This is a genomic window from Tardiphaga sp. GW821-FHT12E02 (assembly GCF_058807155.1).
Genome location: NZ_JBXAQK010000001.1, coordinates 668,197 through 723,617 on the forward strand (window position 1 = coordinate 668,197; position 55,421 = coordinate 723,617).

Below are 55,421 nucleotides of genomic sequence, written 5' to 3' on the forward strand. Positions count from 1 at the left end.
CGCCCTCTTCCTCCACCGGATCGACTGTCTCGCGAATGCCGGCGGTGTCGATGACCGTCACCGGATAGCCATCGAGATCGAGCTGCACCTCGATGACATCGCGCGTGGTGCCGGCATGCGGAGAGACGATCGCGACATCGCGACGCGCGAGCTGGTTCATCAGCGTGGACTTGCCGACATTGGGCTGGCCGGCGATGGCGACGACAAGGCCATCGCGCAGACGTTCGCTGCGCCCTTGCGCGGACAGCACCTGCGCGATCTCGCGGCGAAGCGCTTCGGCTTTCTCCAGCGCCGGCGCCATCAGTTCGGCGGAGACATCGCCCTCGTCGGAAAAGTCGATGCCGACTTCGACCAGCGCCAATGCCTCGATGATCTGCTGACGCCAGTTGCGCGCCCTGTCGCCGAGCAGGCCCTTCAACTGGCGCAGCGCCTGTTTGCGCTGACGATCGGTGTCGGCGTGAATGAGATCGTCGAGCCCTTCGGCTTCGGTGAGGTCGAGCTTTCCGTTTTCGAATGCGCGGCGGGTGAATTCGCCGGGCTCGGCAGGGCGCAGACCCTCGATGGAGGCAAGCGCCGCGAACAATGCGGCAAGGACGGCGCGGCCGCCATGGATGTGGAATTCGGCGGTATCCTCCCCGGTCGCGCTGGCCGGTGCGGGAAACCACAGCACCACGGCATCGTCGATCGGGCCGAGTTGCTCATCGGCCAGCAGAACGTGGGTGGCCATGCGGGGTGCCGGGAGTTTTTTTGCCAGCCGCTGTAGCGCTGTGCCGGCATGTGGACCGGAGACACGCACGATGGCGATCGCGGTCGGCGGCCGGCCGGAGGAGAGTGCGTAGATGGTCTGGTCGCGTGGGTGCATCGCCTATTTGACGATGGTGGGGACGCTGCGCAACGGGATTCTCGCACACTCCGCCCTCATCCTGAGGAGCGCGCACATGCGCGCGTCTCGAAGGATGGCTGCAAACTCGGAGCCAGGCCAGCTCATGGTTCGAGACGGCGCTTTGCGCCTCCTCACCATGAGGGTGGGGTATGGGAGCGCAAAACAAAAAAAGCACCGCCGTTTCCAGCGGTGCCTTTGATTGTCAGATCTCTTCGCCCTTACGTATTCATCGAATCGAAGAATTCCGAATTGCTCTTGGTGTTGCGGAGCTTGTCGAGCAGGAAGTCGATGGCGTCCATGGTGCCCATCGGATTGAGGATGCGGCGGAGCACATACATCTTCTTGAGCAGCTGCGGATCGGTGATGAGTTCTTCCTTGCGCGTACCCGAGCGCGAGATGTCGATCGCCGGGAAGGTGCGCTTGTCCGAGACCTTGCGGTCGAGGATGAGCTCGGAGTTGCCGGTGCCCTTGAACTCTTCGAAGATCACTTCGTCCATGCGGCTGCCGGTATCGACCAGCGCGGTGGCGATGATGGTGAGCGAGCCACCCTCTTCGACGTTACGCGCGGCACCGAAGAAGCGCTTCGGACGCTGCAGGGCGTTGGCGTCGACACCGCCGGTCAGCACCTTGCCGGACGACGGCACCACGGTGTTGTAGGCGCGGCCGAGGCGGGTGATCGAATCCAGCAGGATCACGACGTCGCGGCCGTGCTCGACCAGGCGCTTGGCCTTCTCGATCACCATTTCGGCGACCTGGACGTGGCGGGTGGCCGGTTCGTCGAAGGTCGAGGAGACGACCTCGCCCTTCACCGAACGCTGCATGTCGGTGACTTCTTCCGGACGTTCGTCGATCAGCAGAACGATCAGGTAGCATTCCGGATGATTGGCGGTGATCGAGTGTGCGATGTTCTGCATCAGCACGGTCTTGCCGGTGCGCGGCGGCGCCACGATCAGAGCGCGCTGGCCCTTGCCGATCGGCGCCACGATATCAATCACGCGGGGTGAGAGATCCTTGCGGGTCGGGTCTTCCAGTTCGAGGCGGAAGCGCTCGTTCGGGAACAGCGGCGTCAGGTTGTCGAAATTGACCTTGTGCTTGGACTTCTCGGGATCCTCGAAGTTCAGCGTGTTGACCTTGAGGAGTGCGAAATAGCGTTCGCCTTCCTTCGGGCTGCGGATATGGCCCTCGACGGTATCGCCGGTGCGCAGGCCGAAACGGCGGATCTGCGAGGGCGAGACATAGATGTCGTCCGGGCCGGGCAGGTAATTCGCGTCCGACGAGCGGAGGAAGCCGAAGCCGTCGGAGAGAACCTCGACGACGCCTTCGCCGATGATGTCGGTTTCCTGCAATGCCAGCTGCTTGAGGCAGGCGAACATCAGCTCCTGCTTGCGCATGGTGCTGGCATTTTCGACCCCCAGCTCTTCCGCAAACGAGACGAGCTCGGCTGGCGTCTTGGCCTTGAGGTCTTGAAGTTTCATTTCCCGCATTGGGGGTGGTCCTGTGGAAGATCGGAGGGGGAGTGCAAGCTGCTGGAAAAGGTGCGGACGCCGAAATGTCACGAGAGTCCGCAGGTCTCCGGCAACGAAGTCTTGAGCAGTGAAGGTGCTGAAGAGACTTCAAGCCTGATGTGCCGGCCGGCGGATTGAAAAGCCGGAACGAACCACATCGCCTGCGTCGGGTGGGAGAACTCGAACATATGGGACATCCGCCCAACGCGCAAGATCGCTGGAAGTGCCAGAGAGGCAGAAAATCTCCGCTGTGTCCCGAACGCCAAGGCTAAAACGGCTTCACCACCACCAGAATCACGATCAGGATCATGAGGACGGTCGGTACCTCATTGATAATCTTGTAGAATTTCGCGCTGCGCGTGTTGCGGTCGAGGGCGAAGTCGCGCACCCGGGCGGTCAGGAAGCCATGGACGCCGGACATCAGCAGCACCAGCAGCAGTTTGGCGTGAAACCAGCCGGACGTGTACCAGCCGGCCGACCACATCAGGTAGAGCCCGAAAATCCAGGTCGCGATCATCGCGGGATTGATGATGGCCTTGAGCAGGCGGCGCTCCATCACCTTGAAGGTCTCGGACTGCTTGGAGCCGATCTCCGCATCGCAGTGATAGACGAACAGCCGGGGCAGATAGAGCATCCCCGCCATCCAGGAGATGACGGCGATGATGTGCAGAGCTTTCGCCCATTCATACATTGCTAAGCCTTGCCCGCTATCAGGGTGTCACGGTCTCGATGGGGAACATCTGCCGGGGATCACGGTTAGCCGCAAGCAGGTTATCCGCGCCCTGCACTCATGAACCCCTTCCTCTAATCTATTATTAGATTCTTAAGGTTTGAGTCTGTTTGGCCGTGGATTTGGCCCGAACAAGACCGTCCCCGCGTCATCCCAAGCTTGTGCACATCGGGATCTGAATCTTCTGCGAGTCCTCTTGCGATCGACAAAGATCGGCAGCGCAGGGACTTCTGGCCGGTTCGGCAGGGATTCCGCAGAGACAAATCCACATAACCCCAGTATTGTCCGAAAGGTCGCCGAACGGTGTCCCCGCTGGCAGGCCTGTGAAGAAAAAGCCGGGTTATCCCGACCGCCTCGCCACCGCCGCCGATTCCGCTGAAAAGCTCCACAGCGATCCACAGAACACACAGGGTTATGGTGCATACCACCGGCAGCTTTTTTCACCTCCATCTCGTCTCCGATTCCACCGGCGAGACACTGATCACCGTGGCCCGCGCGGTGGCCGCGCAATATTCCAATGTGACGCCGGTCGAGCACGTCTATCCGCTCGTCCGCAGCCAGAAGCAGCTCGACCGGGTGCTGACCGAGATCGAGGAAGCGCCGGGCATCGTGCTGTTCACGCTGCTGGAAAAGGATCTCGTGGCGCGGCTGGAGGCCAAGTGCCAGGAGATCAATTCGCCGAGCCTGTCGATCATCGGCCCGGTGATGCAGCTGTTCCAGAATTACCTGGGTGCCTCGACCTCCGGCCGAGTCGGCGCGCAGCACGTGCTGAATGCGGAATATTTCAAGCGCATCGACGCGCTGAACTATTCGATGATGCATGATGACGGGCAGCATACCGATGGGCTGGAAGAGGCCGATGTCGTCCTCGTCGGCGTGTCGCGCACGTCGAAGACGCCCACCTCCATCTATCTCGCCAATCGCGGCGTCCGCACCGCCAATGTTCCACTGGTCCCCGGAATCCCTATTCCGGCCCAGCTTGAGACCTTGAAAAAGCCTCTGGTCGTCAGCCTGCATGCGACACCGGAACGCCTGATCCAGATCCGGCAGAACCGTCTGCTGTCGATCGGTAGCGATACGACCAATGACGATTATATCGATCGGCAGTCGGTCACCGAAGAGGTGACCTATGCGCGCAAGCTCAGCGCCAAATATGGCTGGGCCTTGCTGGAAGTGACGCGCCGCTCGATCGAAGAAACCGCGGCGGCGATCATGAAATTGCTGGCGGATCGCCAGCGGCAACGGATGCAGGAATGACCATCTGGCGCGGCGAACAGCCGCTGATCCTGGCGTCGCAAAGCGCGGCGCGACGCATGCTATTGGCCGGCGCCGGCATCACCTTCGACGCAGCCCCTGCGGATATCGACGAGCGCGGCATTCAGCAGCGCTCGAATCTGACCGCACCCGGCGATATCGCAGCCCTGCTGGCCGAGCAGAAAGCGGCGTTTGTCTCGCTGCGGCATCCCGGCCGCTATGTGGTCGGTGCGGACCAGACATTGTCGGTCGGCGATCGGCTGTTCAACAAGCCTGCGGGCCGCGACCAGGCTGCGCAGCAATTGCGCGATCTCGCCGGCAAAACGCATGAGCTGCATTCGGCGATCGCTGTTGCTTGCGATGGCGCGACATTATTCTCTCATGTCTCGGTGGCGCATATGACCATGCGTCAGCTCGACGATACCGCCATCGACGCTTATCTCGATGCCGCCGGCGACAAGGTGACGACGAGCGTCGGTGCCTATCAGCTCGAAGGTCTCGGCGTGCATCTGTTCGAATTGATCGAGGGCGATCACTTCACCATTCTCGGCCTGCCGCTGCTGCCGCTTTTGAAATTTCTGCGTGGCGAAGGCATGATCGGGATCTGAACAAATCATCACCGTCATTGCGAGCGCAGCGAAGCAATCCAGAAGCCACGTGAAGAAAGAGCTGGATTGCTTCGTCGCAAGGGCTCCTCGCAATGACGAAAGAAAAGGGAATGGGAATGCGCGTCCTGGGGCTGACCGGTTCGATCGGCATGGGGAAATCGACCACCGCCAAATTGTTCGTGGAAGCCGGTGTGCCCGTCTATGACGCGGATGCCACCGTGCACATGGTCTATGAGAACGAGGCCGTGCCGCTGATCGAAGCGGCGTTTCCCGGCACGACAGCGGACGGCAAGGTCGATCGCACCAAGCTCTCGCCGCTGGTCGTTCACGATACGGATGCGATGAAGAAACTCGAAGGTATCGTTCATCCCCTGCTCGCCCGGCATCACAAGAAATTCCTCGACGATGCCGAAGCGTCGGGTGCGCCGATTGCCGTGGTCGATGTTCCACTGCTGTTCGAAACCGGTGGCGACAAGCGCGTCGATGGCATCGTCGTCGTCTCCACCGATGCCAAGACGCAGCGTGCCCGCATTCTCGCGCGCGAGGGCATGACCGAGGAAAAGCTCGACGCCATTCTCGCGCGGCAGCTTCCTGATGCCGAAAAGCGCAAACGCGCCGACTTCGTGGTGGATACCTCGCATGGTATCGAGCCCGTGCGCGCCCGGATCGCTGAAATTCTTGTCGAGGCTGCTAAACTGCCCCGACGTCGCCCTTGATTTGCTGAGCCGAGAGACCGATGCGCGAAATCGTCATGGATACGGAGACCACCGGCCTCGATCCGCTGCGCGGCGATCGGCTGGTGGAAATCGGCTGTCTCGAAATCTTCAACCGGATGCCGACCGGCCAGACCTTTCACGTCTACTGCAATCCTGAACGCGACATGCCGCAGGAGGCGTTCAACGTTCACGGCCTGTCGGCGGAGTTCCTCTCCACCAAGCCGCTGTTCCATGAAGTAGCGAATGATTTCCTGGAATTCATCGGCGATTCGCCGCTGGTGATTCACAACGGCTCATTCGATCTCGGCTTCATCAATATGGAGCTGGACCGCATCAAGCGCCCGCCGGTGCCGCGCGATCGCCTGGTCGACACATTGCTGCTGGCGCGCCGCAAACATCCGGGCGTGTCGAACCGGCTCGACGATCTCTGCGCCCGCTATTCCATCGACAATTCACGCCGCACCAAGCACGGCGCTCTGCTCGACTCCGAGCTGCTGGCCGAGGTCTATATTGATCTCGTCGGTGCGCGGCAGTCGTCGCTGATTCTCGCGGAAGACGCACCGATCATGGTGCGCAGCGGCTCCGGCGATACACCGCGTCGTCAGCGCGAGATCGCCCTGTCGCCGCGGGTGACGGAGGACGATCGCGCGACGCATCGCGCCTTTGTGGGCACGTTGGGTGACAAGCAGATCTGGTCGGAGTTCTGGGGCGAGCCGGACAAGGCGGCTTCGTAGCGCTCTGCCGTCGTCAGTTACTCAAAATGTCATCGCCCGGCTTTGACCGGGCGATCTAGTAAACGGCGCTGTTGCGTATGGTCACGCAGGCCAGTGTCTACTGGGTCGCCCGGTCAAGCCGGGCGACGACAGTCGTGGTGTCAGTTCGCCTGGCCGGCTTCTGCCTGCTGGCGCTCGAGATTCTGGCGATACAGGCCGACGAAATCCACGGGATCCAGCATCAGGGGCGGGAAGCCGCCATCGCGCACCGCGGTGGCGACGATCTCGCGGGCGAACGGGAATAGCAGGCGCGGGCATTCGATCATGATCAGCGGGTGCAGGTTTTCCTGCGGCACGTTGACGATGCGGAACACGCCGGCATAGGCCAGTTCGAACGAGAACAGCACCGAGCCCTTGGCGTCGGCCTTGCCTTCGATGGACAGCGTCACTTCATATTCGGTGTCCGACAGATTGTTGGCGCCGACATTGATCTGGATATTGATGTTCGGCTGCTGTTCCTGCGGGGCCAGCGAGCCCGGGGCATTCGGGTTCTCGAAGGAGAGATCCTTGGTGTACTGGGCCAGCACGTTGAGCTGGGGGGGAGACGCCTCGGGAGCGTTGCCGTTGCCGTTTGCCATGTCGAAAATCTCCTGAAGCGCCGCCGGGCGGCTTTGCCGATTCGCCGCGAAAAGCCGCGTCAGGCGGCCCCTCTATGCGGGCGAGTGGCTATCATAGGCCTGCGGTATCCGACAAGGACGGCAGCGCCTGATTGTACTGGGCCATTGGCCGAGAATAGCTCCAGATCACCCCGCCAAATCGCCCTAACCGGCTGATATGCCGCGGCTTCCGTGGCCCGGCGACGTCGGGGCAAGCGAACTTGTCGGCCCGTCCGGCGTTATTGCCGTCCGGATCGGGGCCGCTTTGCCGCAGGCCCTCCGGGGAGCATGCCATTGGCTCGACTAGGTTTCATGTCTAGATGGGATTGTGCCGCCAATGATGTATCGTGTTCCGCGGCACCTTCTTTGATCAGAAAGCGACAGACGTGGACATTTACACCATCATCTTCCTGGCACTGGCGGTCTTTATCTTCCTGCGCCTGCGCAACGTGCTCGGACAGCGCACCGGGGAGGAACGTCCGCCCTTCGACCGCAGCGCCCGCGAAGCAATGCCGCCGGAAGGCAATGTGGTGTCCATGCCGGGCAGCCCGATCGACCAGACCCAGCCTGCCCCGGCTGCCGAAATCTCGCCGGCCGAACGCTGGAAGGGCATCGCCGAACCGGGCACGCCGCTGGCCGCCGGCCTCGATGCCATTGTCGAGCAGGATTCGTCCTTCGATGCGCGTCACTTCCTGACCGGTGCCAAGAGCGCCTACGAGATGATCGTGCTCGCTTTCGCCAATGGCGATCGTCGCGCGCTGAAGGATCTGCTCTCCACTGAGGTGTTCGACAGCTTTGATGCCGCGATCAAGGAGCGCGAGACGAACGAGCTGAAGACCGAGACCCGCTTCGTCTCCATCGACAAGGCGGAGATCGTGGGCGCCGAGGTCCGCGATCGTTCGGCGCAGCTCACCATCCGTTTCGTCTCGCAGATGATCTCGGCGACGCGCGACAAGGCTGGCAATGTCGTCGATGGCAATGCCGAGAGCGTGTCTGATATCACCGACGTCTGGACCTTTGCCCGCGACATTTCCTCGCGCGATCCGAACTGGAAGCTGGTTGGCACCGGCGCTGGCCAGTAAGTCCCGGCGACACGCGGCGCTTGCCGCGTGTACCGCCATGTGCGTCGTCACTCTGCTGGCGGGCGCAGCGGATGCACGCAGCCTCAATCACAAATACAAAAGCCGCGGACATTCCGAGGCTTATGTCCCGCGCTACAATCCGGTGCGGGAATTCCCGTTCGAATTCCCCGGCAGCCAATATATGCCGGTGCCGTGGACGGAGATCGCAGGCTGGACCGACGACGATCCGCGCGATGCGTTCAGCGCGTTTCAGGCAAGCTGTCGCCCCATCGCAGCCCAGCGCAAACCATCGACGGATTCCAAGACACTCGGCGATTCCCTGCGCGAGGCCTGCGCTGCTGCGAAAGCGGCGGATGTGAGCGACGCCGCGAAAGCGCGCAAATTCTTCGAAGCCAATTTCCAGCCTTTGCGCATCTCGCGGCTCGGTGAGCCTGAAGGATTTGTCACCGGCTATTACGAGCCGATCGTCGATGGCTCCAAGACAAAGACCGATGTCTATACGGTGCCGGTCTATCGCCGCCCGTCGAACCTGTTCGTGCGCGGCTATAATCAGGCGTCATCCAGCCTGCCCAATAATGGCGACGTGTTTCGCAAGATCGGCCGCCGCAAGCTGGTGCCTTATTATGATCGTGCACAGATCGAGGACGGTGCCATTGCCGGCCGCGGGCTGGAGATCGCCTGGCTGAAGAGCCAGACGGATCTGCTGTTCTCGCAGATCCAGGGCTCGGCGCGCGTGCGGATGGAAGACGGCAGTTTTGTTCGCATTAACTACGATTCGCACAATGGCTATCGCTATACGCCGGTGGGCCGCGTGCTGATCGAGCGTGGCATCATTCCGCGCGAGCAGATGTCCATGCAGCGCATCCGGCAATATTTTGAAGAGAATCCGGAAGCGGCGAATGAAGTGCGCCGGCAGAACAAGGCATTCGTGTTCTTCCGCGAAGTGCAGCTTGCCGAGAAAGATGAAGCGGTGGGCGCGCAGGGCGTGCCGCTGACGCCATGGCGCTCCATTGCCGTCGACAAGGCGCTGCATGTCTATGGCACGCCGTTCTTTGTCGAGGGCGAATTGCCGATCGACACCGAGATCTCGAAGACGCCATTCCGCCGCCTGATGGTGGCGCAGGATACGGGCTCGGCGATCGTCGGGCCGGCGCGCGCCGACCTTTATTTCGGCGCCGGCACCGAGATGGGCCGCATCGCCGGCCGCATCAAACATCCCGCGAAATTCGTGATGCTTGTGCCGAAGAGCCTGGATCCCACCGCGCGCGGGCACAACATGCCGCTGCCGGATGCACGGCCTTCGGCAAAGATCGCAAAACTGTTTCCGCAGACGCCGGCGAGCGAACCGACGAAGGTCGAGCCTGCAAAGACCGAAATCGCCAAGGCGGAGCCGCCGAAGCCAGAACCTGCAAAAACAGAACCGGCAAAAACCGAGGCGGCGAAACCCGACGCGCCGAAGGCACCGGCGGTGACGCCCGAAAAGCCTGCCGTCGCCAACGTCGAGCCGGTGACGGAGGCCAAACCGGCGCCGGCCACCGTTCCACTGCCCGCGCCGAAGCCGGTTGAGCTTGCGGCCGTGGCGGTCCCGGCAGCGGCCGCCGCAATCCCGATGCCGGAAGCGCGGCCGCCATCGGCACCGCAACTGGCAAAGACCACTCCGCCTGAAGCGAAACAGGAAGCCAAGCCGCGGCGTGCCACGTATAAGCGGCGTATCCATCGTCGCGCGCCGGCACAGTCGTCGTCGCCCTTCCGTTTCTTCTGGCAATGAAGCGCTCGCGTCCCCCGCAGATCATCGATCCGCCCCGCCGCCGTCATCGTCCTCTCACCGAGGACGAACGCGTGCTGTGGGAAGGCGTCGCCAAGCAGGTGAAGCCGCTGCGCAAGCGGACGCGCGTGGTGAAGATGGATGTGCTCGCGGTCGAGACTGCGCCAGCGCCGCTACCGCCGATGTCCCGCAAACTCGTGGAAGCGCCGCCGGCGAAGGTCGTGAAACATCCCGATCCGCCACTGCCACCGCTGACGACGCTTGGTCGCCGCGAGCGTTCGCAATTGTCACGCGGCCGCAAGGAGATCGATGCCCGGCTCGATCTGCACGGCATGACCCAGGAGCGCGCGCATCGCGCACTCGTCACGTTCCTGCAGCGCGCAAGCTATGACGGCATGTCGTTCGTGCTGATCATCACCGGCAAGGGCCGCACCGGTGGGCTGGACTCCGAGCGCGGCATCTTGCGGCGTCAGGTGCCGATCTGGCTCGGCCTGCCGGAGTTTCGTGCGCTGGTTGTGGGATTTGAAGAAGCGCATATCGGGCACGGTGGTGCCGGTGCGCTTTATGTAAGGGTGAGACGGGCGCGATAGATGCTCCAATTGTCATCACCCGCGAAAGCGGGTGATCCAGTAAGCGCCGGCAGAGTGTAGTTAGTGAGAGCGAGTCTACTGGATCGCCCGGTCAAGCCGGGCGATGACAGTGAGAGTGTGTAGCGGTTACAGAATAAACCGGCTGAGATCCGTGTTCTTCGCCAGATCCCCCACATGCTTCTGCACATAATCCGCATCGATGCGGATCGTCTCGCCATGCTTGTCCGGCGCGGTGAACGAGATTTCGTCCAGCACCCGCTCCATCACCGTCTGCAGCCGTCGCGCGCCGATATTCTCGACGGTTGAATTCACGGCGACAGCCACATCCGCCAGCGCATCGATGGCGTCGTCGGCAAATTCCAGCGTCACGCCTTCGGTCTGCAGCAGCGCCACATATTGCTTGATGAGCGACGCTTCCGGCTCGGTGAGAATGCGGCGCATGTTGTCCCGCGTCAGTGCATCGAGCTCGACGCGGATCGGCAGGCGGCCCTGCAGTTCCGGCAGCAGGTCGCTGGGCTTCGCGATATGAAACGCGCCGGAGGCGATGAACAGGATGTGCTCGGTTTTGACCGCGCCATGCTTGGTCGAGACGGTCGTGCCTTCGATCAGCGGCAGCAGATCGCGCTGCACGCCCTCGCGGGAAACCTCGCCGCCGCTGCGGCCGTCGCGCACGCAGATCTTGTCGATCTCGTCGAGAAACACGATGCCGTTGTTCTCGACGACGGAAATCGCTTCCTGCACCACCTGGTCATTGTCGAGCAGCTTGTCGGCTTCCTCGCTCACCAGTGGCTCATGGGCGTCCTCGACCTTGAGCCGGCGCGTCTTGGTGCCCTTGCCCATCTTGCCAAAGATATCGCCGAGCGAGATGGCGCCCATCTGCGCGCCGGGCATGCCCGGGATCTCGAACATCGACGGTGCCCCGCCCGATGACGACACCTCGATCTCGATTTCCTTGTCGTTGAGTTCGCCGGCGCGCAGCTTCTTGCGGAACGACTCCTTGGTCGCCGCACTCGCATTGGCGCCGACCAGCGCATCGACGACACGATCTTCAGCGGCAAGCTGCGCGCGGGCCTGCACATCCTTGCGCTTCTTCTCGCGGGTCTGGGCGATGCCGACTTCGAGGAGGTCGCGGATGATCTGTTCGACGTCCCGGCCGACATAGCCGACCTCAGTGAATTTGGTCGCTTCCACCTTGATGAAAGGCGCGCCGGCGAGCTTGGCCAGGCGCCGGGCGATCTCGGTCTTGCCGACGCCGGTGGGCCCGATCATCAGGATGTTTTTCGGCAGCACTTCTTCGCGCAGCAGCCCGGTGAGCTGCAGCCGGCGCCAGCGATTGCGCAGCGCGATGGAGACGGCGCGCTTGGCGTCGTGCTGGCCGACGATGAAGCGATCGAGTTCGGAAACGATTTCGCGGGGGGAGAAGTCGGTCATTCGCTCAGGGTCTCGATCGTCAGATTGCGGTTGGTGTAGACGCAGATGTCGGCGGCGATATCCAGCGACTTGCGGACGATGGTCTCGGCATCCTGGTCGGTGTCGGCCAATGCACGAGCGGCCGCCAATGCGTAATTGCCACCGGAGCCGATGGCCATCACGCCATATTCAGGCTCCAGCACGTCGCCGGTGCCGGTGAGCACCAGGGAGGTGGTCTTGTCGGCCACGATCATCATGGCTTCGAGCCGGCGAAGGTAACGGTCGGTGCGCCAGTCCTTGGCGAGTTCCACGGCGGCGCGGGTGAGCTGGCCGGGATACTGCTCCAGCTTGGCTTCCAGCCGTTCGAACAGCGTGAAGGCGTCGGCGGTGGCGCCGGCGAAACCGCCGATGACGTCGCCTTTGCCCAGTTTGCGGACCTTTTTGGCATTGGACTTGATCACGGTCTGGCCGATCGAAACCTGGCCATCGCCGCCCACCACGACTTTACCGTTCTTGCGGACGGTCAGGATGGTGGTGCCATGCCAGCCGGGCGACGGCTCTGACGATGCGGAAAAGTGGTTGTTCATGGGGTCCCTCGTGAGGGTCTGATCTAGGCACGGGCGGGGGCGGATGCAAATGCGGCCGATGGCATGTGAATTCTGCGCACCCTCCGCTCCGTCGTCCCCTCTCCCGCTTGCGGGAGAGGGTTAGGGAGAGGGTGCCTCCGCAGCCTCCGGCGTTTGTGGCGGCCCCTCTCCCTAGCCCTCTCCCCACTGCGCTTCGCTTGTGGGGCGAGGGGACTGACGGTGTTTGTAGCTGCCCCAAGCCATGAATTTCCGCTCACCATAGCCGCAAATATCGTCCTCTCCGGCCATGGCGCCGCTGTCATCCCTTTGTTAAAAGACCGCGTTTTCAGCGAGCAAGAGGCCCATTCGATGCGCAAGGCGACGATCAAGCGCGCCACCAAGGAGACCCAGATCGAGGTCTCCGTGAATCTCGATGGCACCGGTGCGTCCAATTCGACCACCGGCATCGGGTTCTTTGACCATATGCTTGACCTGCTCGCCCGCCATTCGAAGATCGACATCACCGTGAAGGCGGTGGGCGATCTCCATGTCGACTTCCACCACACCACGGAAGACGTCGGCATTGCCCTCGGCCAGGCCGTGAAGCAGGCGCTCGGCGACATGGCCGGCATCACCCGCTATGCCTCGGTCTATATGCCCATGGACGAGACCCTGACCCGGGTGGCGCTGGATATTTCCGGCCGCCCGTTCCTGGTGTTCAAATCCACCTTCCCGACCCACAAGATCGGCGAATTCGACACCGAGCTGGTGCGCGAATGGTTCACCGCTTTCGCCATGCAGGCGGGCGTGACTTTGCACGTCGAAACCCTATATGGCGACAATAGCCATCACATTGCCGAATCCTGCTTCAAGGGTCTGGCGCGGGCGCTTCGCACGGCAGTGGCCATCGATCCGCGCAATGCCGGCGAAGTGCCGTCCTCCAAGGGGCAGCTCGGCGGATAATACGCTCGTCATTGCGAGCGCAGCGAAGCAATCCAGAAAGCCAGAGACTGGATTGCTTCGTCGCTTCGCTCCTCGCAATGACGGTTGAGAAGACGGAGCTCTAATGCCGGTCTATACAGTTCATGCGCCGAAAAGCGCCGAGACATCGCCATTGGCGGCGACGGACAAGTTCGTCTTCGTACGCGATGGCTTTCATGTCTGGGCGTTTATCGCAGGTCCGTTCTGGCTCCTGTTTCACCGGCTGTGGCTGGCGCTGATCGGCTATCTCGTGCTGTCTTTTGTCGGTGAGATCGCGCTGTCGAAGCTCGGCGTGCCGGCTGGGCCGCGGATGCTGGCGATGTTCTTCATCGCGCTGCTGATGGGGTTCGAGGCGTCGAGCCTGCGACGCTGGTCGTATTCGCGCGGCAAGTGGCGGCAGCTCGATGTGGTCGTGGCTGATAATCCGGAAGCCGCCGAGCGGCGCTTCTTCGATCGCTGGGCTGCCAGCCTGCGTTCTGATTCGTATTCGACTGATCGCGGCGCGCCGCCGCCGACCCGCTATGTCCCTGCCCAGCCGTTTTCGCGCGGGCCTGAGGACGTGATCGGGCTGTTTCCGCAACCGGGAGTGACACGGTGACCGTCGCCATTATCGATTACGGCTCCGGCAATCTGCACTCCGCTGCAAAAGCCTTCGAGCGCGCGACGCGCGGCATGGAGAACCCCGAGAAGATCGTGGTCACCCGCGATCCCGACCAGGTGTTTCGCGCCGATCGCATCGTGCTGCCCGGTGTCGGTGCCTTCGCCGATTGCCGCCGTGGTTTGAACGAGCTCGACGGCATGGTGCAGGCGATGACCGAAGCCGTGCGCGACAAGGCGCGGCCGTTCTTCGGCATCTGCGTCGGCATGCAGCTGATGGCGACGCGCGGCAAGGAGCATGTCACCACGGATGGGCTCAACTGGATTGCCGGCGATGTCGAGAAGATCACGCCGCGCGACGAGAGCCTGAAGATCCCGCATATGGGCTGGAATACGCTGGAGCTGTTGCAGGAGCATCCGGTGCTGAACGGCCTGCCGCTCGGGCCGAAGGGGCGCCACGCTTATTTCGTGCACTCCTATCACCTCAATGCGGTGAACGAGAAGGAAGTGCTCGCGCGCGCTGAGTATGGCGGGCCGATCACCGCCATTGTCGGCCGCGACACCGCGATCGGTACGCAATTTCATCCCGAAAAGAGCCAGCGCTTCGGGCTGGCTTTGATCTCCAACTTTCTGAAATGGAAGCCGTGATCCTCTTTCCTGCCATCGACCTGAAAAACGGCCAGTGCGTTCGCCTCGAACAAGGCGACATGGCGCGCGCCACCGTGTTCAACCTCGACCCTGCCGCGCAGGCGAAATCGTTCGAGGATCAGGGGTTTGAATATCTCCATGTCGTCGATCTCGACGGCGCCTTTGCCGGCAAGCCGGTGAATGCGCAGGCCGTCGAGGCGATGCTCAAGCTCGTCAAATTCCCGGTGCAGCTCGGCGGCGGCATCCGCGATCTCGCGACCATCGAAGCATGGCTGTCGAAAGGCATCAGCCGGGTCATCATCGGCACTGCCGCGGTGCGCGATCCCGAACTGGTGAAGCAGGCCGCGAAGACATTTCCCGGCCGCGTCGCCGTCGGTCTCGATGCGCGTGATGGCAAGGTTGCAGTGGAAGGCTGGGCGGACGTGTCCACGGTCACCGCGCTCGACATCGCGCAGCGTTTTGAAGATGCCGGCGTTGCCGCCATCATCTTCACCGACATCGCCCGCGACGGCATGCTCAAGGGCATCAATTGGGACGCGACCATCGCGCTCGCCGATGCCATCTCGATCCCCGTCATCGCATCAGGTGGCCTCGCCTCCATCGCCGACATCAAGGCGATGCTGGAGCCGCGTGCGAAAAAGCTCGAAGGCGCCATTTCCGGTCGTGCGCTCTATGACGGCCGCATCGATCCGGCTGAAGCGCTCGCTCTGATCAAGGCCGCATAGGACAAAACCATGTTCAAGGTCCGCGTCATCCCCTGCCTCGACGTCAAGGACGGCCGCGTGGTGAAGGGCGTCAATTTTGTCGATCTGCGCGACGCCGGCGATCCCGTCGAGGCGGCGATTGCCTATGACACCGCCGGTGCGGACGAACTGACCTTTCTCGACATCAATGCCACGCATGAAAATCGCGGCACCATGATGGATGTGGTCCGCCGCACGGCGGAAGCCTGCTTCATGCCGCTGACCGTCGGCGGTGGCGTCCGCACCGTGGATGACATCAAGGCGCTGCTGCGTGCCGGTGCCGACAAGGTGTCGATCAATTCCGCCGCGGTGGCGAACAAGCTGTTCGTCAAGGAAGCCGCGGAAAAATTCGGTGACCAGTGCATCGTGGTGGCCATCGACGCCAAGCGCGCGGGCTCACGCTGGGAGATCTTTACCCATGGCGGCCGCAAATCGACCGGCATCGACGCCATCGAATTCGCGCAGGAAGTGGTCTCGCTCGGCGCCGGCGAAATCCTGCTGACTTCGATGGACCGCGACGGCACCCGCACCGGCTTCGATATCGAACTGACCCGCGCCATTGCTGACAGTGTCGCCGTACCGGTGATCGCCTCGGGCGGCGTCGGCAATCTCGATCACTTGGTCGAAGGTATCAGGTCCGGCCACGCGACAGCGGTGCTGGCAGCCTCGATTTTTCACTTCGGTGAATTTACCATCCGCCAGGCCAAGGACCACATGACGCGCGCCGGCTTGCCGATGCGGCTCGACCCCTAGGGGCCCTCGCCCCATAACGAGTTTGATCGATGTCCTTCACGCTGCATGATCTCGCCGCCACCATCGACGCCCGCGCAGCCGCGGCGGATGGTGAGTCGTCCTATACGAAGAAGCTGCTCGACAAGGGCGCCGTGCATTGCGCCAAGAAATTCGGCGAAGAGGCGGTCGAGCTCGTCATCGCGACGGTCGAGGACGACCGCACCAATCTGATCAATGAAAGTGCCGATGTGCTGTTCCACCTTTTGGTGGTGCTGAAATCACGCGGTGTCACCATTCAGGATGTGGAGGCAGCTCTTGCTGCCCGCACGCATCAATCGGGATTGCAGGAAAAGGCGTCACGCAAGAGCGACTGACGATCTAGGGTCAAAAGTCATCAAGAGCTTTGACCACACATTTGGGAAACACTGATGGATATGCGGGCCCCCGAGCAGAAATACGATCCGTATCGCAACTATCCCCGCGAGAAGTGGGCCAAGCTGCGCGACGACATGCCGATGGCATTGAATGCCGAGGAGATCGCGGCACTGCGCTCGATGCATGATCGCCTCGATCTGCGCGAGGTGGAGGAGATCTATCTGCCGCTGTCGCGCCTGCTCTCGATGTATGTCACTGCGCATCAGCGGCTCTATGTGGCGCAGCGCAAGTTTCTCGGCATCGAAGATCGCAAGATGCCGTATATCATCGGCGTCGCCGGCTCGGTCGCGGTCGGCAAGTCGACCACCGCCCGCGTGCTGCAGGCGCTCCTGGCGCGCTGGTCGCCGAAGCCGAAGGTCGATCTCGTCACCACCGACGGTTTCCTGTTTCCCAATGCGGTGCTCGAGCGCAACGGCATCATGCAGAAGAAGGGCTTTCCGGAAAGCTACGATCTGCCGCTGCTGCTGCAGTTTCTCAGCGACATCAAGGCGGGCCGCACCAATGTCCGCGCGCCCGTCTATTCGCATCTCACTTACGATATCGTCCCGGACAAATTCGTCGAGGTCGATCAGCCTGACATTCTCATCGTCGAAGGCGTCAATGTGCTTCAGGCCGGCCGTCTGCCGCGCGATGGCAAGGCGGTGCCTGTGGTGTCCGACTTCTTCGATTTCTCGGTCTATATCGATGCCGATGAGCCGGTGCTGCGCGAATGGTATGTGAAGCGCTTCCTGGCGCTGCGCGATACGGCGTTCCACGACAAGCGCTCCTATTTCAATCGCTATGCGCTGCTGTCGGATGAAGAAGCAACGGCAACCGCGCTGGCGATCTGGGAGCGGACGAACCTCGCCAATCTCGAGGACAATATCTTGCCGACGCGGCCGCGGGCGACGTTGATCCTGAAGAAGGGCGCGGATCACGTGATTGAAAACGTGGCGCTGCGGCGGCTGTAGTCCATGTTCTCACTGTCATCGCCCGGCTCGACCGAGCGATCCAGTACACACGGCTGCTGACGTGTTTCTGAGACGGCAGAGTTTACTGGATCGCCCGCTGTCACGGGCGATGACAAGCGGAGGGAAGCGCCGCTCCGAAGCGCCTACGCCGCCTTCGCTTCCCCACCAAAATGCTCGATATATCGCGCGCCGATCGCCGACACCGGCATCACGATCAGCACATCCGTGGTGCCGAACTGATGATCGATGACGGCACCATCGCCGATCATCGCGCCGATGCGCAGATAGCCCTTGATCAGCGGCGGCAATGCACGGAGCGCGGCCTTCTGGTCGATGGCGTCTTTCGGCATCCGGTTCATCTCGACATAGCGTGAACCATGCGCACGGGCGCGCCATTCTTCGGGTGCGCGGGCATTGTGATGCAGGAAAGACAGCGGCAGCGCCAGTGCGTCCGGATCGGTGCCCTCAAAGCTGGCGCAGCCGATCATCACGTCAAAGCGGTTCTGCTTCACATAGCTCCAGATGCCCTGCCACAGCAGCTCGACGGTGCGCTTGGTGCGATAACGTTCCTGCACGCAGGAGCGACCCAGTTCGAGGAAGCGCAGTCCCGGATGATTGTGCAGGATGCCATCGAGATCGAATTCGCTCTCGGTATAAAAGCCGCCATTCTTCATCGCCATCTCATGGCGCAGCAGGCGATAGGTACCGACCACCGGTTGGCGACCCGATAGCGTCGGCTTGGCCGCATGATCGACGACGAGAAGATGATCGCAAATCTTGTCGAAGGCATCCTTGTCGCGGCGTGCCAGCATGGTGGCGGCGTCGGCGATGGCGGTGCCGTTCTTGTAGAACACTTTATAGCGCAGGCGCTGGGCGCGCTTCACGTCGCGCTTGTCCTGGGCGAGCCGCACTTCCAGCGGACCCATGCGGCCGAGCGATGGCGCGCCTTTTGAATTCAGGTTTTGCGGATTGAAATTGGCGGGATCGAAATTGAAGGGTGGCTTGAACCAGGTGATGGCGGTCTGTGCCGCCAGCGCCATGTTCTGCGGCCGCAACATCTGCATCATGCCTGGTTTAACAAGGCCTGATTTAACAAGGCCGGGCTTGATGATGCCTGGCTTCGGTCGAACGAGTTCGTTGCCGTGCATAGCCAATCCCCGACTTAACCCCAGGCCGCGATGAGCCCCACGCGAATCGACGCGGCCCATCGACACCAGACATCACGGGTGATCGACAGAGGTGTGACGGGTGTATTGCGAAGGTGTGACAGGAAAGGTTGGGGAAAGAGAGCGACAAACACGCCCCTTATCCTGAGGAGCCGCGCAGCGGCGTCTCGCAGGATGGCTACACGCTCTGAGCCCAGCCATTCATGGGTCGAGACGGCGCTTCGCGCCTCGTCACCATGAGGACGGCGTCTAAGCCGCGATATGCCGGCCCGCGGCCAGATGCTTCAGCGCCTCTTCCAGCTTGTCGCGGTCCAGCGGCTTGAGCAGGAAGCCATCCATGCCCGCTTCAAAACAGGCATAGCGATCTTCCACCAGCGTATTGGCGGTCAGCGCCAGGATCGGCGTGCGACGGACGCGCTGGCCGGCTTCCAATGCGCGGATGCGCTTGGCGGCGGCGATGCCGTCGAGTTTCGGCATCTGGATATCCATCAGCACGAGATCGAATGGCGTGCCGGCCGCATCCGAAGCGATCCAGGATTCCAGTGCCTGTTCGCCATTGGTCGTGACCACAGTGCGGTGGCCGAGCCGTGTCAGCAGCGAGCGCATCAGCAGCGCATTGATCTCGTTATCTTCGGCGACAAGGATCGAGAGGCCGTCACTCGCTGTGGCGTCATTGGACGCAAGGGCCGCTTCTTCGATCGTCGGCGCCTGATCGTCCGTCTGCACACCCAATAGCTTCGCCAGCGATGCTGCGCGCAGTGGCTTGATCAGATAGCCGGTAAGGCCCTCTGTCGCCGTCGGCTGCAATTCGTGTCGCATGGCGGGCGTGAACAGGCCGATGCGCTGCGTGGCATGCGACACAGCGCGTTCAGACAGCCGTTCGAATTCGCTGGCACCAAGCGCGCGGTCGATCAGCACGGCGCGCCATGGGCGCTCCGGCAGCAGCGCCAGCGCGACATCTGTATCGGAGACCATGCAGGTCTGCGCACCCCAGCGCTCCAGGCGCCGGGCAATCAGCGAGGCCTCGATGCTTTGCGGCGCCACCAGCATCACAGACTGACCGCTGAGATCCGGCGGCACGAAAGCTTCGGCGCGGTCATTGGAAGCGACCAGCGGGATCGCGACTTCAAAGGTGGAGCCGACACCGGGCTGGCTCTGCAGCGCGATGCGGCCGTTCATGCGCTTGACGATGCGCTCGCTGATGGAGAGCCCGAGGCCTGTGCCGCCAAAATTCCGTGCCGTGCGTTCATCCGCCTGTTCGAATTCGCGGAAGATGCGCTGCTGGGCATCCGGCGCGATGCCGATGCCGGTGTCGCGCACGATGAAGCTGACTTCATTGGGCCAGATGCCGGGCTCGACGATCAGCGCCACGCCGCCGGTGGAGGTGAATTTGATCGCATTGCCGGCGAGATTGAGCAGCACCTGCCGCAGGCGTGCGGCATCGCCGATCACCTCCAGCGGCAGCCGCTCGTCGATATAGGCGGCGATTTCGAGGTCGCGCGCCTGCGCGCGCGGGGCCAGGAGTTCGGTGATGTCCTCGATTAGTGATGACAGTGCGAAGGGACGATAATCGAGGTCGATCTTGCCGGCTTCGATCTTGGAATAGTCGAGCAACTCCTCGATCAACGACAACAGCGATTCGCCCGATGTCTTCACAGCGCGGGCATAAGTCGTTTGCTCCGGTGACAGCTGGGTATCGAGCAAGAGGCCGCTCATGCCCAGAATGCCATTCAACGGCGTGCGGATCTCATGCGAGGCCATGGCGAGAAAACGCGATTTTGCGCGATTGGCGGCATTGGCATTGTCGCGGGCGTCGGACAGTGCGCGTTCTGTTTCGGTACGGTCGGTGACGTCGCGACCGACGCTTTGCAATTCTGCCGGACGATTCGCATCGATGCGCACCATGCCCTCGCGCCAGGCGATCCAGCGCGGGCCGGTGGCGGTGGCGATACATTGATCGTGGATGCTGGTGCCATTCGACTCGTTGGCACTGTCGCCCTGCTCCAGCACTTTCAATTCAAAATGGCTGCCGACCAGCGCATCACGCGGAGTTTCCGCCAATGTGCAATAGGCATCGTTGACATAAGTGATGCGGCCGTCCTGATGGCGGATGACGATGAGATCGTCCTGCGCCTCGAACAGATGGCGCGCGCGTTCCTCGGCTTCCTTCAGTTCCCAGTTACGATCGACCAGCGCCTCGTTGAGGGCACTGACCTTGCACATGCGCTTGTGCAGGAAGCGCATGCGGATGCTCATGCTGACAAGGGCGACGCAGGCGACTGCGAACAGAAAGCTGGCGCCGATCGCAAAGGCGTGAGGATCGTAACCCGAGGTCGGCGAGGCCGCGGCGGAGATGAAGCCATAGGCGCCACCGAATGCCGCGGAGAACATCACGAAGGAGCGGATGGCGAAAGACAGCCATGGAAAGCGACGCGCAAAGCGCCGGAACATGACCTTGATCCGGAAAATGCGTTTAGCCACGGCGCCACTCCGGCTCGATGCGGGGATATGGCGATGATGAGCGGATCAGATTGCCAAGGCGTTGCGCGCGCGGCGATGATACCGAAGCGGTCTCGTTATGGTTGATGAAGCCTTAACAGGCGTCAGAAGCTCGCGGCCGCCATGCGCGCCGGCGGCGCATTCCGTGCTGCGACGATCAGAGCTGCAGCGTCCCGCACCGTGAAACTCCGCGAGCGCACGAAAATGCGATAATCGGCCTCACCGCTCTCCGACAGATAGATGATCGGATCCGTGCTGGCAGCCGATGCCGTAATACCGACGAAACGCGTCGCGGCATTGGTGGCGCAGGCACCGGGCTCATCGGTATCTTCGTCATCGATCACGGCGAAATCGGCGCTTTCGGCATTGTCGACGATCTGTACCCGCACAGTGGCGCGGACGGGATCGTCGGTGAAGCTGACATGGCTCTGTGCCTGCCATGGCATGGAGGCGAGCTGGACCGTGCTGTCGCCCGCGGCGATGCAGGGACGTACGGACGCAAACAGCTCCCCGCGCGCGAGGAAAGCGGCAATCGCCAACGGAATCGTGGAGGCCAAAATCTTGAAACGCAGCATGATACGCACTCGCCCCTTCACCCCGTAATGCGGGGTATGGTGAGCGAAGCGTAAACGGGACTGGTTACTGCGGGGTTGACGATACGCGCATTCGTTGTGGTTTCAAGCTGCGCTCCTCACCTCGTCGGCCAATGCACGATAGGAGAGCGCTTCTGCCAGATGCAGCCGGCCGATCTTTTCGGTGCCATCGAGATCGGCCAGCGTCCGCGCCACGCGCAGCACGCGATGATAGCCGCGGGCGCTGAGCCGCATGGTCTCGGCGGCTTCTTTCAGCAGCGCGAGACCCTGCTTGTCGGGCTGCGACACCGTTTCGAGAACGGATGCTGGTGCAGATGCATTGGTGTGCGTGCCGATCAGTCCCGCGTTCATGTAGCGCGCGGTCTGCAGGCTGCGTGCGGCCGCCACCCGTGCAGCGACTTCCGCTGATCCCTCCGATGGTGGCGGCAGGATCAGGTCGGCGGCCGTCACGGCGGGAACTTCGATGCGCAGGTCGATGCGATCCATCAACGGGCCGGAGATCCGGGTCTGGTAGTCCGACGTGCAGCGGTCGATCCGCCCGCGTTTGCAGGCAAAGCCGGGCTCGAAGGCATGGCCGCAACGGCATGGGTTCATCGCCGCCACCAGCATGAAGCGCGCGGGATAGGTGACGCGATGATTGGCGCGGGACACCGACACCTCGCCATTCTCCAGCGGCGCGCGCAGGGAATCGAGCACGCGTGGGTCGAATTCCGGCAGTTCGTCGAGAAACAGCACGCCCTGATGTGCCAGCGAGATCTCGCCGGGCCTGGCACGCAGCCCGCCGCCGGTAAGCGCCGCCATGCTGGCCGAATGATGTGGGGCGCGGAACGGCCGCTGCGCCGTCAGCGCACCGTCGCGGATCATCCCGGCGACCGAGGCGATCATCGAGACTTCGAGCAATTCAGCCGGGGCCAGCGGCGGCAGGATCGATGGCAGCCGCGCGGCGAGCATGGATTTGCCGGAGCCGGGCGATCCCATCATCAGGAGATGGTGACCTCCAGCTGCCGCAATTTCCAATGCACGCTTGGCGCTCTCTTGGCCCTTGATGTCCCGGAGATCGAGCCGTGAGTCCTCGCGGGTCTGCACCCTCGGCTGCGGCCGCGACAGCACCTGGGTGCCTTTGAAGTGATTGGCGATCTGGATCAGCGATTGTGCCGCGATGATCTGGATATCCGGGCTGGCCCAGGCTGCCTCGGCGCCACAGGCGACCGGACAGATCAGCCCCTCGTCGCGGACATTGGCGCCGATCGCTGCCGGCAACACCCCGGCGACCGGTGCGAGCGAGCCATCGAGGCCAAGTTCGCCGAGCACGGTGAAGCCTGCGAGCGCGTCATGCGGGATCGCGCCGATGGTCGCCATCAGGCCGAGTGCGATCGGCAGATCGTAATGACTGCCTTCCTTCGGCAGATCGGCGGGCGCCAGATTGACGATGATCCGCCGTGCCGGTAGCGCGAGACCGGATGCCGTGAGTGCCGCGCGAACCCGCTCGCGCGCTTCGGAAACGGCCTTGTCGGGCAGGCCGACGATGATGAAATTCGGCAGGCCGGGCACCACTTGAACCTGCACGTCAACCGCGCGGGCCTCGATCCCCTCGAATGCGACCGTCGCGACATGCTGCATGATGCCACCCTGATATTCTATTTAAGGTAGCAATGCTTTTAGATGATGACAAGAACGTTAGACAGCGGTGTTGCACATCGTCGCGAGGGTTATTGATCGGCTTGCAGCAAATCATAAACTCCGCCATGCGAAGCATGACAAGAATCTAGTGACGATGAAGTCCGAGTCTCCGCCGCATGTCAGAGTGCCCGTCCAGGCAAACCATTGTTTCCGACGACGCCGAGCAGCTCGCCGCTTTGCGGGCGAAGATTGCGGCTCAGGACGCCGAGCTCGCGCAGCAAGCTGCAAAACTCGCCCATAGCCAGAAGATCTTCGACCGTGCCTCGGCCGCCGCGCGCATCGGCGTCTGGGAATGCGAATTGCCGAGCGAAACGCTGACCTGGACCGATGTGGTTTATGACATTTTCGATCTGCCGCGCGGCGTGATGCCGGAACGTGGCGCGACACTGAAATGTTACCCGGAAGAATCCGTTCGCGAACTGACCAAGCGGCGCAACAAGGCGATCGAGGATCGCACCGGCTTCACGCTCGATGCCGAAATCATCAGCTTCAAGGGCATCCGGCGCTGGATCAGGATCACGGCGACCGTCGAGTCCGTCGATGGGGTCCCTGTTCGCATTTTCGGCATGAAGCAGGACATCACGGAAGAGAAGATCCTGGCCGATCGCACGCGCTATCTCGCTGAATTCGACGTGCTCACTGGTCTCGCCAATCGCAGCCAGTTTCAGACGCGGTTGTCCGTGCTGGATCATGCATCGTCACAACGCCCGTTCGGCGCATTGCTGCTGATCGACCTCGATGAATTCAAGCCGGTCAATGATAGCCTCGGCCATGCTGCCGGTGACGAATGCTTGAAACACGCGGCAGAACGCATCCGCGATGTCTGTCCGGATGCCGAACTCGTCGCACGGATCGGCGGTGATGAATTCGCCGTGCTCCTCGGCCCTGACGCGCGGCTTGCGGAAGCATCAGACGCCGCGCGTGCGATCATCGCGCATCTCGGTTATCCCATGGAGTATCGCGGGCATCAGCTGAAGATCGGTGCGTCCGTGGGCATCGCATTGGCGGACAATCACACGCCGTCGGCGCAGCTCAATATCATGGCAGATGCCGCGCTCTACGCGGCCAAGAAGGCCGGCCGCAATACGTTCCGCATCCACAAGGCCGGCATTTCCGCGCTGACCGGCGGTTTGCCCGCAGGCGCGGACCGATTGCTGGACAATCCCGCGGCGTCCACCGCCGCAGGATTGTCGCCGGCGTTTCGTGCGCTTACAGGTTCATGATCATTGGCTCCGCGATATAGCGGAAGCCATCGCCGGCCTTCACCACATGGCCATAGCCCGGCCAGGCGAAGTGATAGGACATCACGGCGGTCTTGTTCGCCGCCAGCATGTCCAGCATTTTCACGCGCGAGGCTGCCGCCATCTTCGGATCGGAATCATACGAGAATTCCATCCGTGGTTTTTCGAGCAGCAAGACCTGATGATGCGTGAGATCGCCGAGGAAGGCGAATGACTTGCCTGCCGAGGTGATCATGAACATGTGGTGGCCGAAGGTGTGGCCGGGCGCATGCATGGCGGTGACGCCGGGCAGGAATTCCTGATTATCCTTGAAGAAGACGAGACGGTCCTTCACCGGCATCAGGTTCTTGCGCGCATGGACGACGAAGTCCTTCAGCGGCGAGCCCAGCTTGCCTTCGTCGGTCCAGAACTTGAAGTCCTCCTCGCTGATATAGACCTGTGCATTCGGAAATAGCGGCTTGTCGTTCTCATCGACGATGCCGCCGATATGATCGATATGCGCATGCGAGCAGACGATGGCGTCGATATCCGCCGGTTTGATCCCGGCTTCGGCAATGCTCTTCTGCAGGCGGCCGGTGGTGGGCCCGAACAGTTTCGATGTGCCCATGCCGGTGTCGAACATGATGAGCTTGTCATTCATGTTCACGATCGGCACGTTCTGTTCGAGGATGACATTGCTGGGCGACAGGAAATTGTCCGTCAGCATTTTCTGCACGTCTTCCTTCGGCACGCCGACAAAGGTGCCCGAGGGATCGCCGAGCGGTAGCGGCCCGTCGGAGACGACAGAGACTTCGGCGTCGCCGAAGGTGAAGCGATGGAAGTAGGGCGCCTGGGTGCCGAGCTTCGGCGCTTTGGCCGATGCGCTGCCGATCAGGCCGGGAGCGATGAGGTTTGCGCCGAGCCCTGCACCGAGCGCGAGCAGCGAACGTCGCGAGACGTCTGAAGTCATGCGTTCCTCCAACTATGCTTTTGTTAGCCGTCATGGTGACGGGCCGCTCGATTGGATGAGCGTGCGCAGCCATGCTGCGCCCGTCGGTGCGGACTGGCAAGCAAAAGCGTGGAGGACATATCTCGCAGTTGCGATGAAATCGTAGGATGGGTTGAGCGTAGCGATACCCATCGGATCTGGCGCTGGTGGTGATGGGTATCGCTGCGCTCAACCCATCCTACAGGACAGCGTATTACGTCCGCTTCGCCTCGACCACATCCCAGATGCGCGCCGCGACATCCGGGCCGCCAAGTTTTGCAATGGCGCGGATGCCCGTGGGCGAGGTCACATTGATTTCGGTGAGGTTACCATCGATCACGTCGATGCCGACGAACAGCAACCCGCGCTCGCGGAGTGCCGGGCCGACGCGTTCGCAGATCTCGCGCTCGCGCGGCGACAGCTCGGTGGATTTCGCCGCACCGCCGCGCACCATGTTGGAGCGCAGGTCGTCTTCGGCCGGCACGCGGTTGACGGCGCCCGCGAATTCGCCGTCCACCAGAATGATGCGCTTGTCGCCGTGCTTCACTTCGGGAAGGAAGCGCTGGATCACCCACTGCTCCTTGAAGGTCACGGAGAACAGGTCATAGAGCGAGCCAAAGTTCATGTCCTGCGGCAGCACGCGGAAGACGGCGGCGCCGCCATGGCCGTGCAGCGGCTTCATCACCACGGCGCCATGCTCGGCGCGAAACGCGTTGATCTCGTCCTTGTCGCGCGAGATCAGCGTCGGCGGCATCAGGTCGTTGAAGCCCATCACAAAGATCTTCTCCGGCGCGTTGCGCACGGAGGCGGGGTCGTTCACCACCAGCGTCTTCGGATGGATGCGTTCGAGCAGATGTGTGGATGTGATGTAAGCGAGATCGAAAGGCGGGTCCTGCCGCAGCAATACGACGTCAAAGCTTTCCATGTTGACGCGCTCGGGCTCGCCTAGCGTGAAGTAGTCGCCCTCGACGTCGCGGACTTCCAGCGGCTGCACCGGCGCCACCACGTCATTGCCGCGCAAGGAGAGCTTGTCCGGCGTGTAGTAGGACAGGCGGTGGCCGCGCTTCTGCGCCTCCAGCAGCATCGCAAAAGTGGAATCGCCCTTGTGGTTGATGCGGGCGATGGGGTCCATCTGGACGGCGATGTTCAGGGTCATGGGATCATTCCGGAGTGAAGCGTCAGGAGGCGGCGTCGAATGCCGCTAACAGATGGCGTGGCAGATGCTTTGGCGCAATCAGGATGACGTCGAAACGCATGTCGAAATCCGCATGTTCGGGATGCGTCATCAGCCAGCCTTGCGCGGCATTGCTGATGCGCACCTGCTGCTGCGGGGTAACGGCATAGGCGGCGTCATCGAGGGTCTCGCGCGCCTTCACCTCGACAAAAGCGATCAGGTTGCGCTTGCGCGCCACGATATCGATCTCGCCATGGGGCGTGCGGAAGCGGCGGGCGAGGATGCGATAGCCTTTTGCGAGCAGCATCGCGCTGGCGCGGCTTTCCGCAGAAAGACCTGCGGCGAAAGCAGCCACGCGCTGGGGCGACGGCGCCTTGCTGCGGCCGGGCGCCGACATCTCCCTGGGCTTAACCATCGCCGGTCTCCCTGGCGAGTTCGAGCGCGCGGGCATAGACGGCGCGGCGCTGCCGGCCGGACAATTCGACCGCATGCGCGACGGCATCCTTGACGCTGTCGCGCTGCAGAGATGTGCGCAGCAAGGCGTCGAGATCGTCATCGGTCATCGCCTGCGCATCGGCTGCAGGCGGCCCGAGCACGACGACGAATTCGCCGCGCGTCTCCAGCTGATCCGCAGTCCGCGCGAGTTCAGCAACAGGGCCGCGTGAAATTTCTTCATGCAGCTTGGTCAGTTCGCGGCAGATCGCCACGTCGCGCTGGCCCACGATGTCGGCGAGGTCGCCGAGCATCTCCTGCACGCGATTGCCGGATTCGAACATCACGATGGTGGCGTCGATGCGGGACAGTTCCTCGATCCGGGTGCGACGCGCCACCTGCTTCGAGGGCAAAAAACCCTCGAAGAAAAAACGATCCGTCGGCAGTGCCGAGACGGCAAGCGCCGTCAGCACCGAGGATGGACCCGGCAGGGCGAACACATCGAAGCCGGCCGTGGTCACTTCGCGCACCAGCTTGAAGCCAGGATCGGAAATCAGCGGGGTGCCGGCGTCCGAGATCAGCGCGATCGATCCGCCTTCCCCAAGTTTGGCGAGAATTTTCGGCCGCGCCGCTTCGGCGTTATGCTCGTGATATTGTTTGAGATCGGCGGCGATCCCGTAGCGCTCCATCAAACGGCGCGAAATGCGGGTGTCCTCGCAGGCGATCACATCAGCCCCCGCGAGCACTTCGAGCGCGCGCAGGGTGATGTCGCCGAGATTGCCGATCGGCGTCGCCACCAGATGCAGGCCCGGCGCGGCTTTTGGCGCCGTCAGCACATGGCCGGACACCGTAAAAGTCCGTTTCGGGACATTGGATTCGGAGGTTATTGGGTCAGCACGCATGGGAGCAATCTAGAGGGAAACGCGGCAAAGAGGGACAGTCGTTTTTCGGCCGTCGTTCCCCGTTACCGGAGACCTTGTCTGGCGCTGCGCCAAATATAAACCTTTTGTTTCGGTTAACTAATCCCGAACAGTATGTCTGAATCCACGCTCCCGATATAGACTGGGAGTGCGCCGGCATGCCGGCCGAGAAGAAGAGAAGCGATGGCCGATCCGTTCGATCCGAAAACTGCACGTCCGGGCCCCTCCCGGCGAACGGCCGTGAAAGCAGGCCTCGGTCTCCTGCTCGGTTCGCCCTTGCTGGCAGCCTGTTCGGGCCTGCAGCAAACGCTCACCAATAATTACAGCACGGGGCCCGCCAACGAGCAGCCACCGGGTCCCGCCGGGCCCGCGCAGCAGCCGCAGGCGATCGGCACCGGGGGCGTCAAGGTCGGGCTCATCCTGCCGCAATCGGCCGCCGGCAATGCCGGCCTTGCTGCGCAGTCGATGAAGAATGCGGCGGAGATGGCCTATGCCGAATTCCAGAACCCGAATATCCAGCTTCTGATCAAGGACGATGCGGGCAGCGCCGCCGGCGCGCAGCAGGCGGCCCAGCAGCTGCTGAACGAAGGCGCCGAGATCATTCTCGGGCCGCTATTTGCAGTGTCGGTGCCGGCGGTGGCACAGCTCACGCGGGCGCGCAACATTCCGGTGATCGCATTTTCCACCGATTCGAGCGTGGCGGGGCGCGGCGTCTATCTGCTGAGTTTCCTGCCCGAATCCGACGTCAATCGGATCGTCGATTATGCCGTCAGCACCGGCAAGCGCTCCTTTGCGGCGATGCTGCCGGAAAATGCCTATGGCAACGTGGTCGAGGTCGCATTCAAGCAGGCGGTGGCACGCAAGGGTGCGCGCGTCGTCGCATTCGAGCGCTATGGCAGCGACCGCAGCAATGCGGCGAAGAACATTGCCGCGCAACTGACGGGGGCCGATGCGCTGCTGCTCGCCGATGACGGCGATGCGGTGGTGGCCACGGCGGATGCGCTGGTCACCGCTGGCGCCAATCTCCGCAATGTGCAGTTGCTCGGCACCGGCTTGTGGGACAATCCGCGGGTGTTCAACAGCGCGTCGATGCAGGGTGGTTTGTATGCCGCGCCTGATCCGGCCGGATTTCGCGCGTTCTCCGGTCGCTATCGGACGAAGTATGGCAATGATCCCGTCCGCACGGCCACGCTGGCCTATGATGCGGTGGCGCTGGTCGCGGCCCTCGCGCGGACGCAAGGTGGTCAGCGCTTCACGCCGGAGGTGCTCACCAATCAATCCGGCTTTGCCGGAATCGATGGGCTGTTCCGTTTCCGTCAGGACGGCGGCAATGATCGCGGGCTGGCTGTCATGAAGGTGGCGTCGGGCGGCGGTCAGCCGGTGGCGGGTTCGCCGAAGAGTTTCGGGACGTAATTCCGATGTCGTCCCCGCGAAGGCGGGGACCCATAGCCTCCGAGCCTATGATTGAAACGGCATAGAGGCGACGACGGTGTCGTCCAAATTCTCCAGCGTGTATGGGTCCCCGCCTTCGCGGGGACGACTTGTTACGCCGCGAGATCCGCCACCACTGCATCGAGCACTGGAAATCCCTCCTGCGTTACGCGCAGGCGACCGTTCTCGATCACGATGGCGCCCTCTTCGCAGAGATTCTCCACCCGCTTGGGATCGAACGGACGGCCCGACAGCGCTTCATAACGCGCGGGATCGATGCCTTCGACCAGCCGCAGTCCCATCAGCAGATATTCGTCGGCGCGCTCTTCGCTGTTGAGGCTCTCATCCAGTGTCACACCATGGCCGGTGCCTTCGACACGCATCAGCCACGTCTCCGGACGTTTCTCCGTCGAGGTGGCATGACGGATGCCGTCGATATCGATGCGGCCATGGGCGCCCGGCCCGATGCCGGCATATTCCTGGCCACGCCAGTAGACGAGATTGTGTTTGCACTCGGCGCCCGGCCGCGCGTGGTTTGAAATCTCGTAGGTGGGCAGGCCGTGTTGCGCGCAGACCTCCTGCGTCACGTCATACAGAATGCGCGAGAGGCCCTCTTCCGGCGTCTTCAACTTGCCGGCGGCATGCAGGCCGAAGAACGGCGTGCCTTCCTCGATGGTCAGCTGATACAGCGAGAGATGTTCGGCGGCTTCCGAGATGGCGAGCTTGAGCTCGCTGGTCCACATCTCAGGCGTCTGGTCCGGTCGTGCATAAATAAGATCGAACGAGTAGCGATCGAACGCGCTGCGCGCGATGGCGACGGCATCGAGCGCTTCGCGCGCACTATGCAAGCGTCCCAGCGATTTCAGCGAGGCATCGTCGAGTGCCTGCACGCCGAGCGACACACGATTGACGCCGGCCGCGCGATAGCCGTGAAAGCGCGTGGCATCGACGGAGGTCGGATTTGCTTCCATCGAGACCTCGACGGCGGAATCCACCTTCCAGTATTTCGCGATCGAATCGAGGATCGAGCCGACCGTCTGCGGCTTCATCAGCGACGGCGTGCCGCCGCCGAGAAAGATCGACGTCACCGTGCGGTTCGGAATCCGCGCGGCAGTGGTCTCGATCTCGCGCGCAAAAGCGCGGGCAAATCGTTCTTCATCGATCTGCTGATGCCGCACATGGCTGTTGAAGTCGCAATACGGGCACTTCGACAGGCAAAACGGCCAATGCACATAAACGCCGAAAGCGTCCTGCTGTGCGTCAGCGTTGCTCAAGGCAAATCTCCGCGAGCTTTACGAAGGCCTTTGCACGATGCGAGAGGCCCTGGCCGAGTGGCGGCAGGCCGTGCTTCTCCACCGCGGTCATTTCGCCGTAAGTGCGCTCATGGCCGTCAGGAAGAAAGGTCGGATCATAGCCGAAGCCGGCGGTGCCGCGCGGCGGCCAGACCAGCGTGCCATGGGCATGGGCCTCGACCTCTTCAAGGTGGCCGTCGGGCCATGCGACGCAGAGTGCGGAGACGAAATGCGCGGTGCGCTTGTCGGGCGTGGTCGCGCCGCGCTCCTGCAACAGACGCTCGATCCGCGTCATCGCCGCGTTGAAGTCTTTTGTTTCGCCGGCCCAGCGCGCCGAATAGATGCCGGGTGCGCCATCGAGCGCATCGACGACCAGGCCGGAATCATCCGCGAAAGCGGGCAGCTGCGCGACATTGGCGGCGGCAATCGCCTTGATCGCCGCATTGGCCTTGAAGGTGTCGCCGGTCTCATCGGGTTCTGCGAGGCCGAGTTCGCCGGCTGACACCGCCTCGATGCCATAGGGCGCCAGCAGATCACGCATCTCGGCGAGCTTGCCGGGATTATGCGTGGCGATCACGAGCTTGCCGGTGATTCGACGATGTTGAGTCATGGGATACTATAGCTCGAAACTGTCATTCCAGGGCGCGCATAGCGCGACCCCGGAATCTCGAAGTGGAGAATCTCAATACAAGGTTCCGGGTTCGCGCTGCGCGCGCCCCGGAACGACAGAGTTTTACGCCACCGCCATCTTCTGCAAATCCACCAGCTTGCCGACGCCCTGCTGGGCCAGCGCCAGCAGCTTCATCAGCTCGTCCTGGGTGAATGGCTCCTTCTCCGCGGTTCCCTGGATCTCGATGATGCGGCCGTCGCCGGTCATGACGAAATTCGCATCGGTATCCGCCTCGGAATCCTCGGCGTAATCGAGATCGAGCACCGGAGTACCTTGGTAGATGCCGCAGGAGATCGCCGCGATATTGGTGCGCAGCACCTTGTCCGCGGTGTGCTTCTTGAACATGTTGCGGCTTTTCATCCAGGCGATGCAATCGGCCAGCGCCACCCAGGCACCGGTAATCGACGCCGTGCGGGTGCCGCCATCGGCCTGGATCACGTCGCAATCGATGGTGATCTGGCGCTCGCCGAGCGCTTCGAGGTCCACCGCGGCGCGCAGCGAGCGGCCGATCAGGCGCTGGATCTCGACGGTGCGGCCGCCCTGCTTGCCGGCGGCGGCTTCACGGCGGGTACGTTCCAGCGTGGCGCGCGGCAGCATGCCGTATTCAGCCGTGACCCAGCCGCGGCCCTGGCCCTTCAGCCATGGCGGCAGGCGTTCTTCCAGCGTGGCGGTGACCAGCACATGGGTGTCCCCGAATTTCACCATGCAGGAGCCTTCGGCATATTTGACGACGCCGCGTTCCAGCGACACAGCGCGCAATTCATCGGGCGCACGACGGCTTGGCCGCATGAGAAAAATCCTTCCAAATGTTCCGATAGTGTCTGTTGGCCGAGCTTTTAGGGGGGCCGGGCGGCAGCGGCAAGGGCAGCCGGGGTTCCGCAGGCGCGAAGGTGCTTGTATCCGGGCGCCCGCGACGACAAATTGGGACGGAAGGAGTGCTCCATTGGCGCATCACGATCCCATCGGCCTGATTTCGCCACGAGCCGGGCTTGCCCAGCTCAATGAGCGGTCGCGCGAGATTTTTCGCCAGATCGTCGAGAGCTATCTGGCCACCGGCGAACCGGTGGGCTCGCGCAACATTTCGCGCCTGATCACCGTGCCGTTGTCGCCGGCCTCGGTGCGCAATGTGATGTCGGATCTGGAGCAACTCGGCCTGATCTATGCGCCGCATACCTCGGCCGGACGTTTGCCGACCGAACTGGGCCTGCGCTTCTTCGTCGATGCCCTGATGCAGGTCGGCGATCTCACGGAGCCGGAGCGGCAGTCGATCCAGCAACAGCTCTCGTCGGTTGGTCGCTCGCAATCCGTCGAAGCCGCCATTGGCGAGGCGCTGACGCATCTCTCCGGTCTCAGCCGCGCGGCCGCGGTGGTGCTCACCGCCAAGTCGAATGCGCGGCTGAAACACATCGAATTCGTGCGTCTGGAGCCGGAAAAGGCGCTGGTCGTGCTGGTCTCCGAAGACGGCCAGGTCGAAAACCGCGTGCTGACGCTGCAGCCCGGCGTGCCTTCTTCCGCGCTCACCGAAGCCTCGAATTTCCTCAATGCCCGCATTCGCGGTCGCACCCTTGCCGAAGCGCGGCTCGAACTCGAAACCACGCTCAAGCAGAACCAGGCCGAGCTCGACCAGCTGACGCAGAAAGTCATCGCAGCTGGCCTTGCTTCGTGGTCCGGCGGCAATGGCGACGATCGCCAGCTGATCGTGCGCGGGCAGGCCAATCTGCTGGAAGATCTGCACGCGCTGGAGGATCTGGAACGCGTCCGCCTGCTGTTCGAGGATCTGGAAACCAAGCGCGAGGTGGTCGATCTGCTCGGCCGCGCGGAGAGCGCCGAGGGCGTCCGCATCTTTATCGGTTCCGAGAACAAGCTGTTCTCGCTGTCCGGCTCGTCCACCATTATTGCGCCTTATAGTGACGGTGCAGGCCATATTGTGGGTGTGTTGGGCGTGATCGGGCCGACGCGGCTGAATTATGCCCGCGTCATTCCCATGGTGGATTACGCAGCCCGTATCGTCAGCCGCATGCTGGGCGGCTGATCGGCCCGGTTCAGCTTGATTTTTGCCCGGTAAACCAACATATCCGGGGTCAGCAACCCCACCCCATTGAGCGTGTTTCGAGAAGGCAGAGTCATGACTGAGTCCAACGGGCAGAACGACAACCACGACAAGACGGCCGCGGCCGCCGAGCCGGTGGTCTCGAAGCCCTATGTCATGCCCGACGATCCGGAACCGAATTCCGTCGAGGCCCTGCAGAAGGAAGCCGCGGATGCGCGCGACCGCACGCTGCGTACGCTGGCCGAGATGGAAAATCTCCGCAAGCGCACCCAGAAGGAAGTCGCCGACGCGCGGGTCTATGGCGTCTCGAAATTTGCCGGGGACATCGTCGATATCGCCGACAACCTGCAGCGCGCTATCGATGCCGTGCCGGCGGATGCGAAGGAATCGGCTGACGCTGGCCTTAAGGCGTTTATCGAGGGCGTCGAGCTCACCGAGCGCTCGCTGCTCAGCGCGCTGGAAAAGCATGGCGTGAAGAAGATCGATCCGACCGGCGAGAAGTTCGATCCGAACTTCCATCAGGCGATGTACGAAGTGCCGGATGCGTCGGTGATTTCGGGCACCGTGGTGCAGGTCGTGCAGGCCGGCTACACCATCGGCGAGCGCGTGCTGCGCCCGGCGCTGGTCGGCGTGTCGAAGGGCGGCGCCAAGGCTGCACCGGCTGCGAGCGAGTAACGCTCCATCTGTCATCGCCCGGCTCGACCGGGCGATCCAGCAAACTCAGTCCGTGCAGTGGGTACTGGGTCACCCGATCAAGTCGGGTGACGACAGAAAGAGCTTAGCTGTTCGAGCCCACCTGCCCGGCTTCCCAGCCGATCATCGCCTGTTTTCGCGTAATCCCCCAGTGATAGCCCGTCAGCGCGCCGGATTTGCCCATGGCGCGGTGGCATGGGACTACGAAGGAGATCGGGTTACGCCCCACCGCGCCGCCGACGGCGCGCGAAGCTGTGGGCTTCTCGATCTTGCAGGCGATGTCCGAATAGCTGACGGCGCGACCCATCGGGATCTTCAACAGCGTCTCCCAGACCCGGACCTCGAAATCCGTGCCGATCAGCACCACGCGCAACGGCTGATCGGGGCGCCAGAGTTTGTTGTCGAAAATGCGCCGCGCCAATGGCGCCGTGGCCTCCATATCCTCGATCATCCGCGCGGCCGGCCAACGGCGTGCCATGTCGGCAAAGCCCGCCTGCTCCTCGCCGGCGTCGGCAAAGGCCAGCCCCGCAAGGCCGCGATCGCTGGCGATCACGATGGCGGTGCCGAAGGGCGAGGGATGGAAGCCATAGCGCAGCTCCATGCCGGCGCCGCCGGTCTTCCATTCACCCGGCGACATCGCCTCGTGGGTCACGAAAAGGTCGTGCAACCGGCTCGGTCCTGACAGGCCGGAATCCAGCGCCGCATCCAGCACACTGGCGGAATCGCGCAGCAGGCCCTTGGCGTGGTCCAGTGTCAGCGCTTGCATGAAGGCCTTTGGCGTGAGGCCAGCCCAGCGGCGGAACAGGTGGTGCAGCTCGTCCGGCGTCACGCTGGCGGCATCGGCGACGTCCTCGATGCTGGGTTGGTGTTTCCATTGCCCGTGCATGAAGCCGATGGCGCGGCGCACACTGTCGTAATCGCGCAGGGCCGCATCCCGCAGGCCCGGCTTGAGGGGGCGATGGTCATTCATCGCAATGTCTCTGGCAAAATTCATCATGCTGCGGATCTAGGCCTCGCAGCGCCTGCAAACCACCCGATTCCAGATCAGCCATCATGTCACCGGATTGTAGCTCGGGCCGCGCCGGGCGTCCTGCAGGGCGTCCAGCAACGCACTGAGGAAACTCGCCTTTTCCTCGGCGCCAAGGAACCGCGCAATCGACACGCGGCGGCCGCGCGAGACCAGGAACAGCTGTTCGATGCCGAATTCGGCATGCTCGACGCGATCCACCTGGACCCAGAGCGGATTGAACGCCCATTCCACCACATCGCCGCGCGGGCTGACGCGGCGGACACGGATTTCCGAAGGGGTGACGGTGATCTCCTCCGTCGCCCTGGCGCGGCGGTCGTAGATCCTGAACGCCACATAGATCGCCAGCACGTCGAGGCCGAAAAAGCCGAATACCGGCCAGGCACCCATCCAGAGAAACACCATGCCGGCGCCAAATGACACGACGCTGAGGCAGGCCATCAGCACGAGAAAGCCCTTGCGGCTCAGCGCGCGGTGCGGACGCAGCAGCGCGGTGAACAGCTTCGGCTCGGCTTCGTGAAAGTCGTTGCCCTCTGTCATCGGCGCCCACTATATCCCCCTGATGCCGAAAATCACCCGCCAGCCTGCCGCCCGCGCGAAGACCTCCGTTGCAAAAGCCGCTGTGGCGAAGAAGGCGGTGGCGAAGGCCAAAGTCGTCAAAAAGGCTGTCAAGCCGAAGACGACGAAGCTCAAGCGCTGGACGGCTGCCGAGATTCATGAAGCTTTTTCACGCTTCCAGACGTCCAACCCCGAGCCCAAGGGCGAGCTCGAACATCTCAATCCCTATACGCTGCTGGTCGCCGTGGTGCTGTCGGCGCAGGCCACGGATGCCGGCGTCAACAAGGCCACGCGCGCGCTGTTTCCCATCGCCGATACGCCGCAGAAGATGATCGATCTCGGCGAGGAGACGGTCCGCGACTATATCAAGACCATCGGCCTCTATCGCACCAAGGCGAAGAACGTCATTGCGTTGTCGGAGAAGCTGATCCGCGAATTCGGTGGCGTGGTGCCGCGCACCCGTGCGGAACTGGAGTCGCTGCCGGGGGCGGGGCGCAAGACGGCCAATGTCGTGCTCAACATGGCGTTTGGCGAACATACGATGGCGGTGGACACGCATGTGTTTCGCGTCGGCAACCGCACCAATATGGCACCGGGCAAGAATGTGCTGGATGTGGAGTTGGAGCTTGAGCGGGTCATTCCCGACGAGTTCATGCTGCATGCGCATCACTGGCTGATCCTGCACGGACGCTACACGTGCCTGGCACGAAAACCGCGCTGTGAGGTGTGCTTGATCAACGATCTGTGTCGGTGGCCGGAGAAGACGGTGGCGTAACTTCGCCGCGTCCTCATCCTGAGGAGCGCGCAAAGCGCGCGTCTCGAAGGATGGCCGCGGACTCAGAGCCACGCCATCTCATGGTTCGAGACGGCGCTTCGCGCCTCCTCACCATGAGGGGAAGAGTACATGATGGAACCCGGCCCTCACCCGCTTTCGACCCATTTTCATCACATTGCCAAACCCACAATGCGGCAATTGGGAGAAATGGATGTTCAAGGCCATATTGCTGCTGATTGCGTCTTTCGTCATTGCCAGCCCGTCGATCACACCCGCTTACGCCGATTTCGAGAGCGACAAGCGCGCCTGCATCTATCCCGGCCAGGATTTTGACGGCGAGATTGCTGCCTGCGATCGGCAGGTTACATCCGGTCGCTATCGCGGCAATGACCGCGCCATCGTCTATCGCAATCGCGGCATCAAGTTCATGAACCGCTGGAGCCGCAGCGCTGCGCCTTCCGACGTCGCGCTCGCGCTGACCGATTTCAGCCGCGCGATCGAATTCAATCCGCGCTATGCGGATGCCTATGTCAGCCGCGGCAAGGCCTATGCGGCCAAGAATGATCTCGATCTCGCTCTGTCCGACTACAGCGAAGCGATACGCATCGATCCGCGCAATGTCGCGGGCTTCACCAGCCGCGGCGATCTCCATCGCGTCCGCGGTGACGGCGACCGCGCCATCGCCGATTTCAGTGATGCGATCCGCCTTGATGCGAAGAATGGTTTTGCCTATCGCAATCGCGGCTTTGTCTACGGCGTCAAAGGCGATGACGATCGGGCCATCGCTGATTATGGCGACGCCATTCGTATCGATCCGCGCGATGCGCTGGCTCGCAACAATCGCGGCAACATCCTGCTGAAAAAAAAGCAGTTTGATCGCGCCATCACGGATCTCTCCGAAGCCATCAAGCTCGATCCGTCATTCGGCGCTGCTTATGCCAATCGCGGACTGGCGCAGGAGGCGCTCGGCAAGCCGGCATTGGCGCGCAACGACTTCACCGTCGCGCTGACCTTGCCGGAGAAATATGCCAACGGAAAATGGGCGCGCGACAAGGCACGCGAGCGGCTGGCAGCACTGGATGGCACCAGCACTGCGCCATCCGCTGTCCCATCGACCTCAACACCGCCATCGTCGATCAAAATTCCCACGATCGCATCCACCGTGCCGACTGCGCCTTCGGCAGCGCCGCCCGCCGCCAGCGGACCGGCTGCGGTCGCGCCGGTGATCGCCGCTGCAGCACCGACGGCAACATTGCCGCTGGGGCCGGGTGATCGCCGTATCGCGCTGGTGATCGGCAATTCCGCCTATAGCAGCGTGTCGGCCCTGACCAATCCAAGGCGCGACGCCGCGCTGGTGGCGGATACGCTGAAGAAAACCGGCTTCTCCACGGTCACCGTCCTCACCGACCTGCGCAAGGATGCGCTGATGACGGCGCTGCGCGAATTCGCCGTGCAGGCCGAGGCGGCGGACTGGGCGGTCGTCTATTATGCCGGCCATGGCATGGAAGTCGGTGGCGTGAACTATCTCATTCCCGTCGATGCGCGCATCACTGTCGATCGCGACATCGAATTCGAGGCGGTGCCGCTCGGACAGATCCTCAATGCCGCCGAGCGGGCCAAGAAACTGCGTCTCGTCATCCTCGATGCCTGTCGCAATAATCCGTTCGCCAACAAGATGAAGCGCACGCTGGAAGTGGCCTCGCGCTCGACCTCGCAGGGCTTGGCTGCGGTCGAGCCAGAAGCCGGTACGATGGTCGTCTATGCCGCCAAGGATGGCGAAGTTGCGCTCGATGGCGCCGGTGCCAACAGCCCGTTCGCCACGGCACTGGTGAAGAACCTGCCAACGCCCGGCCTCGAGGTGCGCCGGTTGTTCGATTATGTGCGCGACGACGTGATGGACCTGACGAAGCGCAAGCAGAAGCCGTTCAGCTATGGCTCGATCTCGGGGCGGCAGGATTTTTACTTCGTGGCGGCGAAGTAGGAGCCTCTGCCCCTCATGGTGAGGAGCCCGCCAATTGGCGGGCGTCTCGAACCATGAGATGGCTTGGCTCAGGAGTATGCGGCCATCCTTCGAGACGCGCGCGCTGCGCGCTCCTCAGGATGAGGGAGGAGTACTGAAATTCTACGCAACCGGCGCCTTCACCCGCTCCGGCTCGATCAGCTCCGGCCGTGGCCCGCTCAGCCTCTTATGCATGTGAACCATGAACGCCATGCCGAAGAGCGGCGTGGCGAGATTGACGATCGGAATCGACACGAAGGCGGCGATGAACAGTCCGGCCGTGAACACGGTGGCTGAATGCTGCCGGCGCATCGCCTTGGCTTCGGCAGGCGAGCGGAAGCGCATCGCGGCCAGTTCGAAATATTCACGGCCAAGCAGCCACGCGGTGGCGATGAAGAAAATGAGAAAGCCGATGCCGGCAAACAACACGAAAGGCAATGCGATCAGATAGACGCCGATCGTCAGCAATGCCGTCTTGCCGCCCTCGAAGATTGCGTTGCCGAGCGGCAGCGCGGTGCCTGGGCGTTCGGCCGGATAATGCTCGCGCTCGACGATATCGGCGACATCATCGACAAAAATGCTGGCCACCAATGAAGTGATCGCCGGCATCAGGAAGATCGCGCCGGCAACCACGCTGAGCCCGGCCGCGATGGACAGGATCCAGGTCAGCACCGAGACCATGCTGTGATAGTCCGAGCCCACCATACCCTCGGCCCAGACGCCACCGGCGGTGGCGGCCCAGTTCAGGAAACGCTGCATGCCGATCGCCAGCACGGTGATGAACACCAGTGCCATGCCGATCGACTTCCACAGGATGCTGCGCATCGGTGGCGACAAAATTTGCGAGAGCGCCTTGAAGGCCGCGGCGAGCATTCGATTTTTCTCCTTGCAATCACGAACACGTAACAACTGCAAAGTTGTCAGACAAGTGCAGCGCAACATCCACTTCTTCACTGGACGGATAAATAGAAAGGGGTAGTCTCCCCCAAAAAGATCACCAGGGAGGACGATGTCTTGATCACCAAGGGTACCCGTGCGCTTTTGTTTGCGACTGCCGCTTCCGGATTTTTCCTGAGCGCGGCGCCTGCCTTCGCCCAGCAGAGCATCACTGTCTGGTTCAGCAAGGGCTTTTACAAATCCGAAGATGAATCGCTGCTGGCGGCAATCAAGAAGTTCGAAGAGAAGACCAAGATCAAGGTCGAGCTCTCCCAATACGCCATTCAGGACATGATCCCGAAAACGGTGGCTGCGCTGGATTCCGGCACGCCGCCCGATGTCGCTTATGCCGACACTTATGACGTTCAGGCCTCCGGCAAATGGGCTTTTGAAGGCAAGCTTGAGGACATCACGGATGTTCTCAAGCCGATGATGGACAAGTTCGCGCCCAACACGGTGGAAACCGCGTTGCTGATGAACGGCCAGACCAAGAAGAAGGGCTATTACGGCTTCCCGCTGAAGCAGCAGTCCATGCATGTGGAAATCTGGAGCGACATGCTCCAGCAGGCCGGCTTCAAGGTCGAGGACATTCCGAAGGACTGGAAGGGCTATTGGTCGTTCTGGTGCGACAAGGTGCAGCCGGCCTATCGCAAGGCCTCGGGCAGCCGTGCCTATGGCGTCGGCCAGCCGATGGGCGTGGAGTCCACGGACTCGCTGCAGTCGTTCTACACCTTCATCGATGCCTATAACGTCAAGCTGGTGGATGACGACGGCAAGCTGACGGTGGACGATCCGAAGGTGAAGGAGGGTCTGATCGGGGCGCTGCGCGATTACACCGATACTTATGTCAAGGGCTGTACGCCACCGTCCTCGACCACGTGGAAGGATCCCGACAACAATGTCGCCTTCCACAATCGCAGCATCATCATGACCCACAATTTCACGATCTCGATCGCGGCAAAGTGGTTCGAGGATTCGCAGAACCAGACGCTGACGCCCGAGCAGCGCGCGGCCGGCAAGAAGGCGTATGAAGACACGATCATCACCGCATCTTTCCCGCTGAAGCCGGATGGCACGCCGATCAAGTATCGCTCGGACGTGAAGACCGGCATGATCTTCTCGCAATCGAAGAACAAGGCCGGCGCACGCGAATTCGTCAAGTTCCTGCTCGAGGAGGAGAACCTGCAGCCTTATGTGGAAGGCGCGCTGGGCCGCTGGTTTCCGGTGACCAAGGCGGGTCAGGCCTCGCCATTCTGGCAGGCCGACAAGCATCGCAAGGCGGTCTACACCCAGTTCATGGGCGGCACCACGCCGTTCGATTTCACCAAGAACTACAAGTTCACCATTCTCAACAACGAGAATGTGTGGGCCAAGGCCATGAACCGCGTGGTCAGCGAGAAGGTGCCGGTGGAGAAGGCCGTGGATGAGCTGATCGCACGGATCAAGGAAATCGCGGGCTGATCTTTCTTACCTCGCCCCGCTCTTGCGGGGAGAGGTCGAGCGGCGAAGCCGATCGGGAGAGGGGTCTATCCGCTTGCTCCGAGTTCGCGGAGACACCCCTCTCCCTGACCCTCTCCCCGCAAGGGCGGGGTGAGGGGACGTGAGGCCGTCGCCTTGCGTCAACTGAAACTCAATTTATCGATCGGAAGCGCTGCATGACGGCGATCACCTACACCACGCCTTCCACCACCTCCCGTCCCCTCTCCGCGCGGTTCTCGACCCCGCAGGTCTGGGGCATTCTCATGCTCGCGCCCTATATCCTCGTCTTCCTCGCTTTCGTGGTCTATCCGATCAGCTATGGCCTCTGGCTGGCGCGGCATCCCGCCAGCTATGTCGCGCTGTACAACGATCCCGTTTTCGCGCGCGCGGTCGTCAACACGCTGATCTTCCTGATCATCGGCATCAATGTGAAGATGCTGATCGCCCTCTTCCTGTCCGGCTTCTTTGTGCAGACGCGCACCTGGATCCGCTGGCTGTCGGTGCTGTTCATCCTGCCCTGGGCGGTGCCGTCGATCCCGACCATCCTGTCGGTGCGCTTCATGTTCAATCCCGAATGGGGCGTGATCAATAATCTGATCTTCAAGTTCACCGGCGATGACGGCCCCAACTGGCTCAACGATCCTGCCATCGGCCTGACGTTGGCAATCATGGTCCATATCTGGAAGTCGCTGCCGTTCTGGACGCTGATCCTGATGACCGGGCGGCTCGCCATCTCCACCGACATGTTCGAGGCCGCCGATGTGGACGGCGCCAGCTGGTGGCAGAAATTCCGCTTCATCACCTGGCCGTCGATGCAGACGCTATATCTGACCTGCACCCTGCTTTCGATGATCTGGACGCTCGGTGATTTCAACAGCGTCTATCTGCTCACGGGTGGCGGGCCCGCCGATCTCACCCATGTGCTGGCGACGCTCGGCATCCGCTATCTCCGGCTCGACCAGCTCGATCTCGCAATGGCGTCCATCGTCTGCGCGATGCCGCTGGTGCTGCCGCTCGTCTATTTCATGATGAAGAGGCTCTCGCGATGAAGGCCCAAGCGATCAAAGCCTCGACGATGCGTATGCCCACGCTGCGTGAGATCGGCAATGAAGCCAAACTGCTGCTGATCGGCATTCCCGTGCTGATCTGGACGCTGATCCCGATCTATCACATGTTCCTGTTCGCGATTTCGCCGAAGCAGGATGCCTTCGCCGGCAAGCTGTGGCCCGATCATCCGACGCTGCAGAACTTTCGCGTCGTGTTCAACCAGCAGCACTACTTCCTGCGTGACTTCTGGGTCCAGTTCGGCAACTCCGTAGTCATCGCCGTCGCGGTTGGCGCGCTGACGCTGGTGATCGCCACGATGGCCGCCTTCGCCATCTCACGCCTCCGCATTCGCGGCGGCCGCACGGTGATGAATCTCGCGCTGTTCACCTATTTCATCCCCGCCGCATTCCTCGCGGTGCCGATGTATCGCACCATGGGCAATTACGGCCTGCTCAACAATCACTGGTCGCTGATCCTGGCGATGGTCACCATCGCCTCGCCCTATGCCATCTGGGTGCTGAAACAGGCGTCGGATAAACTGCCCGTCGAGCTGGATGAAGCCGCCATCATGGACGGCGCCACGCCGCTGCAGCTGTTTCGCATGGTCTATGTGCCGCTGATGCTGCCATCGCTGGTGGCCGTCGGCACCTATGCGCTGCTGCTAGCCTGGAATGAGTATCTCTATGCGTTCCTGCTACTCTCGAAAGACACCGAGATCACACTGCCCGTCGCGCTCGGCAACTTTCTGGCTGCCGACGACTCGCCGTGGGAATTGCTGATGACCACCGGCTTCATCTACGCGCTGCCGCCAGCCGCGGTGTATTACGCGTTTCGACGCTACATGGTGGGCGGGCTCACTGCGGGTGCGGTCAAGTCGTGATCCAGTGATGTAGGGCGGATCAGGCGAAGCCGTAATCCGCCGGCCGAATGCATGGTGGAAACGCCGCGGCGGATTGCGCTTCGCTAATCCGCCCTACGGTCTCACGCCGCCACCTGCCTCATCGCTTGCGGAACCATCGCTTCGTTGCTCGCGGCTTCCGCCGCGAATCCCGGTGCTTCGACAGGTCCTGGAAATGGATCGACCGAGCCCGCCACCTCCCGGAGCGGCTTTGGTTTGTCGGCCCAATGCAGCGTCGTGTAGTCAAAGCCAAGCTCGATGGTGGGCTTCACCACCTCGAAATAAGGCGAGATGTCGAAATCGCGCGGCATATACAGCGATGAATGGCGAATATGCAGGATCTCGCGCCGCGCCTGCCGGCTGCCGGCGCGGGTGATTTTTGGCAGGATCGGATAGCGCACCGCTTCGAAAGCCTGGGCGATCAGGGCCGAACAGATGATCTTGGTCGGGTCGCCGGAGCCGATCGCAATCATCCGCCGTCGCCAGCGCTGCGGGATCGGCAGCGGGATTAGGAAGCGCATCAGGTCCAGAATATTCTTGGTGTCGTAGCCGAAGCCCACGCGGTTGATGGCGTAGCGACAGACCGTGGTGCGATCCTCATAGGACAGGCCGACCGGGCGACAAAGCCGCGTGTGGAACGCAAAATATTTTGATAGCGGCGCGGTGGTGACGCCCTCGCCGATATTCGCCTCGATCAGCACATGCGGCTCGCCATTCGGCTCCACGGCGCCGTCGATCGGCCCGACATAGAGTGCTGCATGCGACCAGGTCGACTGGGTGAGATATTTGATGATGCCGGAGACGCGGTTGTTGCCCTCGACGAGCAGCACGTCGCCTTCCTGGATGACATCGTGCAGACGCTCGGGATCGCTGGGCGTAAACGGTTCGTAACCCGGCACTTCCTTCTGCAGATATTTGGCGATCAGTTTCCCGACCGTATCGAGCATGATGCCCATGACGCTGACCCCGGTTGCGGTTCGTATCGACCGCTTTGTCCCTGCCTTCATCATGGACGCCAGCCATTGCCATTTGGTTCATGCGTGAGCTGCGACATCAACGCGGGATTCACCATGAGGGTTGCTGTGCGCAGGCGAATACTGCAAAGTTCGCGGGACGTTCTCATGCCAGTTGCACTTTCGGAAACCATGTCATGACTTTCTCTCGCCGCGCATTTCTCTCAGCGTCGGCTGGATTGACGCTTGCGCCATGGTTCGGCGCAAGGGCGCAGGCTGCGACATTGCCGCGCGATGCTGACGTAGTTGTGATCGGCGCGGGTGCTGCCGGGCTTGCAGCGGCACGCCGCGTTCAGGCGGCAGGGCGCAAGGTCATCGTGCTGGAAGCCTCGGCACAGATCGGCGGCCGCTGCGCGACCGACAGTTCAACTTTCGATGTTCCGCTCGATCTCGGCGCCCGCTGGCTGCATACGCCGGAGACCAATGCGCTGGTGAAGCTCGCGCGCGGTGGCGGTATCGATGTCGCCCCCTCGCCAAGCCAGAAACTGCGCATCGGCCGCCGCAATGCGCGTGCGGCGGAAACCGAGGAGCTGCTTGCGACCTTCGTGCGCGCCACCCGCGCGATCGACGATGCTGCACGCCGTGGCGATATCTCCTGCGCGGCCGTGCTGCCGAAGGATCTCGGTGATTGGGCCGGCACTGTCGATTTCGGGCTTGGCGCCTATGCGACCGGCAAGGATCTCAAGGACCTTTCGACCCTGGATCAATCGCGCGCCGAAGACCGCGCCATCTCGGTCGCGACGCGGCAGGGGCTCGGTGCGTTGATGGCGAAGCTCGGCGAGAGCGTGCCGGTCGTGCTGTCGACGCCGGCCACGCGTGTCACCTGGAGCGGCCGCGATATCGGCGTGGAGACGGCAGCAGGGCGCGTTGCGGCGCGTGCGGTGATCGTCACCGTGTCGAGCAATGTGCTGAATGCGGGGGTCATCAAATTCACGCCGGAATTGCCGAAGCGCCAGCTCGATGCCGCGTCCAAACTCACGCTTGGCAGTTACGATCGCATCGCGCTCGAGTTGAAGGGCAATCCGCTCGGCCTTGGTCGCGATGAATTGATGATCGAGCAGAGCACGAGCACGCGCACCGGCGCGCTGTTTGCCAATATCAACGGCTCATCGCTATGCACGGTCGATGTCGCCGGCTCATTCGGCCGAACCCTTGCGGCGCAGGGCGAAGCCGCGATGACGGGCTTTGCGACGGAGTGGCTGACAAAACTGTTCGGCAGCGATGTGAAGGCTGCGATCCAGCGCAGCAAGGTCACGCGCTGGGATGCGTCACCTTTCATTCTCGGCGCCATGTCTGCGGCAGTGCCTGGCGGCCAGGCGTCGCGGCGCGTATTGGCCGAGCCGATAGGCAATCTCTTCATCGCCGGCGAAGCGACGCACGAGACCTTGTATGGCACCGTCGATGGCGCCTGGGAAACCGGCGAACGCGCAGCGGATGCAGCGCTGAAGCGGATCGGCGGAGTGAAGGATCCGGAGGCCGAGCCAAAGCCTGCAAAGAAACAGAAACGCCGCGCGCCGCCGCAATCGAGCAGTGCGGGTGGATTTGGTGCGAATTAGCGAAACAGCCCGTCGAACAGCGGCAGGCTGACCAGCGCAGATACTGCAATCAGCGTGTAGCAGATCTTGCGAAACAGCTCGTCGCTGGCCTTGCCGAACAGTTTTGAGCCGATCCAGAGGCCGAGGCCGAAAAGCGGGCCGGTGATTACTGCAAGTCCAAGGATCGCCGAACTCCACAGGCCGCCGATCGTGTAGCTGATGATGATCAGCACGTCGGCAATCGCGAAATAAAGAATGATATTGGCGCGGACGACTGCGGCGACGGCGGCATCGCGCAGCCAGTAAAGCACCACAGGCGGACCGCCGAGCTGCGCCAGTCCGCCAAAGAAGCCGGCGAGGCCGCCCACGCTGATCGTGACGGGCACAGTCGGCTTGCCAGGATAGCGCCAGCCCGAGATCAGCAATGCGAGCAACGCGACGATCAGGACAACGATTCCCCAACGCACCGTGAGCGGATCAGCCCAAGCAAGCGCCATGGTGCCGAGCGGCACGCCGATCAGCGCGCCGAGCGAGATGATGCTGACGTCGCGTTTGTCGGCGCGCCGCGCCGCATTTGGGATCAGCGTCAGCGTGGTCAGAAAGTCGATCAGCAACAGCAGCGGCGATGCCACGATTGCGCCAACGACGCTGGAGGCGAGCGGGATGAAGATCAGCGCCGAGCCGAACCCGGAAAATCCGCGTGCGAGCCCGGCGATGAAAGCGGTCACGGCGATGACGGTGAGCGACGCTGTCGAATATTGCGCGAGGCCCAATCCATTGATCATGCGCGCAACGTGCCGCCTGTCTTCTTGGTCACCTCAGCCACGATCTTCGCCGCCACCGCATCGATCTCCTGATCGGTCAGCGTCTTTTCGCGCGGCTGGATGGTCACGGCGATGGCCACCGACTTCTTGTCGTCGTCGATGCCCTTGCCTTCATAGATGTCGAACACGGTGACACCCGTGACCAGCTTCTTGTCCACGCCGGCCGCCGCCTTGACGATATCGCCGGACTTCACCTTGCGATCGACGATGAAGGCGAAATCGCGCGACACCGGCTGGAAGGCGGAGAGCTCCAGCAGCGGTTTGGCGCGTGTCGCTTTCTGCTTGGCATCGGGAATGCGGTCGAGGATCACTTCAAAGGCCAGCAGCGGACCATCGGCACCGAGCGCTTCCAGCGTGCGTGGATGCAGCTCGCCGAAATGACCAAGAATGTTCTGCGGCCCGATCTGGATCGTGCCCGAGCGGCCCGGATGCAGCCAGTCGGCGCCGCCGGGAACGATCTGCAGCGCCTGCATCGGCGCACCTGCAGCGGCGAGCACGGCGAAGGCATCGGCCTTGGCATCGAGCGCGTTGGCGGCGCTGGCGCCGGTCCAGTGACGACCCGTTCCGTTCGAGGATGCGAGACCGCGACGCACGCCGCTCGCTGCGATGAACTGATCCTGCGGGCGGTCGCCCTTGAAGATCTGGCCGACTTCGAACAGCGCGAGATCGGATGACCCGCGATGGGCGTTGGCCTGGGCCACCGCGATCAGACCCGGCAGCAGGCTCGGGCGCATGTCCGAGAGATCGGCCGCGATCGGATTGGCCAGCGCGAGCTCCGGCTTGCCACCGCCGAACACTTCCGCGTGCGGCTTGGAGATGAACGACCAGGTCACGGCCTCGACCAAGCCACGCGCAGCCAGCCCGCGCTTGGCACGACGGGTGCGCTGCTGGATCTGGGTGAGCACCGGCTTACGCTGGGCATCGCCACGCGGGAACGGCGTCAGCGGCACCTTGTCGACGCCGACAATGCGCATGATCTCTTCGACGATGTCCGCCTTCCCCGTGACGTCCATGCGCCACGACGGCACGGCGACCTTCACCACGGGACCATTGCCGGCGACGGAGAAGCCGAGCCGGTTGAGGATGATCCGCATTTCCGGGAACGGCACATCGATGGCGGCGAGGCGCTTCACTTCAGCGATCGGGAAGTCGATCAGGCGATCTTCGCCATAGCTCGTGCCGACGACAATGCTCTCCGACGGCGTGCCGCCGCAGAGCTCCATCACCAGCTTGGTGGCGAGTTCGAGGCCTGGCACCATGAAGACAGGATCGACGCCGCGCTCGAAGCGATAGCGCGCATCCGAATTGATGCCGAGCTTGCGGCCGGTCTGGGCGATGTTGATCTCGTTCCACAGCGCGGACTCGATCAGCACATCGGTGGTGTCGTCCGAACAGCCGGATGCCTCGCCGCCCATGATGCCGGCCAGCGATTCGACGCCGTGCTCGTCAGCGATGACGCAGATCTTGTCGTCGAGCTTGTAGGTCTTGCCATCAAGCGCCAGCAGCGTCTCGCCATCCTTCGCACGACGGACGACCAGATCGCCCTTCACCTTCGCGGCGTCGAACACATGCAGCGGGCGGGCGCGATCGAAGGTCAGGTAGTTGGTGATGTCCACCAGCGCGTTGATCGGGCGCAGGCCGATGGAGGTCAGCTTCTTCTGCAGCCATTCCGGCGACGGACCATTCTTGACGCCGCGCACGAGGCGCAACGCAAAGCCCGGACACAGTTTTGCGTCCTCGACCGTCACCTTCACCGGGCACGGGAATTCACCCTTGATCGGCTTGATGCCGGGATTCTTGAACACGCCCATATCGGCGGCCGCCAGATCGCGCGCGATGCCGGCAACGCCGGTGCAATCCTGGCGGTTCGGCGTCAGGTTGATCTCGATGACGGGATCGCCGAGCTTGGCCCAGTCCGGATACACCGCGCCGACCGGCGCATCGGCCGGCAGCTCGATGATGCCGTCGATGGCATCGGGCAGGCCGAGTTCGCCGGCCGAGCACAGCATGCCCTGGCTTTCGACACCGCGGATATTGCCGAGGCCGATGGTGAAGTCCTTGCCCGGAATATAGGTGCCGGGCCGCGCCAGCACGGTCTTCAGTCCGGCACGTGCATTCGGCGCACCGCAGACGATCTGCAGCGGCTGGGCTTCACCGACATTGACGGTGCAGACGCGCAGGCGGTCGGCATTGGGATGCTGCACGGCTTCCACGATCTCGGCGATCGTGAACGGCGCCAGCAGTTTTGCCTTGTCCTCGATATGCTCGACCTCGAGCCCGATCATGGTGAGCTTTTCACTCAGTTGATCCAGCGTTGCGTCGGTGTCGAGATGATCCTTCAGCCAGGAGAGGGAGAATTTCACGTGCTCAGTCCTCCGGCCAGAGTCGGCATGTCGAGCGGCTTGAAGCCGTAATGGTTGAGCCAGCGCACATCGCCCTCGAAAAGCTGGCGAAGGTCAGCCATGCCGTATTTCAGCATCGCGATACGGTCGATACCCATGCCCCAGGCAAAGCCCTGATACACATCGGGATCGATATCGCAGGCGCGCAGCACATTCGGATGCACCATGCCGCAGCCGAGAATTTCGAGCCAATCCTCGCCTTCGCCGAAACGGATCTCGTTCTTGTCGCGGCGGCACTGGATATCGACTTCCAGCGACGGCTCGGTGAACGGGAAGAAGGACGGGCGGAAGCGCATATTGACGTGATCGACCTCGAAGAACGCCTTGCAGAATTCCTGCAGGATCCATTTGAGGTGGCCGAGATGCGAGGTCTTGTCGATGACGAGGCCTTCGACCTGATGGAACATCGGCGTATGCGTCTGGTCGCTATCGCTGCGATAGGTGCGGCCCGGACAGATCACGCGGATCGGCGGTTTTTGGCTCAGCATGGTGCGCACCTGCACCGGCGAGGTGTGGGTACGCAGCAAGAGGCGCGAGCCGTCTTCCTTTGGATTGAAGTAGAAGGTGTCGTGCATCTCGCGGGCCGGATGGCCCTCGGGGAAATTCAGCTTGGTGAAGTTGTAGTCGTCGGTTTCGATATCCGGACCTTCGGCGACGGCAAAACCCATATCGGCGAAGATCGTGGTCAGCTCGTCCCAGGTCTGACTCAGCGGATGCACGCGGCCGAGTTCGGCCGGTCCGTCACGCAGCGGCAGCGTGACATCGATGGTCTCGGACGCGAGGCGCGCATCCAGCGCAGCACTCTTCAGCACGTCGCGGCGCGCGGCCAGCGCCTGCGAGACGGCATCTTTCGCGAGATTGATCGCAGCACCCTCGGTCTTGCGTTCGTCCGGCGTCATCTTGCCGAGCGTCGCGAGCAGCGCGGAGATCGAGCCCTTCTTGCCGAGCGCGCCGACGCGCACGGCTTCGAGTGCGGCTTCGTCGGATGCACCGGCGATATCGGCCAGAATCTGTTGTTGGAGCGTCGTCAGGTCGGACATCGGCAACCTCGATCAAAGAGGCATGCGCCTCTTGCTGTCGTCGTCCCCGAAGGAGTTCGGGAGCGCCGTTCTACAGCACGGTTTTGCAGGGATTTAAGACGCCAATGGCCGGAACAGGGGCGCTTGAAGCGCCTCTGCCCGGCCATGACAATGTCGATAGATCCGCGGGAAGCGGAGAGGTTAGGCTGCGAGAGCAGCCTTGGCCTTCTCAGCGATCGCGTTGAACGCCGCCGGTTCGTTGATCGCGAGATCAGACAGAACCTTGCGGTCGACAGTGATGCCGGACTTGGCAAGACCGTTGATAAACACGCTGTAGGTCATGCCGAGCGGACGGACGGCAGCGTTCAGGCGCTGGATCCAGAGGGCGCGGAACGTACGCTTCTTGCGCTTGCGATCGCGGAACGCATACTGGCCGGCCTTGTCGACGGCGGCCTTGGCGGCGCGGATGGTGTTTTTGCGGCGACCGCGAAAACCCTTGGCGAGCTTGTAGACTTTCTTGTGCTTGGCATGAGCCGTCACACCGCGTTTAACGCGAGCCATGACTGATCTCCTTCATCTGAAATAACAAAAGGGGGTGAATGCACCGCGCACAGGGCGCAGTGGCAGGGGATCAGGCGTTTGGCAGGAAGTACTGCTTGATATTGTCGCCATCGGTCTTGAACAGCACGCGGGTGCCGCGGAGCTGACGAATCTGCTTCTTCGTCCGCTTGATCATACCGTGGCGCTTACCGGCATGGGCCGACACAACTTTGCCGGTGCCGGTGACTTTGAAGCGCTTTTTAGCGCCCGACTTGGTCTTCAACTTGGGCATTTTGCTCTCCTCTAGCCACGCAGAAAACGCCCCGGAGGGCGCTGCATCGGCCGAAAATGCTCGTTAGAGCGTTGATTGTGCTCGATTATTTCCGGAATGAAATAGATCGTCACGGACGTCGCCACGGCAGCCCTTGATCAGCCGGTCGACGAAGCCGGGCTTATGGCAGAGATGCGACAGCTTGGCAACGTTTAAGCGATCGCAACTTTTAGCCGAAAAACTGGTTCTGGACTGGCCGACTCGGCTATGCATGCCTATCTGCTGCGAAGCATTCGATCATTGAAAGGACACCAATAATGGTCCGCAATCGACGCACCGCCGCCCGCGCGGTCGCCATCCAGCAAGAATCCGCCGCGCAAGCCGCCGCCGGCTGGCTGTTCGTGGCCGCTGGCCTCGCTGCTGTGACGGCTCTTGCCGGAGCGCTTTCGTTCGTTCTGGGCTGACGGCCGTAGGATGGGTTGAGCGAAGCGAAAACCCATCACCATTAGCGCCCGGCCGTGATGGGTATCACTCCGGCGCTTAGCGCCTTCGTTCAACCCATCCTACGATCCCGCAATCGCCAAAAGAAAAGGCCCGCCAAATTGACGGGCCGAAACTCTTGATTGGTCCGGTCGCTTAACGCGGGGCCAGAACCATGACCACCTGGCGGCCTTCGAACTTCGCGTCCTGCTCCACCTTGGCGAATTCGGCGACATCCGCCTTCACCTTGTCGAGCAGCTTGGTGCCGATTTCCTGGTGCGCCATTTCGCGGCCACGATAGCGCAAGGTGATCTTGACCTTGTCGCCTTCTTCGAAGAACCGCTGCATCGCCCGCATCTTCACGCCATAGTCGTGATCGTCGATCATCGGGCGGAGCTTGATCTCCTTGATTTCGACGGTCTTCTGACGCTTGCGCGCTTCGGCGGCCTTCTTCTGCGCCGAATACTTGAACTTGCCGTAGTCCATGATCTTGCAGACCGGCGGCGCCACGTTCGGCGAAATCTCGACGAGATCCATGCCGGCCTCAGCAGCCATCTTGATCGCCAGCATCGTCTCGATGGTGCCGTGATTGACACCTTCCTGATCGATCAGCTGGATCTGGGCATTACGGATTTCATCGTTGGTGCGCGGCCCATCTTTGGCTGCAGTGGGCGGGGCTCTGTTCGGACGGCGAATGGGATATTCTCCAAGGTTGTGATGGAAGGCGGCACTTTGTCGGAATAAGGCGTTTTGAGCAAGCAAACTCACGCAACGCGGCGCCAGATCGCTTCAGTCAGCAGCATTTGCGCCACGACGGACCCGACAAAATCGTCCGCCAACCGGACGCAGCCCACATAGAGTGCCGCGCGCTGTTCCGCAAGCGCCAGTTCCATCCGGAAACGCCGTGCTGGCGTTGACGTTCCAGCCTCGCTCCAGCAAACACCACCGCAGTTCCAGCAGGATGGAGATCGTCCGATGACCACGGCGACGGCGCCCGATCCCAGTTTCATCACCGTCGGCAGCGGCGCTGCGCGCCGGCAGATCGCCATGCGGGTCCGCGAAGGTGCGGCGCCGGGCGTTTTCTGGATGAGCGGCTTCAAATCCGACATGCAGGGCGGAAAAGCCGTGGCGCTGGACGAATGGGCCGCGCAGCACGGCCGCGCCTGTGTGCGGTTCGATTATTCCGGGCATGGCGAATCCAGCGGTAACTTTGCCGATGGCACCATCGGCGACTGGCTCGAGGACGGTCTCGCCGCTTTTGATGCGGCCTGTCAGGGTCCGCAGATCGTGGTCGGTTCCTCCATGGGTGGCTGGATGGCGCTGCTTTTGGCGCGCGCCATTGCCAAACGCGGCAAGGCCGGCCGTGCCTCGCTGCGGGCGCTGGTGCTGATCGCGCCGGCGCCGGATTTTACCGAAGAGCTGATGTGGAAACAGTTTTCGCCGGAAATCCGCGCCGAGATCGAGGCCACCGGACAATGGCTGCGGCCCTCGGACTATGGCGCGCCCTATCCGATCACGAAGCGGCTGATCGAGGAGGGGCGCAATCATCTTCTCCTCGGCAGCTCCATCGATGTCGGCTGCCCCGTCCGCATCCTGCAGGGCCGACAGGACCCGGATGTGCCGTGGCAGCATGCGTTCCGGCTGGCCGAACGGCTGCCGAGTGAAGACGTGGTGCTGACCATGATCCAGGACGGCGATCATCGCCTGTCGCGACCGCAGGATATCGGGCGGTTGCTGGCGACGGTGGCGGAGTTCTGATTGCGCTGACGGTCTCTTCCGGTAGGTTTGTCGTCAACAATAAACCTTCCGGAGAAACGCTATGGATACGACCGCCATGTTGCGGACGTTCTGCTCATCCGTCGAAACGCGCGACGGCAAGAGCTTTGCCAACCTGTTTACTGAAGACGGCGTCTATCACGACGTATTCTACGGTGCCTTCGCAGGTCGCGCAAAAATCGCCGACATGATCGACCATCATTTCTACGAGACCGCCGAGGATTTCCGCTGGGACATGCATGATCCCGTCAGCAACGGCGTCACGCTTTATGCGCGCTATACGTTCAGCTATCGCTCGAAACTGCCGGAAGCGCAGGGCAAGCGCGCGATGTTCGAGGGTGTTGCGATCATGACGCTGCGCAATGGGCTGATCGTGAGCTATCAGGAAGTCGCGAACACGGCGCCAGCTTTTGTCGATCTCAATTTCGCGCCGGAGCGGATCGCGAAAATCGTCGGCAAACAGGGCGCAGCGCTCAAGGCGCGGCCGGAGATGAAGAGGCATCTGTAGGGGCGAGCGCCTATACACTGTCCCTCATGGTGAGGAGCGCGCATTTGCGCGCGTCTCGAACCATGAGATGGAGGGCGCCGGAGCTTCGGGCCATCCTTCGAGACGCGCTTCGCGCTCCTCAGGATGAAGGCGGAGTTCAAAGAAAGCGCAGCCTACAATGCGCGCGCGTTACGCCATTCGGCACGAACATCTTCATCGTGATCGATGGTCGTCCCGAGTTCTGCAAACGCATCGCCCGACATCAGCTGGCCCAGCGCCCAAACCGCAGCGCCACGCACGAGCGGGTTATCGTCGTGCAACAGCCGCCTCGCATCATCGATCAGTGCTGCATCGCCCGAATTGCCAATCGCGATCAGCACATTGCGCAGGAATCGGTTGCGGCCGATGCGCTTCACCGGCGATTTCGTGAACAACGCACGGAATGCGGCATCATCCAGCTTCGACAACTCGGCCAGCGTCGGCGCGCGCAATTCATCGCGTGCCGCGAGCTTGGCTTCACGCCCTTCCTGCGCAAACTTGTTCCACGGGCACGCCGCGAGGCAGTCGTCGCAGCCATAGATGCGATTGCCCATGGCTTTGCGGAATTCGTGCGGGATCGGGCCTTTGTGCTCGATGGTGAGATAGGAAATGCAGCGTCGCGCATCCAGCCGATACGGCGCGATGAAAGCCGATGTCGGGCAGCTGTCGAGACATGAACGGCAGGAGCCGCAGCGATCGGTGATCGGCTCATCGCGCGGCAGGTCAAGCGTGGTGAAGATGGCGCCGAGAAACAGCCATGAGCCGAATTCCCGCGACACCATGTTCGTGTGCTTGCCCTGCCAACCCAGTCCAGCGGCAGACGCCAGCGGCTTCTCCATCACCGCCGCCGTGTCGACGAAGACTTTCACCTCGCCGCCGGCTTCGGCGATCAGCCAGTGTGCGAGTTGCTTGAGGCGCTTCTTGATGAGGTCGTGATAGTCATCGCCGCGGGCATAGACCGAGATCGCAGCACTGGATCGCTCGGCGAGAATCGCCATCGGGTTCTCGTCGGGCCCGTAATTCATGCCGAGCATGATCACCGAGCGCACATCCTGCCACATCACCTTCGGATCAGCGCGGCGGGCGGGATTGTCGGCCAGCCAGTCCATCTCACCATGCGCGCCGGCGTCGAGAAAGGCCTCCAGCTTCACGCGTGCGCCATCGATGGCCGCGGGATCGGTGATGCCGATCGCCTCGAAACCCAGGGCCTGCGCCTCGCGCGCAAGTCTGTCCTTCAGATCGGCTGGAAGTGGCGTGGCGCCGTCAGCGCTCAGAAATCGAGATCCACATAGGTCCGCGAGGCCGGCACGCCCGCCAGCCATTCGCTCAGCAGCGGTCGGAACGACGGACGTGACTTGATCCGTGCGTACCAGGCCTTCGCTGCGTCGTCCTCGCTCCATGGCACATCGCCCAGGTAATCGATCGCCGACAGATGCGCTGCCGCGACCAGATCTGCATACGTCATTCGGTCGCCGGCCAGGAAGTTTCGCGTCCGTGCCAGCCAGCCGATATAGGCCAGATGATAGCGCACATTCGCGTTGGCTGCGCGAATCACGTCCATCGATGGCGCGCCACCGCCGATATCCTCGCTCATGAAGCGCTTATAGATGCGTTCGGTGACGAGAGGACCGGAGGCCTCCTCGAAGAATTTTTCGTTAAACCAGGCCATCAGGCGGCGCACTTCGATGCGCTCGGCCATGGATGTCGGCAGCAGCCGGCGATCACCGGCTTCATGCCCATGCACCTCGTCGAGATATTCGGCGATGATGCTGGCACCGGGAATCGGTGGCGTGTCTTCGGCGACCAGCACCGGCGTGGTTCCCGCCGGATTGAGCTTCAGAAAATCCTCACGCCGATCCCACGGCCGCTCATCGACCAGCGTCAAGTCCAGGCCATATTCGCCGAGAACAAGACGAACGAAGCGCGAATGCGGACAGAACGCGT

The 55,421-nt window shown here is 62.4% G+C and carries 57 protein-coding genes (2 of these 57 only partly in view); 27 read left to right on the forward strand and 30 right to left on the reverse strand.

All coding sequences use genetic code 11. The annotated features are described in order from the left end of the window. The 3 genes from mnmE to hemJ all read right to left on the reverse strand — a co-directional run. A protein-coding gene (mnmE, locus tag AC1RQ5_RS03170) for a tRNA uridine-5-carboxymethylaminomethyl(34) synthesis GTPase MnmE (protein WP_493197059.1) crosses the window boundary here: on the reverse strand, positions 1-862 show its 5' portion. The gene continues 464 nt to the left of window position 1, outside the view; only the first 862 of its 1,326 coding nucleotides appear in the window; the start codon lies at positions 860-862; its stop codon lies beyond the left edge, outside the window. 239 nt (positions 863-1,101) lie between these two features. Continuing rightward, a complete protein-coding gene (gene rho / locus AC1RQ5_RS03175) occupies positions 1,102-2,367 on the reverse strand; it encodes a transcription termination factor Rho (RefSeq protein WP_398481501.1) in 1,266 nt (421 codons plus the stop codon). Between the two features lie 289 nt (positions 2,368-2,656). Continuing rightward, positions 2,657-3,079 carry a protoporphyrinogen oxidase HemJ gene (gene hemJ, locus AC1RQ5_RS03180; protein ID WP_493197060.1) on the reverse strand — a complete coding sequence of 141 codons (423 nt, stop codon included), beginning with the start codon at positions 3,077-3,079 and terminating at the stop codon, positions 2,657-2,659. 456 nt (positions 3,080-3,535) lie between these two features. On the opposite strand from hemJ, the gene AC1RQ5_RS03185 reads away from it, so the two are divergent. From AC1RQ5_RS03185 to dnaQ, 4 genes are all read left to right on the forward strand, one after another. After that, complete coding sequence (locus tag AC1RQ5_RS03185; RefSeq protein ID WP_493203278.1) at positions 3,536-4,375, forward strand: pyruvate, water dikinase regulatory protein; 840 nt, start codon at positions 3,536-3,538, stop codon at positions 4,373-4,375. Further along, a complete protein-coding gene (locus AC1RQ5_RS03190) occupies positions 4,372-4,980 on the forward strand; it encodes a Maf family protein (RefSeq protein WP_493197061.1) in 609 nt (202 codons plus the stop codon). The genes AC1RQ5_RS03185 and AC1RQ5_RS03190 overlap by 4 nt, the downstream gene beginning before the upstream one ends. A 116-nt stretch (positions 4,981-5,096) precedes the next feature. Continuing rightward, positions 5,097-5,696 (forward strand): dephospho-CoA kinase, encoded by a 600-nt coding sequence (gene coaE, locus AC1RQ5_RS03195; RefSeq protein ID WP_493203280.1) that lies wholly within the window; start codon positions 5,097-5,099, stop codon positions 5,694-5,696. Positions 5,697-5,716: 20 nt separating this feature from the next. Next, positions 5,717-6,430, forward strand: coding sequence for a DNA polymerase III subunit epsilon (gene dnaQ, locus AC1RQ5_RS03200; protein ID WP_493197062.1), 714 nt, complete (start codon positions 5,717-5,719; stop codon positions 6,428-6,430). A gap of 140 nt (positions 6,431-6,570) precedes the next feature. On the opposite strand, the gene secB is transcribed toward dnaQ, so the two are convergent. Further along, on the reverse strand, positions 6,571-7,047 hold the full coding sequence (gene secB, locus AC1RQ5_RS03205) for a protein-export chaperone SecB (RefSeq protein ID WP_398484249.1): 477 nt from the start codon (positions 7,045-7,047) through the stop codon (positions 6,571-6,573). Between the two features lie 404 nt (positions 7,048-7,451). On the opposite strand from secB, the gene AC1RQ5_RS03210 reads away from it, so the two are divergent. The 3 genes from AC1RQ5_RS03210 to AC1RQ5_RS03220 are packed head-to-tail and all read left to right on the forward strand — an operon-like array spanning position 7,452 to position 10,502. After that, positions 7,452-8,147 (forward strand): Tim44/TimA family putative adaptor protein, encoded by a 696-nt coding sequence (locus AC1RQ5_RS03210; RefSeq protein ID WP_493197063.1) that lies wholly within the window; start codon positions 7,452-7,454, stop codon positions 8,145-8,147. A 37-nt stretch (positions 8,148-8,184) separates the two neighbouring features. Continuing rightward, positions 8,185-9,915 (forward strand): murein transglycosylase A, encoded by a 1,731-nt coding sequence (gene mltA, locus AC1RQ5_RS03215; protein WP_493197064.1) that lies wholly within the window; start codon positions 8,185-8,187, stop codon positions 9,913-9,915. Continuing rightward, positions 9,912-10,502 (forward strand): Smr/MutS family protein, encoded by a 591-nt coding sequence (locus AC1RQ5_RS03220; RefSeq protein ID WP_493197065.1) that lies wholly within the window; start codon positions 9,912-9,914, stop codon positions 10,500-10,502. Before mltA ends, AC1RQ5_RS03220 begins: the two co-directional genes overlap by 4 nt. A 126-nt stretch (positions 10,503-10,628) precedes the next feature. On the opposite strand, the gene hslU is transcribed toward AC1RQ5_RS03220, so the two are convergent. Beyond that, positions 10,629-11,933, reverse strand: coding sequence for an ATP-dependent protease ATPase subunit HslU (gene hslU, locus AC1RQ5_RS03225; RefSeq protein ID WP_398484257.1), 1,305 nt, complete (start codon positions 11,931-11,933; stop codon positions 10,629-10,631). Further along, positions 11,930-12,499 (reverse strand): ATP-dependent protease subunit HslV, encoded by a 570-nt coding sequence (hslV, locus tag AC1RQ5_RS03230; protein WP_398484259.1) that lies wholly within the window; start codon positions 12,497-12,499, stop codon positions 11,930-11,932. The genes hslU and hslV overlap by 4 nt, the downstream gene beginning before the upstream one ends. A 348-nt stretch (positions 12,500-12,847) precedes the next feature. On the opposite strand from hslV, the gene hisB reads away from it, so the two are divergent. From hisB to coaA, 7 genes are all read left to right on the forward strand, one after another. Beyond that, on the forward strand, positions 12,848-13,441 hold the full coding sequence (gene hisB / locus AC1RQ5_RS03235) for an imidazoleglycerol-phosphate dehydratase HisB (protein WP_493197066.1): 594 nt from the start codon (positions 12,848-12,850) through the stop codon (positions 13,439-13,441). A 103-nt stretch (positions 13,442-13,544) separates the two neighbouring features. Beyond that, positions 13,545-14,057, forward strand: coding sequence for a DUF2628 domain-containing protein (locus tag AC1RQ5_RS03240; protein WP_493197067.1), 513 nt, complete (start codon positions 13,545-13,547; stop codon positions 14,055-14,057). After that, the gene (hisH, locus tag AC1RQ5_RS03245) at positions 14,054-14,704 is read left to right on the forward strand and encodes an imidazole glycerol phosphate synthase subunit HisH (protein WP_398484853.1); all 651 of its coding nucleotides are present in this window, start codon (positions 14,054-14,056) and stop codon (positions 14,702-14,704) included. Before AC1RQ5_RS03240 ends, hisH begins: the two co-directional genes overlap by 4 nt. Continuing rightward, positions 14,692-15,429: a 1-(5-phosphoribosyl)-5-[(5-phosphoribosylamino)methylideneamino]imidazole-4-carboxamide isomerase gene (gene hisA, locus AC1RQ5_RS03250; RefSeq protein ID WP_493197068.1), complete on the forward strand. Its 738-nt coding sequence runs from the start codon at positions 14,692-14,694 to the stop codon at positions 15,427-15,429. Before hisH ends, hisA begins: the two co-directional genes overlap by 13 nt. A 9-nt stretch (positions 15,430-15,438) precedes the next feature. After that, positions 15,439-16,200 (forward strand): imidazole glycerol phosphate synthase subunit HisF, encoded by a 762-nt coding sequence (gene hisF / locus AC1RQ5_RS03255; RefSeq protein WP_493197069.1) that lies wholly within the window; start codon positions 15,439-15,441, stop codon positions 16,198-16,200. A 29-nt stretch (positions 16,201-16,229) separates the two neighbouring features. Continuing rightward, positions 16,230-16,553: a phosphoribosyl-ATP diphosphatase gene (locus AC1RQ5_RS03260; protein WP_398484859.1), complete on the forward strand. Its 324-nt coding sequence runs from the start codon at positions 16,230-16,232 to the stop codon at positions 16,551-16,553. 54 nt (positions 16,554-16,607) lie between these two features. Continuing rightward, positions 16,608-17,564, forward strand: coding sequence for a type I pantothenate kinase (gene coaA, locus AC1RQ5_RS03265; RefSeq protein ID WP_493197070.1), 957 nt, complete (start codon positions 16,608-16,610; stop codon positions 17,562-17,564). A gap of 143 nt (positions 17,565-17,707) precedes the next feature. Here the strand turns inward: coaA and olsB are convergent, their stop codons facing one another. The 4 genes from olsB to AC1RQ5_RS03285 all read right to left on the reverse strand — a co-directional run bounded on the left by olsB (position 17,708) and on the right by AC1RQ5_RS03285 (position 23,445). After that, complete coding sequence (olsB, locus tag AC1RQ5_RS03270; protein ID WP_493203281.1) at positions 17,708-18,631, reverse strand: l-ornithine N(alpha)-acyltransferase; 924 nt, start codon at positions 18,629-18,631, stop codon at positions 17,708-17,710. Positions 18,632-18,979: 348 nt separating this feature from the next. Then, positions 18,980-21,181 carry an ATP-binding protein gene (locus AC1RQ5_RS03275; protein WP_493203283.1) on the reverse strand — a complete coding sequence of 734 codons (2,202 nt, stop codon included), beginning with the start codon at positions 21,179-21,181 and terminating at the stop codon, positions 18,980-18,982. A gap of 152 nt (positions 21,182-21,333) precedes the next feature. Continuing rightward, positions 21,334-21,804: a hypothetical protein gene (locus tag AC1RQ5_RS03280; RefSeq protein WP_493197071.1), complete on the reverse strand. Its 471-nt coding sequence runs from the start codon at positions 21,802-21,804 to the stop codon at positions 21,334-21,336. A gap of 102 nt (positions 21,805-21,906) precedes the next feature. Then, positions 21,907-23,445 (reverse strand): YifB family Mg chelatase-like AAA ATPase, encoded by a 1,539-nt coding sequence (locus AC1RQ5_RS03285; RefSeq protein ID WP_493203284.1) that lies wholly within the window; start codon positions 23,443-23,445, stop codon positions 21,907-21,909. A 173-nt stretch (positions 23,446-23,618) separates the two neighbouring features. Here AC1RQ5_RS03285 and AC1RQ5_RS03290 point away from each other — a divergent pair, with 173 nt between their 5' ends. Further along, positions 23,619-24,725 carry a diguanylate cyclase domain-containing protein gene (locus AC1RQ5_RS03290; RefSeq protein ID WP_493197072.1) on the forward strand — a complete coding sequence of 369 codons (1,107 nt, stop codon included), beginning with the start codon at positions 23,619-23,621 and terminating at the stop codon, positions 24,723-24,725. On the opposite strand, the gene AC1RQ5_RS03295 is transcribed toward AC1RQ5_RS03290, so the two are convergent. The 4 genes from AC1RQ5_RS03295 to rsmI all read right to left on the reverse strand — a co-directional run bounded on the left by AC1RQ5_RS03295 (position 24,712) and on the right by rsmI (position 28,218). After that, positions 24,712-25,692 (reverse strand): MBL fold metallo-hydrolase, encoded by a 981-nt coding sequence (locus tag AC1RQ5_RS03295; protein ID WP_493197073.1) that lies wholly within the window; start codon positions 25,690-25,692, stop codon positions 24,712-24,714. The two genes, AC1RQ5_RS03290 and AC1RQ5_RS03295, sit on opposite strands and share 14 nt — an antisense overlap. Before the next feature lie 232 nt (positions 25,693-25,924). Next, positions 25,925-26,866: a glutathione synthase gene (gene gshB, locus AC1RQ5_RS03300; RefSeq protein ID WP_493197074.1), complete on the reverse strand. Its 942-nt coding sequence runs from the start codon at positions 26,864-26,866 to the stop codon at positions 25,925-25,927. 22 nt (positions 26,867-26,888) lie between these two features. Next, positions 26,889-27,299: a YraN family protein gene (locus tag AC1RQ5_RS03305; protein WP_493197075.1), complete on the reverse strand. Its 411-nt coding sequence runs from the start codon at positions 27,297-27,299 to the stop codon at positions 26,889-26,891. Beyond that, the gene (gene rsmI / locus AC1RQ5_RS03310) at positions 27,292-28,218 is read right to left on the reverse strand and encodes a 16S rRNA (cytidine(1402)-2'-O)-methyltransferase (protein ID WP_493197076.1); all 927 of its coding nucleotides are present in this window, start codon (positions 28,216-28,218) and stop codon (positions 27,292-27,294) included. Before rsmI ends, AC1RQ5_RS03305 begins: the two co-directional genes overlap by 8 nt. A 201-nt stretch (positions 28,219-28,419) precedes the next feature. Here rsmI and AC1RQ5_RS03315 point away from each other — a divergent pair, with 201 nt between their 5' ends. Further along, positions 28,420-29,649 (forward strand): penicillin-binding protein activator, encoded by a 1,230-nt coding sequence (locus tag AC1RQ5_RS03315; protein ID WP_493197077.1) that lies wholly within the window; start codon positions 28,420-28,422, stop codon positions 29,647-29,649. 131 nt (positions 29,650-29,780) lie between these two features. Here the strand turns inward: AC1RQ5_RS03315 and hemW are convergent, their stop codons facing one another. From hemW to rph, 3 genes are all read right to left on the reverse strand, one after another. Continuing rightward, positions 29,781-30,941 carry a radical SAM family heme chaperone HemW gene (gene hemW / locus AC1RQ5_RS03320; RefSeq protein ID WP_493197078.1) on the reverse strand — a complete coding sequence of 387 codons (1,161 nt, stop codon included), beginning with the start codon at positions 30,939-30,941 and terminating at the stop codon, positions 29,781-29,783. Then, entirely contained in the window at positions 30,928-31,569 is a 642-nt protein-coding gene (rdgB, locus tag AC1RQ5_RS03325; protein WP_398475833.1) for an RdgB/HAM1 family non-canonical purine NTP pyrophosphatase, read from the reverse strand. The genes hemW and rdgB overlap by 14 nt, the downstream gene beginning before the upstream one ends. Before the next feature lie 123 nt (positions 31,570-31,692). After that, positions 31,693-32,418: a ribonuclease PH gene (gene rph / locus AC1RQ5_RS03330; RefSeq protein WP_493197079.1), complete on the reverse strand. Its 726-nt coding sequence runs from the start codon at positions 32,416-32,418 to the stop codon at positions 31,693-31,695. 154 nt (positions 32,419-32,572) lie between these two features. Between rph and hrcA the strand changes: the two genes are divergently transcribed. Continuing rightward, positions 32,573-33,661 carry a heat-inducible transcriptional repressor HrcA gene (gene hrcA / locus AC1RQ5_RS03335; protein WP_398475837.1) on the forward strand — a complete coding sequence of 363 codons (1,089 nt, stop codon included), beginning with the start codon at positions 32,573-32,575 and terminating at the stop codon, positions 33,659-33,661. A 93-nt stretch (positions 33,662-33,754) separates the two neighbouring features. After that, positions 33,755-34,354 carry a nucleotide exchange factor GrpE gene (gene grpE / locus AC1RQ5_RS03340; protein ID WP_398475839.1) on the forward strand — a complete coding sequence of 200 codons (600 nt, stop codon included), beginning with the start codon at positions 33,755-33,757 and terminating at the stop codon, positions 34,352-34,354. A gap of 103 nt (positions 34,355-34,457) precedes the next feature. On the opposite strand, the gene AC1RQ5_RS03345 is transcribed toward grpE, so the two are convergent. After that, the gene (locus AC1RQ5_RS03345; protein ID WP_493197080.1) at positions 34,458-35,342 is read right to left on the reverse strand and encodes a methylated-DNA--[protein]-cysteine S-methyltransferase; all 885 of its coding nucleotides are present in this window, start codon (positions 35,340-35,342) and stop codon (positions 34,458-34,460) included. Positions 35,343-35,423: 81 nt separating this feature from the next. After that, a complete protein-coding gene (locus AC1RQ5_RS03350) occupies positions 35,424-35,939 on the reverse strand; it encodes a DUF2244 domain-containing protein (RefSeq protein WP_493197081.1) in 516 nt (171 codons plus the stop codon). A 22-nt stretch (positions 35,940-35,961) separates the two neighbouring features. Here AC1RQ5_RS03350 and nth point away from each other — a divergent pair, with 22 nt between their 5' ends. Together nth and AC1RQ5_RS03360 are read left to right on the forward strand one after the other, a co-directional pair. Continuing rightward, positions 35,962-36,732 (forward strand): endonuclease III, encoded by a 771-nt coding sequence (nth, locus tag AC1RQ5_RS03355; RefSeq protein ID WP_493203286.1) that lies wholly within the window; start codon positions 35,962-35,964, stop codon positions 36,730-36,732. A gap of 211 nt (positions 36,733-36,943) precedes the next feature. Beyond that, the gene (locus tag AC1RQ5_RS03360) at positions 36,944-38,713 is read left to right on the forward strand and encodes a caspase family protein (protein WP_493197082.1); all 1,770 of its coding nucleotides are present in this window, start codon (positions 36,944-36,946) and stop codon (positions 38,711-38,713) included. 141 nt (positions 38,714-38,854) lie between these two features. Here the strand turns inward: AC1RQ5_RS03360 and AC1RQ5_RS03365 are convergent, their stop codons facing one another. Then, positions 38,855-39,604, reverse strand: coding sequence for a sulfate transporter family protein (locus tag AC1RQ5_RS03365; protein ID WP_493197083.1), 750 nt, complete (start codon positions 39,602-39,604; stop codon positions 38,855-38,857). Positions 39,605-39,745: 141 nt separating this feature from the next. Here AC1RQ5_RS03365 and AC1RQ5_RS03370 point away from each other — a divergent pair, with 141 nt between their 5' ends. From AC1RQ5_RS03370 to AC1RQ5_RS03380, 3 genes are all read left to right on the forward strand, one after another. Further along, a complete protein-coding gene (locus AC1RQ5_RS03370; protein ID WP_493197084.1) occupies positions 39,746-41,128 on the forward strand; it encodes an ABC transporter substrate-binding protein in 1,383 nt (460 codons plus the stop codon). Positions 41,129-41,322: 194 nt separating this feature from the next. Beyond that, complete coding sequence (locus AC1RQ5_RS03375) at positions 41,323-42,195, forward strand: carbohydrate ABC transporter permease (protein ID WP_398475854.1); 873 nt, start codon at positions 41,323-41,325, stop codon at positions 42,193-42,195. A 26-nt stretch (positions 42,196-42,221) separates the two neighbouring features. Beyond that, positions 42,222-43,073, forward strand: coding sequence for a carbohydrate ABC transporter permease (locus tag AC1RQ5_RS03380; RefSeq protein ID WP_493203288.1), 852 nt, complete (start codon positions 42,222-42,224; stop codon positions 43,071-43,073). 101 nt (positions 43,074-43,174) lie between these two features. On the opposite strand, the gene AC1RQ5_RS03385 is transcribed toward AC1RQ5_RS03380, so the two are convergent. Then, positions 43,175-44,047 carry a YiiX/YebB-like N1pC/P60 family cysteine hydrolase gene (locus tag AC1RQ5_RS03385; RefSeq protein ID WP_493197085.1) on the reverse strand — a complete coding sequence of 291 codons (873 nt, stop codon included), beginning with the start codon at positions 44,045-44,047 and terminating at the stop codon, positions 43,175-43,177. A 194-nt stretch (positions 44,048-44,241) separates the two neighbouring features. On the opposite strand from AC1RQ5_RS03385, the gene AC1RQ5_RS03390 reads away from it, so the two are divergent. After that, positions 44,242-45,660 carry a flavin monoamine oxidase family protein gene (locus AC1RQ5_RS03390; protein WP_493197086.1) on the forward strand — a complete coding sequence of 473 codons (1,419 nt, stop codon included), beginning with the start codon at positions 44,242-44,244 and terminating at the stop codon, positions 45,658-45,660. Here the strand turns inward: AC1RQ5_RS03390 and AC1RQ5_RS03395 are convergent. From AC1RQ5_RS03395 to rpmI, 5 genes are all read right to left on the reverse strand, one after another. Beyond that, positions 45,657-46,424 (reverse strand): sulfite exporter TauE/SafE family protein, encoded by a 768-nt coding sequence (locus AC1RQ5_RS03395; RefSeq protein WP_493197087.1) that lies wholly within the window; start codon positions 46,422-46,424, stop codon positions 45,657-45,659. The two genes, AC1RQ5_RS03390 and AC1RQ5_RS03395, sit on opposite strands and share 4 nt — an antisense overlap. Continuing rightward, complete coding sequence (gene pheT / locus AC1RQ5_RS03400; protein ID WP_493197088.1) at positions 46,421-48,826, reverse strand: phenylalanine--tRNA ligase subunit beta; 2,406 nt, start codon at positions 48,824-48,826, stop codon at positions 46,421-46,423. The genes AC1RQ5_RS03395 and pheT overlap by 4 nt, the downstream gene beginning before the upstream one ends. Further along, entirely contained in the window at positions 48,823-49,905 is a 1,083-nt protein-coding gene (gene pheS, locus AC1RQ5_RS03405; protein ID WP_493197089.1) for a phenylalanine--tRNA ligase subunit alpha, read from the reverse strand. Before pheS ends, pheT begins: the two co-directional genes overlap by 4 nt. A gap of 180 nt (positions 49,906-50,085) precedes the next feature. Then, positions 50,086-50,445 (reverse strand): 50S ribosomal protein L20, encoded by a 360-nt coding sequence (rplT, locus tag AC1RQ5_RS03410; RefSeq protein WP_398475867.1) that lies wholly within the window; start codon positions 50,443-50,445, stop codon positions 50,086-50,088. A gap of 70 nt (positions 50,446-50,515) precedes the next feature. Next, entirely contained in the window at positions 50,516-50,716 is a 201-nt protein-coding gene (gene rpmI / locus AC1RQ5_RS03415) for a 50S ribosomal protein L35 (protein ID WP_002717744.1), read from the reverse strand. Positions 50,717-51,012: 296 nt separating this feature from the next. Here rpmI and AC1RQ5_RS03420 point away from each other — a divergent pair, with 296 nt between their 5' ends. Further along, positions 51,013-51,159 carry a hypothetical protein gene (locus AC1RQ5_RS03420; RefSeq protein WP_211911126.1) on the forward strand — a complete coding sequence of 49 codons (147 nt, stop codon included), beginning with the start codon at positions 51,013-51,015 and terminating at the stop codon, positions 51,157-51,159. Positions 51,160-51,331: 172 nt separating this feature from the next. Here AC1RQ5_RS03420 and infC read toward each other — a convergent pair whose 3' ends face one another. Next, a complete protein-coding gene (gene infC / locus AC1RQ5_RS03425; RefSeq protein WP_398475987.1) occupies positions 51,332-51,871 on the reverse strand; it encodes a translation initiation factor IF-3 in 540 nt (179 codons plus the stop codon). 68 nt (positions 51,872-51,939) lie between these two features. After that, positions 51,940-52,068: a hypothetical protein gene (locus tag AC1RQ5_RS03430; protein WP_493197090.1), complete on the reverse strand. Its 129-nt coding sequence runs from the start codon at positions 52,066-52,068 to the stop codon at positions 51,940-51,942. An 82-nt stretch (positions 52,069-52,150) separates the two neighbouring features. Between AC1RQ5_RS03430 and AC1RQ5_RS03435 the strand changes: the two genes are divergently transcribed. Beyond that, a complete protein-coding gene (locus tag AC1RQ5_RS03435) occupies positions 52,151-52,933 on the forward strand; it encodes an alpha/beta hydrolase (protein ID WP_493197091.1) in 783 nt (260 codons plus the stop codon). 61 nt (positions 52,934-52,994) lie between these two features. Beyond that, the gene (locus AC1RQ5_RS03440; RefSeq protein WP_493197092.1) at positions 52,995-53,459 is read left to right on the forward strand and encodes a nuclear transport factor 2 family protein; all 465 of its coding nucleotides are present in this window, start codon (positions 52,995-52,997) and stop codon (positions 53,457-53,459) included. 152 nt (positions 53,460-53,611) lie between these two features. Here the strand turns inward: AC1RQ5_RS03440 and queG are convergent, their stop codons facing one another. Then, positions 53,612-54,799: a tRNA epoxyqueuosine(34) reductase QueG gene (gene queG / locus AC1RQ5_RS03445; protein WP_493197093.1), complete on the reverse strand. Its 1,188-nt coding sequence runs from the start codon at positions 54,797-54,799 to the stop codon at positions 53,612-53,614. Next, positions 54,748-55,421, reverse strand: partial view of a glutathione S-transferase family protein gene (locus AC1RQ5_RS03450; protein ID WP_398475877.1) — the 3' portion only. Its footprint extends 19 nt past the window's final position; 674 of the gene's 693 nt are visible here — the last part of the coding sequence; the start codon falls outside the window, past its right edge — the gene reads right to left on this strand; the stop codon is at positions 54,748-54,750. The genes queG and AC1RQ5_RS03450 overlap by 52 nt, the downstream gene beginning before the upstream one ends.

Bases quoted from the DNA above. Each gene is read 5' to 3' on its own strand.
- AC1RQ5_RS03260 (WP_398484859.1), top strand. From the start codon at position 16,230: ATGTCCTTCACGCTGCATGATCTCGCCGCCACCATCGACGCCCGCGCA.
- pheS (WP_493197089.1), bottom strand. From the start codon at position 49,905: ATGTCCGACCTGACGACGCTCCAACAACAGATTCTGGCCGATATCGCC.
- queG (WP_493197093.1), bottom strand. From the start codon at position 54,799: ATGGCTGGCGGGCGTGCCGGCCTCGCGGACCTATGTGGATCTCGATTT.
- AC1RQ5_RS03280 (WP_493197071.1), bottom strand. From the start codon at position 21,804: ATGCTGCGTTTCAAGATTTTGGCCTCCACGATTCCGTTGGCGATTGCC.
- hisF (WP_493197069.1), top strand. From the start codon at position 15,439: ATGTTCAAGGTCCGCGTCATCCCCTGCCTCGACGTCAAGGACGGCCGC.
- hslV (WP_398484259.1), bottom strand. From the start codon at position 12,499: ATGAACAACCACTTTTCCGCATCGTCAGAGCCGTCGCCCGGCTGGCAT.
- hemJ (WP_493197060.1), bottom strand. From the start codon at position 3,079: ATGTATGAATGGGCGAAAGCTCTGCACATCATCGCCGTCATCTCCTGG.
- AC1RQ5_RS03190 (WP_493197061.1), top strand. From the start codon at position 4,372: ATGACCATCTGGCGCGGCGAACAGCCGCTGATCCTGGCGTCGCAAAGC.
- AC1RQ5_RS03440 (WP_493197092.1), top strand. From the start codon at position 52,995: ATGGATACGACCGCCATGTTGCGGACGTTCTGCTCATCCGTCGAAACG.
- AC1RQ5_RS03290 (WP_493197072.1), top strand. From the start codon at position 23,619: ATGTCAGAGTGCCCGTCCAGGCAAACCATTGTTTCCGACGACGCCGAG.
- rph (WP_493197079.1), bottom strand. From the start codon at position 32,418: ATGCGGCCAAGCCGTCGTGCGCCCGATGAATTGCGCGCTGTGTCGCTG.
- gshB (WP_493197074.1), bottom strand. From the start codon at position 26,866: ATGACCCTGAACATCGCCGTCCAGATGGACCCCATCGCCCGCATCAAC.
- rsmI (WP_493197076.1), bottom strand. From the start codon at position 28,218: ATGCGTGCTGACCCAATAACCTCCGAATCCAATGTCCCGAAACGGACT.
- AC1RQ5_RS03390 (WP_493197086.1), top strand. From the start codon at position 44,242: ATGACTTTCTCTCGCCGCGCATTTCTCTCAGCGTCGGCTGGATTGACG.
- AC1RQ5_RS03395 (WP_493197087.1), bottom strand. From the start codon at position 46,424: ATGATCAATGGATTGGGCCTCGCGCAATATTCGACAGCGTCGCTCACC.
- nth (WP_493203286.1), top strand. From the start codon at position 35,962: ATGCCGAAAATCACCCGCCAGCCTGCCGCCCGCGCGAAGACCTCCGTT.
- AC1RQ5_RS03345 (WP_493197080.1), bottom strand. From the start codon at position 35,342: ATGAATGACCATCGCCCCCTCAAGCCGGGCCTGCGGGATGCGGCCCTG.
- AC1RQ5_RS03375 (WP_398475854.1), top strand. From the start codon at position 41,323: ATGACGGCGATCACCTACACCACGCCTTCCACCACCTCCCGTCCCCTC.
- AC1RQ5_RS03240 (WP_493197067.1), top strand. From the start codon at position 13,545: ATGCCGGTCTATACAGTTCATGCGCCGAAAAGCGCCGAGACATCGCCA.
- olsB (WP_493203281.1), bottom strand. From the start codon at position 18,631: ATGATGCAGATGTTGCGGCCGCAGAACATGGCGCTGGCGGCACAGACC.
- mltA (WP_493197064.1), top strand. From the start codon at position 8,185: ATGTGCGTCGTCACTCTGCTGGCGGGCGCAGCGGATGCACGCAGCCTC.
- AC1RQ5_RS03315 (WP_493197077.1), top strand. From the start codon at position 28,420: ATGGCCGATCCGTTCGATCCGAAAACTGCACGTCCGGGCCCCTCCCGG.
- hisB (WP_493197066.1), top strand. From the start codon at position 12,848: ATGCGCAAGGCGACGATCAAGCGCGCCACCAAGGAGACCCAGATCGAG.
- AC1RQ5_RS03350 (WP_493197081.1), bottom strand. From the start codon at position 35,939: ATGACAGAGGGCAACGACTTTCACGAAGCCGAGCCGAAGCTGTTCACC.
- rpmI (WP_002717744.1), bottom strand. From the start codon at position 50,716: ATGCCCAAGTTGAAGACCAAGTCGGGCGCTAAAAAGCGCTTCAAAGTC.
- AC1RQ5_RS03360 (WP_493197082.1), top strand. From the start codon at position 36,944: ATGTTCAAGGCCATATTGCTGCTGATTGCGTCTTTCGTCATTGCCAGC.
- AC1RQ5_RS03385 (WP_493197085.1), bottom strand. From the start codon at position 44,047: ATGGGCATCATGCTCGATACGGTCGGGAAACTGATCGCCAAATATCTG.
- secB (WP_398484249.1), bottom strand. From the start codon at position 7,047: ATGGCAAACGGCAACGGCAACGCTCCCGAGGCGTCTCCCCCCCAGCTC.
- AC1RQ5_RS03305 (WP_493197075.1), bottom strand. From the start codon at position 27,299: ATGGTTAAGCCCAGGGAGATGTCGGCGCCCGGCCGCAGCAAGGCGCCG.
- AC1RQ5_RS03295 (WP_493197073.1), bottom strand. From the start codon at position 25,692: ATGACTTCAGACGTCTCGCGACGTTCGCTGCTCGCGCTCGGTGCAGGG.
- rdgB (WP_398475833.1), bottom strand. From the start codon at position 31,569: ATGACTCAACATCGTCGAATCACCGGCAAGCTCGTGATCGCCACGCAT.
- coaA (WP_493197070.1), top strand. From the start codon at position 16,608: ATGGATATGCGGGCCCCCGAGCAGAAATACGATCCGTATCGCAACTAT.
- dnaQ (WP_493197062.1), top strand. From the start codon at position 5,717: ATGCGCGAAATCGTCATGGATACGGAGACCACCGGCCTCGATCCGCTG.
- hslU (WP_398484257.1), bottom strand. From the start codon at position 11,933: ATGACCGACTTCTCCCCCCGCGAAATCGTTTCCGAACTCGATCGCTTC.
- grpE (WP_398475839.1), top strand. From the start codon at position 33,755: ATGACTGAGTCCAACGGGCAGAACGACAACCACGACAAGACGGCCGCG.
- AC1RQ5_RS03420 (WP_211911126.1), top strand. From the start codon at position 51,013: ATGGTCCGCAATCGACGCACCGCCGCCCGCGCGGTCGCCATCCAGCAA.
- AC1RQ5_RS03380 (WP_493203288.1), top strand. From the start codon at position 42,222: ATGCGTATGCCCACGCTGCGTGAGATCGGCAATGAAGCCAAACTGCTG.
- AC1RQ5_RS03275 (WP_493203283.1), bottom strand. From the start codon at position 21,181: ATGTTCCGGCGCTTTGCGCGTCGCTTTCCATGGCTGTCTTTCGCCATC.
- AC1RQ5_RS03220 (WP_493197065.1), top strand. From the start codon at position 9,912: ATGAAGCGCTCGCGTCCCCCGCAGATCATCGATCCGCCCCGCCGCCGT.
- rplT (WP_398475867.1), bottom strand. From the start codon at position 50,445: ATGGCTCGCGTTAAACGCGGTGTGACGGCTCATGCCAAGCACAAGAAA.
- AC1RQ5_RS03365 (WP_493197083.1), bottom strand. From the start codon at position 39,604: ATGCTCGCCGCGGCCTTCAAGGCGCTCTCGCAAATTTTGTCGCCACCG.
- AC1RQ5_RS03435 (WP_493197091.1), top strand. From the start codon at position 52,151: ATGACCACGGCGACGGCGCCCGATCCCAGTTTCATCACCGTCGGCAGC.
- hisA (WP_493197068.1), top strand. From the start codon at position 14,692: ATGGAAGCCGTGATCCTCTTTCCTGCCATCGACCTGAAAAACGGCCAG.
- coaE (WP_493203280.1), top strand. From the start codon at position 5,097: ATGCGCGTCCTGGGGCTGACCGGTTCGATCGGCATGGGGAAATCGACC.
- rho (WP_398481501.1), bottom strand. From the start codon at position 2,367: ATGCGGGAAATGAAACTTCAAGACCTCAAGGCCAAGACGCCAGCCGAG.
- AC1RQ5_RS03430 (WP_493197090.1), bottom strand. From the start codon at position 52,068: ATGGAACTGGCGCTTGCGGAACAGCGCGCGGCACTCTATGTGGGCTGC.